The 57671-nt window shown below is 36.2% G+C and carries 46 protein-coding genes, 1 tRNA gene and 1 pseudogene (1 of these 48 running past the window's edge); 30 read left to right on the forward strand and 18 right to left on the reverse strand.

Translation table 11 applies throughout. The features are described 5' to 3' along the window. The 3 genes from DNJ77_RS06245 to DNJ77_RS06255 all read right to left on the reverse strand — a co-directional run. The coding region (locus tag DNJ77_RS06245) for a hypothetical protein (RefSeq protein ID WP_157966619.1) at window positions 1–450 on the reverse strand (450 nt) is incomplete at its 3' end. A gap of 199 nt (window positions 451–649) precedes the next feature. Continuing rightward, window positions 650–724 (reverse strand) — tRNA-Arg (locus DNJ77_RS06250). Between the two features lie 332 nt (window positions 725–1056). After that, the gene (locus DNJ77_RS06255; protein ID WP_116964188.1) at window positions 1057–2715 is read right to left on the reverse strand and encodes a glutamine--tRNA ligase/YqeY domain fusion protein; all 1659 of its coding nucleotides are present in this window, start codon (window positions 2713–2715) and stop codon (window positions 1057–1059) included. Between the two features lie 172 nt (window positions 2716–2887). On the opposite strand from DNJ77_RS06255, the gene pckA reads away from it, so the two are divergent. From pckA to DNJ77_RS06275, 4 genes are all read left to right on the forward strand, one after another. After that, window positions 2888–4507 (forward strand): phosphoenolpyruvate carboxykinase (ATP), encoded by a 1620-nt coding sequence (pckA, locus tag DNJ77_RS06260; protein WP_116964141.1) that lies wholly within the window; start codon window positions 2888–2890, stop codon window positions 4505–4507. Window positions 4508–4674: 167 nt separating this feature from the next. Then, a complete protein-coding gene (locus DNJ77_RS06265; RefSeq protein ID WP_116964142.1) occupies window positions 4675–5874 on the forward strand; it encodes a BaiN/RdsA family NAD(P)/FAD-dependent oxidoreductase in 1200 nt (399 codons plus the stop codon). Window positions 5875–6050: 176 nt separating this feature from the next. Continuing rightward, the gene (locus DNJ77_RS06270) at window positions 6051–7553 is read left to right on the forward strand and encodes an APC family permease (protein WP_116964143.1); all 1503 of its coding nucleotides are present in this window, start codon (window positions 6051–6053) and stop codon (window positions 7551–7553) included. 209 nt (window positions 7554–7762) lie between these two features. Continuing rightward, window positions 7763–8032 carry a hypothetical protein gene (locus DNJ77_RS06275; RefSeq protein ID WP_116964144.1) on the forward strand — a complete coding sequence of 90 codons (270 nt, stop codon included), beginning with the start codon at window positions 7763–7765 and terminating at the stop codon, window positions 8030–8032. Here the strand turns inward: DNJ77_RS06275 and rsfS are convergent. After that, window positions 8029–8373 carry a ribosome silencing factor gene (gene rsfS / locus DNJ77_RS06280; protein WP_116964145.1) on the reverse strand — a complete coding sequence of 115 codons (345 nt, stop codon included), beginning with the start codon at window positions 8371–8373 and terminating at the stop codon, window positions 8029–8031. The two genes, DNJ77_RS06275 and rsfS, sit on opposite strands and share 4 nt — an antisense overlap. Window positions 8374–8588: 215 nt before the next feature. On the opposite strand from rsfS, the gene DNJ77_RS06285 reads away from it, so the two are divergent. From DNJ77_RS06285 to DNJ77_RS06330, 10 genes and pseudogenes are all read left to right on the forward strand, one after another. Further along, a complete protein-coding gene (locus tag DNJ77_RS06285; RefSeq protein ID WP_116964146.1) occupies window positions 8589–10691 on the forward strand; it encodes an ATP-dependent helicase in 2103 nt (700 codons plus the stop codon). 3 nt (window positions 10692–10694) lie between these two features. Further along, window positions 10695–11204, forward strand: a complete 510-nt coding sequence (locus tag DNJ77_RS06290) for a low molecular weight protein-tyrosine-phosphatase (protein WP_116964147.1) — start codon at window positions 10695–10697, stop codon at window positions 11202–11204. Further along, a complete protein-coding gene (gene yihA, locus DNJ77_RS06295; protein ID WP_116964148.1) occupies window positions 11191–11814 on the forward strand; it encodes a ribosome biogenesis GTP-binding protein YihA/YsxC in 624 nt (207 codons plus the stop codon). The genes DNJ77_RS06290 and yihA overlap by 14 nt, the downstream gene beginning before the upstream one ends. Before the next feature lie 7 nt (window positions 11815–11821). Next, on the forward strand, window positions 11822–13345 hold the full coding sequence (locus tag DNJ77_RS06300) for a sugar ABC transporter ATP-binding protein (protein WP_239986763.1): 1524 nt from the start codon (window positions 11822–11824) through the stop codon (window positions 13343–13345). 13 nt (window positions 13346–13358) lie between these two features. Beyond that, complete coding sequence (gene rbsC / locus DNJ77_RS06305; protein WP_116964150.1) at window positions 13359–14306, forward strand: ribose ABC transporter permease; 948 nt, start codon at window positions 13359–13361, stop codon at window positions 14304–14306. Window positions 14307–14329: 23 nt separating this feature from the next. Then, a complete protein-coding gene (gene rbsB / locus DNJ77_RS06310; protein ID WP_239986764.1) occupies window positions 14330–15241 on the forward strand; it encodes a ribose ABC transporter substrate-binding protein RbsB in 912 nt (303 codons plus the stop codon). Window positions 15242–15351: 110 nt separating this feature from the next. Next, window positions 15352–16731: pseudogene (gene eno / locus DNJ77_RS06315) on the forward strand (phosphopyruvate hydratase); the annotation flags it as partial. Between the two features lie 197 nt (window positions 16732–16928). After that, on the forward strand, window positions 16929–17249 hold the full coding sequence (locus DNJ77_RS06320; protein WP_116964151.1) for a septum formation initiator family protein: 321 nt from the start codon (window positions 16929–16931) through the stop codon (window positions 17247–17249). After that, window positions 17246–17938: a 2-C-methyl-D-erythritol 4-phosphate cytidylyltransferase gene (ispD, locus tag DNJ77_RS06325; protein WP_116964152.1), complete on the forward strand. Its 693-nt coding sequence runs from the start codon at window positions 17246–17248 to the stop codon at window positions 17936–17938. The genes DNJ77_RS06320 and ispD overlap by 4 nt, the downstream gene beginning before the upstream one ends. A 67-nt stretch (window positions 17939–18005) precedes the next feature. Further along, window positions 18006–19349: a dihydroorotase gene (locus DNJ77_RS06330; protein ID WP_116964153.1), complete on the forward strand. Its 1344-nt coding sequence runs from the start codon at window positions 18006–18008 to the stop codon at window positions 19347–19349. Between the two features lie 186 nt (window positions 19350–19535). On the opposite strand, the gene DNJ77_RS06335 is transcribed toward DNJ77_RS06330, so the two are convergent. Continuing rightward, window positions 19536–20543, reverse strand: a complete 1008-nt coding sequence (locus DNJ77_RS06335) for an OmpA family protein (RefSeq protein WP_116964154.1) — start codon at window positions 20541–20543, stop codon at window positions 19536–19538. 269 nt (window positions 20544–20812) lie between these two features. On the opposite strand from DNJ77_RS06335, the gene DNJ77_RS06340 reads away from it, so the two are divergent. Next, the gene (locus DNJ77_RS06340) at window positions 20813–22603 is read left to right on the forward strand and encodes an aminopeptidase P family protein (RefSeq protein WP_116964155.1); all 1791 of its coding nucleotides are present in this window, start codon (window positions 20813–20815) and stop codon (window positions 22601–22603) included. Window positions 22604–22616: 13 nt separating this feature from the next. On the opposite strand, the gene DNJ77_RS06345 is transcribed toward DNJ77_RS06340, so the two are convergent. The 6 genes from DNJ77_RS06345 to DNJ77_RS06370 form a co-directional block, all read right to left on the reverse strand. Next, window positions 22617–25730, reverse strand: a complete 3114-nt coding sequence (locus tag DNJ77_RS06345; protein WP_116964156.1) for an efflux RND transporter permease subunit — start codon at window positions 25728–25730, stop codon at window positions 22617–22619. A 12-nt stretch (window positions 25731–25742) separates the two neighbouring features. After that, a complete protein-coding gene (locus tag DNJ77_RS06350; RefSeq protein WP_116964157.1) occupies window positions 25743–26948 on the reverse strand; it encodes an efflux RND transporter periplasmic adaptor subunit in 1206 nt (401 codons plus the stop codon). A gap of 3 nt (window positions 26949–26951) precedes the next feature. Further along, a complete protein-coding gene (locus DNJ77_RS06355) occupies window positions 26952–27473 on the reverse strand; it encodes a disulfide bond formation protein B (protein ID WP_116964158.1) in 522 nt (173 codons plus the stop codon). A 222-nt stretch (window positions 27474–27695) separates the two neighbouring features. Beyond that, window positions 27696–28406 (reverse strand): HvfC family RiPP maturation protein, encoded by a 711-nt coding sequence (locus tag DNJ77_RS06360; protein WP_116964159.1) that lies wholly within the window; start codon window positions 28404–28406, stop codon window positions 27696–27698. Then, window positions 28406–29248, reverse strand: a complete 843-nt coding sequence (locus tag DNJ77_RS06365; RefSeq protein WP_116964160.1) for an HvfB family MNIO-type RiPP peptide maturase — start codon at window positions 29246–29248, stop codon at window positions 28406–28408. Before DNJ77_RS06365 ends, DNJ77_RS06360 begins: the two co-directional genes overlap by 1 nt. A gap of 32 nt (window positions 29249–29280) precedes the next feature. Beyond that, window positions 29281–29577, reverse strand: a complete 297-nt coding sequence (locus tag DNJ77_RS06370; RefSeq protein ID WP_116964161.1) for a hypothetical protein — start codon at window positions 29575–29577, stop codon at window positions 29281–29283. Window positions 29578–29943: 366 nt separating this feature from the next. Between DNJ77_RS06370 and DNJ77_RS06375 the strand changes: the two genes are divergently transcribed. Genes DNJ77_RS06375 through thrC form a run of 3 tightly spaced genes read left to right on the forward strand, consistent with a single transcriptional unit; the run spans window position 29944 to window position 32760 of the window. Next, window positions 29944–30489 carry a GNAT family N-acetyltransferase gene (locus DNJ77_RS06375; protein ID WP_116964162.1) on the forward strand — a complete coding sequence of 182 codons (546 nt, stop codon included), beginning with the start codon at window positions 29944–29946 and terminating at the stop codon, window positions 30487–30489. Then, the gene (locus DNJ77_RS06380; RefSeq protein WP_239986766.1) at window positions 30482–31480 is read left to right on the forward strand and encodes a homoserine kinase; all 999 of its coding nucleotides are present in this window, start codon (window positions 30482–30484) and stop codon (window positions 31478–31480) included. The genes DNJ77_RS06375 and DNJ77_RS06380 overlap by 8 nt, the downstream gene beginning before the upstream one ends. Then, on the forward strand, window positions 31477–32760 hold the full coding sequence (gene thrC / locus DNJ77_RS06385; RefSeq protein WP_116964163.1) for a threonine synthase: 1284 nt from the start codon (window positions 31477–31479) through the stop codon (window positions 32758–32760). The genes DNJ77_RS06380 and thrC overlap by 4 nt, the downstream gene beginning before the upstream one ends. 69 nt (window positions 32761–32829) lie before the next feature. On the opposite strand, the gene ubiD is transcribed toward thrC, so the two are convergent. After that, on the reverse strand, window positions 32830–34302 hold the full coding sequence (gene ubiD / locus DNJ77_RS06390; protein WP_116964164.1) for a 4-hydroxy-3-polyprenylbenzoate decarboxylase: 1473 nt from the start codon (window positions 34300–34302) through the stop codon (window positions 32830–32832). A 199-nt stretch (window positions 34303–34501) separates the two neighbouring features. Here ubiD and fur point away from each other — a divergent pair, with 199 nt between their 5' ends. The 3 genes from fur (at window position 34502) to DNJ77_RS06405 (ending at window position 37094) form a co-directional block, all read left to right on the forward strand. Further along, window positions 34502–34936, forward strand: a complete 435-nt coding sequence (gene fur, locus DNJ77_RS06395) for a ferric iron uptake transcriptional regulator (protein WP_116964165.1) — start codon at window positions 34502–34504, stop codon at window positions 34934–34936. 116 nt (window positions 34937–35052) lie between these two features. Further along, window positions 35053–35346: a VOC family protein gene (locus DNJ77_RS06400; protein WP_116964166.1), complete on the forward strand. Its 294-nt coding sequence runs from the start codon at window positions 35053–35055 to the stop codon at window positions 35344–35346. A 95-nt stretch (window positions 35347–35441) separates the two neighbouring features. After that, window positions 35442–37094 (forward strand): CTP synthase, encoded by a 1653-nt coding sequence (locus DNJ77_RS06405; RefSeq protein ID WP_116964167.1) that lies wholly within the window; start codon window positions 35442–35444, stop codon window positions 37092–37094. A gap of 9 nt (window positions 37095–37103) precedes the next feature. Here the strand turns inward: DNJ77_RS06405 and DNJ77_RS06410 are convergent, their stop codons facing one another. From DNJ77_RS06410 to DNJ77_RS06425, 4 genes are all read right to left on the reverse strand, one after another. Further along, a complete protein-coding gene (locus DNJ77_RS06410) occupies window positions 37104–37394 on the reverse strand; it encodes a YciI family protein (RefSeq protein WP_116964168.1) in 291 nt (96 codons plus the stop codon). Window positions 37395–37640: 246 nt separating this feature from the next. Continuing rightward, on the reverse strand, window positions 37641–41528 hold the full coding sequence (gene purL / locus DNJ77_RS06415; protein WP_116964169.1) for a phosphoribosylformylglycinamidine synthase: 3888 nt from the start codon (window positions 41526–41528) through the stop codon (window positions 37641–37643). A 106-nt stretch (window positions 41529–41634) separates the two neighbouring features. Continuing rightward, window positions 41635–43521, reverse strand: a complete 1887-nt coding sequence (locus tag DNJ77_RS06420) for an ATP-binding cassette domain-containing protein (RefSeq protein ID WP_116964170.1) — start codon at window positions 43519–43521, stop codon at window positions 41635–41637. 10 nt (window positions 43522–43531) lie between these two features. After that, window positions 43532–44122, reverse strand: a complete 591-nt coding sequence (locus DNJ77_RS06425; RefSeq protein ID WP_157966620.1) for a CBS domain-containing protein — start codon at window positions 44120–44122, stop codon at window positions 43532–43534. A 252-nt stretch (window positions 44123–44374) separates the two neighbouring features. Here DNJ77_RS06425 and fumC point away from each other — a divergent pair, with 252 nt between their 5' ends. Next, complete coding sequence (gene fumC / locus DNJ77_RS06430) at window positions 44375–45754, forward strand: class II fumarate hydratase (protein ID WP_116964172.1); 1380 nt, start codon at window positions 44375–44377, stop codon at window positions 45752–45754. 34 nt (window positions 45755–45788) lie between these two features. On the opposite strand, the gene dacB is transcribed toward fumC, so the two are convergent. Then, entirely contained in the window at window positions 45789–47198 is a 1410-nt protein-coding gene (gene dacB / locus DNJ77_RS06435) for a D-alanyl-D-alanine carboxypeptidase/D-alanyl-D-alanine endopeptidase (RefSeq protein ID WP_239986767.1), read from the reverse strand. Window positions 47199–47288: 90 nt separating this feature from the next. Between dacB and folB the strand changes: the two genes are divergently transcribed. From folB to pheT, 8 genes are all read left to right on the forward strand, one after another. Next, on the forward strand, window positions 47289–47651 hold the full coding sequence (gene folB, locus DNJ77_RS06440) for a dihydroneopterin aldolase (RefSeq protein WP_116964173.1): 363 nt from the start codon (window positions 47289–47291) through the stop codon (window positions 47649–47651). Then, the gene (folP, locus tag DNJ77_RS06445; protein WP_116964174.1) at window positions 47639–48937 is read left to right on the forward strand and encodes a dihydropteroate synthase; all 1299 of its coding nucleotides are present in this window, start codon (window positions 47639–47641) and stop codon (window positions 48935–48937) included. The genes folB and folP overlap by 13 nt, the downstream gene beginning before the upstream one ends. Window positions 48938–49039: 102 nt before the next feature. Then, window positions 49040–49969: an ABC transporter ATP-binding protein gene (locus DNJ77_RS06450; RefSeq protein WP_116964192.1), complete on the forward strand. Its 930-nt coding sequence runs from the start codon at window positions 49040–49042 to the stop codon at window positions 49967–49969. 5 nt (window positions 49970–49974) lie between these two features. After that, window positions 49975–50754: an ABC transporter permease gene (locus tag DNJ77_RS06455; RefSeq protein WP_116964175.1), complete on the forward strand. Its 780-nt coding sequence runs from the start codon at window positions 49975–49977 to the stop codon at window positions 50752–50754. A gap of 17 nt (window positions 50755–50771) precedes the next feature. Further along, on the forward strand, window positions 50772–52421 hold the full coding sequence (locus DNJ77_RS06460) for an NAD+ synthase (RefSeq protein WP_116964176.1): 1650 nt from the start codon (window positions 50772–50774) through the stop codon (window positions 52419–52421). Window positions 52422–52763: 342 nt separating this feature from the next. Further along, window positions 52764–54029, forward strand: a complete 1266-nt coding sequence (locus DNJ77_RS06465) for an MFS transporter (RefSeq protein ID WP_116964177.1) — start codon at window positions 52764–52766, stop codon at window positions 54027–54029. A 63-nt stretch (window positions 54030–54092) separates the two neighbouring features. Further along, window positions 54093–55106: a phenylalanine--tRNA ligase subunit alpha gene (pheS, locus tag DNJ77_RS06470; RefSeq protein WP_116964178.1), complete on the forward strand. Its 1014-nt coding sequence runs from the start codon at window positions 54093–54095 to the stop codon at window positions 55104–55106. Between the two features lie 47 nt (window positions 55107–55153). Beyond that, window positions 55154–57535: a phenylalanine--tRNA ligase subunit beta gene (pheT, locus tag DNJ77_RS06475; protein ID WP_116964179.1), complete on the forward strand. Its 2382-nt coding sequence runs from the start codon at window positions 55154–55156 to the stop codon at window positions 57533–57535. 6 nt (window positions 57536–57541) lie between these two features. Here pheT and DNJ77_RS06480 read toward each other — a convergent pair whose 3' ends face one another. Continuing rightward, on the reverse strand, window positions 57542–57671 hold the 3' end of the coding sequence (locus DNJ77_RS06480) for an NADH-quinone oxidoreductase subunit B family protein (protein WP_116964180.1). Its footprint extends 392 nt past the window's final position; only the last 130 of its 522 coding nucleotides appear in the window; its start codon lies off the right edge, out of view; it ends in the stop codon at window positions 57542–57544.

Raw genomic sequence — 57671 nt, forward strand, 5'->3', positions numbered from 1 at the left:
TTCATTGGTTATTTTGTGCAAATAACCGTGTTTATCATATTGATATCTCATCACAGTATCACTGCTGTTGTAAGGCGCTTGAACCGTAGCGGGAATAAAATGCTGATCATTCAGATACGTATAACGCCATTGTCTTGTATTGCTTTTATCAGCAGCGTTTACGGTGCTTATGTTTAACAGTCTGTTGTGATTGTCATACTCAAACGAGGTGACTAAGCCATTGACTTCATTAGTGATCAATTGAGGCAGTTCAGCTTCAGTAAACTGATAGCTGATCTTCAAAGCATCCTCATCAGTGCATTGTTGACTAAAGAAAGGTTTATTAGCACAGGTATTACCACTATCCCCACCAGCATATCCCAATGAGGTCCATAACGTGCAAACTGATAGTAAATAAACTAAATAAAAAAGTGTCGCTTGAAGATACTTTAGAACAACACTTTTAATCATCTAAGGTTTCCTTACATTCACTTTACCTCAAATACAGATGGTATCTTAAAATTCCAGTATCGCTGTAATGCTTTGTTGTAAAGAGTTGTTCGGTTGTGTTTCTCCAATCTCAAAACATAAAGGAACTAAATCTCAATCGATGATAACTTAGTAAACGCTATCATAATTTTCTATTTTTTATGACTTTATTTTGCTTTTATGGTGTCCCGAGCAGGAATCGAACCTGCATTTAGCCCTTAGGAGGGGCTTGTTCTATCCGTTAAACTATCGGAACACGGCGCTAAATAATGCACGAAAATAGATGTTTATTCAAGTTCAGTTTCTGGTACAGAGTCAATTTTTTGTAGCTTGATTAACCGTGACAGACAGGGGTAACTTGTCTTTCAGGTAGGTGATAAGGGCTTTTACCACATTTTCATCTATGGTTTCTACCACCTCACCATTGACATCTATTTTATCAAGAGTGACTAGACGCTCCAGCTCATTGGTGATTTATTTTGTCCAAAAAATCGTAGTTATCGTATTGATCGCTAATCACTATGGACTTAAGGATTATTTTTGGAATCTCAAAATAAACTTGGGTCTGACTATAAGTGTATACATCTGTTATTTTGACCACGTATCTTTTAAGCTAACAATTTGATTAAAGATCAGATGCTGATCGTTATGATCATAACGATCAGCACAGAAGTAACCTAAACGATTAAACTGAAAGCGTGTTTCAGGCGCCACGTCGGATAAGGATTTTTCAAGTTTAGCATTTTTAATGGTATTTAAAGAACTTGGGTTTAGTCCATCTTCTAAGTTATCCAGTCCACCAGGATTTTCACAGTTAAACAAACGATCATATTGTCTTATTTCAGCATTGATACAGTTGTTTGCATCTACCCAATGTACTATGCATTCAGGTTTTTTGCCATCGGTAGGTTTCTGTCCACCTAGCGTTTCAGGAAGATAGTAGCATTTTAGTTTGGTGATGTTTCCTTTATCATCTCTCTCTAGCCCATAACATTCAATAACATAGGCGTTTAATAAACGAGCACGTCCATTTAAGCTGAGTCGTTTATGACCTTTTTCTAAAACATCCATAAAGTCATTTTGTTCAATATAAATTTGATTTGAAATACTGATATCTCTACGTCCAAAATCGGGATTCTGTGGATGATTAGGAACGTTAAGGAGTTCATGATTTAGGTTATCAATTTCAACGAGTAGGGGATACAAAACAACGTTTCGCCTTGGGGTAATTTGATTTAAATCATCTCGAATCACCTCTTCAAAAAGACTAAAATCGGTGAGGGAGTCTTGCTTAGAAATGCCAACAAGTTCAACTAATCTACGAATGGCAGAAGGCGTGACGCCTCTTCTGCGAAGCCCACAAATAGTAGGCATCCTTGGGTCATCCCAACCATGGACAAGCTGATTCTCAACGAGGTATTTAAGTTTTCGTTTACTGGTGATCGTGTAGTTTAGATTTAAGCGTGAAAACTCAATTTGCTGAGGCTTACATGTGAAGCCACATTTTTCAACTATCCAGTCATAAAGTGGGCGATGATCTTGAAATTCAAGTGTGCACAATGAATGAGTGATACTTTCAAGAGCATCTGATGCGGCGTGAGCAAAGTCGTACATTGGGTAAATACACCAAAGCTCTTCAGTATGAGGATGAGTAACTTTTTTGATCCGATAGAGTGTAGGATCGCGCATATTAATATTCCCTGAAGTCATATCTATTTTTGCACGCAAAGTACAGCTGCCTTCATTGAACTCACCATTACGCATTTTTTGAAATTTTTGTAAATTTTCTTCAATAGATCGAGTGCGATAAGGACTGTCTACACCTTTTTCAGTGAGCGTACCTCGATAGCTTTTGACTTCATCAGCACTTAAGTCACAGACATAAGCATCTCCATTTTTAATGAGTTTAAGAGCTAACTCGTAAAGCGTTTCAAAGTAATCAGAGGCATAAAATAACTTGTCGTGCCAATCAAATCCTAGCCATTTTACATCTTCTTGGATGGCATGTACAAATTCAGCTTCTTCGTTAGCAGGGTTAGTGTCATCAAAGCGCAGATGACAAGGTCCGCGCTGATAAGCTTGCGCTAAGCCAAAATTCAAGCAAATGGATTTTGCATGTCCTATATGTAGGTAACCATTAGGCTCAGGTGGAAAACGGGTAACGACTTTACCCTTGTTTTTATTATGTTTAATGTCTTCATCAATAATATTGCGTATAAAGTTAGTCTTATGTGCAATGTCAGCCATAAAGCACTCGCGTTTTGTTTTTAACACCACATTGTAAAGTGCTTTAATAGCGAGCTCAATAGTCACAACGATAAAGGAAATAAAAATTCAATAAAGTTAGCTATATTAGGTTGTTCATACTGCTTAAGCATATTATTATATTTGTGCTAGAACCAATGGAGAATCTACAAACATGTTGCTTGATCAGTTAAAAAAGTATCAAATTAATGAAACTAAAGAAATTTTTTACAATCTTAGTTATCAAGATTTGTATAGACACGAGACATCTAAGACTACTCACGGGTATGAGAAAGGGATAGAAACTTCAACAGGTGCAGTGACTGTTGATACTGGTGAATACACAGGGCGCTCACCAAAAGATAAATTTATTGTTGAGACTCCAGAAGCAAAAGAAAATGTATGGTGGGCAAAAGATGGCTCAGATAATAAACCTTTATCTGCCAAAAGTTGGGAACATTTAAAAACACTTGCAACGAAGCAATTAAATGATAAAAAACTCTATGTAATGGATGGTTTTTGTGGTGCCAATTCAGCGACAAGGCTTGCTGTCCGTTTGGTCACAGAAGTAGCATGGATGGCGCATTTTTTTAAAAATATGTTTATTCGCCCAACAGAAGAAGAGCTTAAAGCGTTTCAGCCAGATTGGACGATTTTGAATGCGTGTAAGACAAAATGTGAAGATTATGAAAAGTGGGGTTTGAATTCTGAAACGTTTGTTGCTTTCAATATTACTGAACGTATGACTTTAATTGGTGGTACATGGTATGGTGGTGAGATCAAAAAAGGTATTTTTTCAATGATGAATTACTTTTTGCCACTCCAGGGGATTGGCTCTTTCCATTGCTCTGCTAATGTTGGTGATAAAGGCGATTCAGCTTTATTCTTTGGTTTATCAGGAACAGGTAAGACAACACTATCAGCAGATCCAAAGCGTAAACTCATAGGTGATGATGAACACGGTTGGGATGACGATGGCATTTTTAACCTTGAGGGTGGTTGTTATGCCAAAACCATTAATCTATCTAAGGAGAATGAGCCTGATATTTATCACGCCATTCGTCGTGATGCGTTGTTGGAAAATGTTGTATTAAATATAGATAAAACAATTGATTTTTCTTCAAGTGTCAAGACAGAAAACACACGTGTATCGTATCCGATTTACCATATCAATAATATTGTTAAACCTGTTTCAAAAGCAAGACATCCAACTAAAATTATTTTCTTAACCTGTGATGCTTATGGTGTGTTACCACCTGTATCTAAGCTTTCAATTGAGCAAGCGATGTACCAGTTTTTATCAGGTTATACAGCAAAAGTAGCGGGAACTGAGCTAGGTGTCAAAGAACCAACAGCAGTTTTCTCATCGTGTTTTGGTCAGCCATTTTTATTGTTGCACCCAACTCGATATGCTGAGATTTTGGGCAAAAAAATGCTCGTGCATGGTGCGAGTGCATACCTTGTAAATACAGGTTGGACTGGTGGTGGTTATGGCAAGGGGCATCGTATTTCAATTAAAGATATGCGTGCAATTATTGATGCTATATTGGATGGATCGATTGATCATGCACCACTAAAAAAAGATGTGGTTTTTGACTTTGAGATTCCACAAGCTTTGCATGATGTTGATAGTAATATTTTAAATCCACGTAACACTTGGAAAGACAAAGAGGCTTACGATGTGCAATATCAGAAGTTAGCGGCGATGTTTGTTAAAAATTTTAAAAAATTCACTAACAATCTACTAGGGAAAAAATATGAGGAATATGGCCCAAAGTGTGACGCCTTGGTTTAGTTGATAAACTTAAGGCTTTAAAATAAAAACATGTTAAATATGAAATTTTCTTTCCTATAGTCATAGCGAACTTAAAAAACTTATTTGATTTTCATATTTTTTCTAACTCATTGTTTTTCTATGATATATTTACCGACCTTATCAAAGATAAGTATTTCTCCTAATTTATGAAAAAAGATGTCTTAGTGATTGGGGCAGGAGCCTCGGGCTTAATGTGTGCAATTGAAGCAGCAAAGCGTGGGCGCAAGGTCATTGTGATTGATCATGCCAATAAGGTTGGTAAAAAAATTTTAATGTCAGGTGGCGGGCGTTGTAATTTCACCAATTACTATGTTGAACCTGCACGTTTTTTATCACAAAATCCGCATTTTTGTAAATCTGCGCTTAATCGCTATACACAGTGGGATTTTGTTGCACTTGTTGACAAGTACCAGTTGCAATATCATGAAAAAACATTGGGGCAGTTATTTTGTAACGGTAAGTCTTCAGAAATTATTGAGATTTTGCTTTCTGAATGTAAAAAATATGCAGTTGAGATAGAGCTCAACACTGAAATAGATGCAATTGAGGAATTAAAATCAAATGAAAAAAAACTTACTGAGCGATTTAAAATCAAAACATCAGCACAAGGGTATATTGTAGAGTCACTTGTTATCGCAACAGGTGGCTTATCAATTCCCACTATGGGGGCAACGGGGTTGGGTTATCAAATCGCTAAAGACTTTGGAATAAGAGTATTACCTACATCAGCTGCTTTAGTACCTTTTGTTTTATCAGAAAAAGATAAAAAACGTTATGCCACACTTTCAGGTATTTCAGTGTTTGTAGAAGTAGAATGTCGTAATCAGTCTTTTCGTGAGAATATACTTTTTACCCATAGGGGTTTAAGTGGTCCTGCGATGTTGCAAATTTCTTCTTTTTGGCAGTTAGGAGACATTTTGCATATTAATCTTGTTCCAGATGCTCCTGAGTTGGCAGCATATCTTGTGCAAGGGCAACATAAAAATGGTTCAATTAAGCTCAAAACTTTATTGGAAGAACTGCTACCTAAGCGTTTACTCAATGTGTTTTTAAATGAAACTATGCTAAACAGTAACATTGCAGAGCTTGCAACAAACAATCTGCTAGAGGTAGCAAATATATTGCAAAACTGGCAAATTAGACCATGTAGTACAGAGGGCTATCGAACAGCAGAAGTCACCAAAGGCGGTGTGCATTGTGATGAGCTATCATCCAAAACTTTTGAGAGTAAAAAAGTTAAAGGGTTGTATTTTATCGGAGAGGTGATAGATGTGACGGGCTGGTTAGGTGGATATAACTTTCAATGGGCATGGGCTTCTGGTTGGGCGGCAGGGCAAATTGTTTGACCTGGTACTTGCTGCAAAAATTATATTAACTGTAAATGTTTGTTTTAATGTTGAATATTGTTATATATTTACAGAAGCTAAAAATAACGTTATATTCTCACGCTGTACGGGATGGCTTAGGCAAAATAACGCTTTAATTTCAACTCAGTTTATGTGAACAAATAAAGGGCAGAACAATGAGTACAGGATATATACCCAAAAAATCGGGCGTTTCACTTGTAAGTGCAACGTTATTAAGTGCAACGTGTATGGTTGGTTCAGGTTGGCTTTTTAGTGCTCAATTAACAGCGAGAATTGCGGGAAATTGGGCATTTGTTGCGTGGATATTAGCGGCTATTTTAGTATTATTTGTTGGACTTTGCTTGTCTAAAGTTGTATCTGTTTATCCTGTAAGAGGGGCAACAACCCGATCAAGTGCATTGTCACACAATGGTATTTTTGGGATGCCGTTTGCCTTTGCAAACTGGTTTGGAGTTATGGTAGTCATTGCAACAGAAGCACAAGCAACGACTCAATATCTATCTGCTGCTATTGGTTCTGAGGTGTTAATGCAAAATCATGCTTTAACGTACGGTGGTAAGTTTCTAGCATTAGGCATTTTATTTTTATATTTAGTTGTGAATTTTTATGGGATTAAGCTTTTAGCACGTGTCAACAATATTATTACGGTGTTTAAAATATTTATACCTCTTTTTGTAATTACAGTATTTTTAATTGCAGGCTTTGATCACACAGGCGCTGTAAACAACTTTGATTTGACGACAAATGGTGATTATGGCTTTAGTAGTGCAGTGGTAGCTATCATTAGTGCTGGCTTAATTTACTCATTCAATGGTTTTCAGATTAGTGTATCCTTTGCAAGTGAAATTAAAAATCCCAAACGTAATGTCCCTTTATCAATTATACTATCGGTATTTATTATTTTAATTGTTTATATGGGCCTGCAATATGCCTTTATGACAGCGGTTCCCCATGATTTATTGGTTAAAAATGGTGGTTGGCAAGGAATGAATTTTTCATCGCCATTATTAAATCTTGCAATGCTATTGGGATTAAATTTCTTAGCGTTGTTGTTGTTAGCAGATAGTGTAGTGAGTCCCTCTGGCACTGGTTACACTTATTTGGGTGCATCATCTCGTATGCTTTATGCAATGTCAGCTGAAGGGCAAATGCCACGTTGGATTGCAAAACTTGATCCGATCTATAATTTCTCCAAGCGGTCAATGATGATTAATTGGATTTTAGCAGCTATTGTGTTGTTTAATGCTGAAAGTTGGGCGGCTTTAATGGTGATTGTAACTGGTTATCACGTTATTGGCTATATGGCAGCACCAATTAGCATGGGTGCTATTGCACCTAAAACGCGTTGGGCAGGTTTGGTGGTGTTTATTCTGTTAGGACTCATTATGCTGACGATTCCAGCGGGTGACTTGTTAATGGTTAATTTGTCATTAACAATATTGTTGGCGATCTATGCTGTTGTGCAACGAAAAGTGGGTGTGCAAAAATTGCTATTATTTATTATTCCGTTTATTGCATACTTATGGCTATTGTATATTGTGCCACATATTTGGTTTGTTGCTATTATTTCAGCTGTTTTCTATATTTTAATCACCACAAAGTCTTACGTTGCTTTATGTAAAGAACATAGTGATGAGACTCGCGTGATTGAAGACTAAGTATAGCATCGTATATACTTGTCAGATTTAAAATTTTGCTATCTAAACTTGAAAAAACCCTATCTAGCTGTCATTCTTTAGATGGTGAATTCAAATGCTTGAGTACGAACTGTTTTGTGATTTTTGTGCTAAAAGTGTGCAAAATTTAAAAATCAGGAAGTTTGTAAAATAGTTTATGATGAAAATCACAAGATAGGAGTCTTGTTATTATGGTTAGCGGAAAATTTTTACTGACATTTGATTGGGTAGTCAACTGTTTGAAATCCTTTAATCAAACCCAGCCAAAAGATAAAAAAATAGCAGAACGATTGCGTTATATCGTTAAGCTTGCAACTGCAAGAGGCTGCAAGTCGAGCGCTCATTTTTTTGAGCGTTTATGTCAGGTGAGTTTGTCGATTACTGAAATTCGTAAATCAACTAAACATTTAGCAAGTTTTGTTTCTCCTGATGAGATGAAAATTTTATTATCGACTGCTTAACTTGCTTTTGATGAGTTGGGTTTAATATCCCATAGTTTCTCAAGTTGATAGAAATTTCTCGTCTCTTCGCGCATAACGTGAACGACAATATCTGCTAAGTCGATTAAAATCCAGTCGCTTTTTGCCTCTCCTTCAACCCCTAGAATCTTAATGTTATGTTTTTTAGCCATCATCTCTAAATGACTGGCTAAAGCTTTAGCATGTGTACCCGAATTAGCTGTACAAACAACAACGTAATTCATCAATTCGGTCAAATGGGTAACGTTCATGACGTTGATGTTTTCTGCTTTAATGTCTTCTAAGGCATTTATAGTTAAATCAAGAATTTTTTTTGCTTCCATTGTTGAAGTGATCGTAAAGTTACTTAAGTTTAAAGCGTAACAGTTTAGTATAAGTTAAAAAGACAAGCAAGTGCTATGTGATTGGTGATATTTTCGTTACAATGCAATCAAAAGAGGAGTTTAGGAGTTGCTTGGCAATATTTAAAACTGTTAATTGCAATTCTGCGTTTAAAGTTTTGTAGTGAATGTTAATAAAAATGCTCAGCAAAAAGTAAATGAAAGGTAAATTGAATTATACAGCTGAACAATGGGAGGTTATTAGACATGACCTTGATAGTCATGCTTTGATTGCAGCTGTGGCAGGTAGTGGTAAAACACAGACGTTAATTGCACGCATTGAGCACCTATTAGAAAATAATGTAAATCCTCATGAGATATTAGTGTTAATGTTTAATAAATCAGCATGCAATGATTTTCAAAAGAGGTTAAGCTTACTTGAGTTTGATATGCGTCAACGAATTGACATTAAAACCTTTCATGCTTTAGGGTATAAAACGATTGGTTTTATGGAGAAAAAAGGCTTGCTTGAACCTGCAACCCTTATCAATGCAGACTACCTATTAGAAAAACTGACAAAAGAGGCTTTACAGAAAACGCACAGATTAATGGCATACAAAGAAGAGATTACAACAGAACTTATTGATACCTTTAGTCAATACGTTGCAATGATTAAATCAAACTTACTATTATCAGATGCGCTTAAACTAATCAATAAGAGTGAGTACAGTAAAGTTGAGGTATTTTTTCAGTTTTATGAACAACTTCGTTATCACTATAAGTGGCGAACATTTGATGACTTACTCTATGAGCCGATGCAAATTTTATACAAAAATAAAGTTTTAGCTGAACGCTTTGGCAATCGTTATCATTATGTGATAGTCGATGAATATCAAGATATTAATGAAGTGCAGCAATATTTGTTAAAGCTTGTTGCTGCAAATGCTAAATCGGTAATGGTAATGGGAGATGTAGATCAAACTATTTATGAATGGCGTGGCTCAAAACCATATTATATGTCAAAAGGTTTTGCTTTGGATTTTCAGCCACTTAAACGTTATAGTTTATCACAGACTTTTCGCTATGGGCATTTGTTGTCAATGATGGCAAATCAAGTGATTCAATATAACGATGTGCGTTCACAAAAAATATGCTTTTCAGCACTAACTGCGCAAAAGAAAACGGACGTCAATATTATCAGTAAAAAGCAGTTAACATCTGTGATTGAAGCGGTTCAACAGGATTTAGATAATCAGCTATATTTGTTGCAAGATGTCGTTGTTTTAGTGAGGAAATATAGCTCGTCTATATTATTTGAGTTAGCCTGTTTGCAAGTAGGTATGACTTATCAAATCTTAGGTGGAAAAAGTGTATTTAAACTGTCAATAACCGAGACAATTTTAGGATATTTACAACTCACAGAACAAGCAAAGTACTTATTGATTCTAGATAAAGCCACGTGCCAAAATATAATATGTACAATGTTAAGCTATCCAAGTTTGTATTTAACAGCAAATCAATTACATAGTCTAGCAGCACTGCTTTGTGAGCAGCCAACTAAACCTGAAGAAGTATTTTCAGCATTTAATAAAATGTATACTTTGCCTTTTTATCAACAAAAACACATTGAAGAAAGAATGTTTGTATGGCGCACAATGTTAAATTGGCGTCCAACGGATAAAGCAAAGACAGTTATCAATGGATTATATACACTTTTAGATCTTAAAAGTTTCTTGACCAAAAAAACTACAGTTAATCCGGTATATATGGATAGTGATGTGGCAGATGCTTGGTTGAGTTTTGCATCGGATGATCAAAAGACTCTTGCACAATTTATACAACAGCTTTTAAACTTGAAAGAAAAGTCGTTAAAAGACTCAAATAGCAATAGTGGATTAGTGATTTCATCTATCCATAAGGCAAAGGGTTTACAATGGCAGCATGTAATATTGTGCGATATGACAGAACAAAGCTTCTTTGGTAACGTCAGTGAACAACCAACTCAAGAGGAAATTGAGAGAGAACGTAGACTTTTCTATGTCGCAATTACACGTGCAATTAGCAAGCTTAGCATTATTGCTGGAACCGACATTGCAAAACTTAATCAATGGTTCAATACAGGTGGTGTGCGACATCCTTGTGACTTAAGAAAAACAAACTCGGTACGCTTTTTATATGAAAGTCAATTGCTTACGTGTGAAAAAGCGTTACATACACTCACAGAAAATCACAATAATGCTGTGAACATTAAGCCAAAATATAATAAACTAATCGCAACTTATTTACAGAGGCTTCAATCAAAGGCCAGTTTAATTGAGTAAAAAATGATCAAAACAGTTAGCATTTTGTTCGTGTGTATGGGCAATATCTGCCGCTCACCCACGGCACATGGCATATTTAGACAATTAGTGCAAGCAGAAAATTTAGAAGCCTATTTTGAAATAGAATCTGCGGGAACACATTCAGATATTTGGCATAAAGGGAGTGTTTCTGATCCTAGAAGCGTTGCAACAGCGTTAAAATATGATTGTGATATCTCGGATTTACGTTCAAGACAACTTGTTGCTTGTGACTTTGATTATTATGATTATATTGTTGCGATGGATGAGCAAAATGTTATGGATATGGCAGTTATTGCTAAAAAAACACATGACATGGGAAAGGTTACAAAATTATTGGACTATGCCCCACATTTAAATCTTAAAGATGTACCTGATCCTTATTATCATCACGGATTTGATCAAGTGTATTTGATGATTGATACCGCGTGTAGAAAACTTTTATCACATCTAAAAACCAATTTACAAATAGATAAAAATAATGAATTATCGTAATGTAAAGTATTTGATGGGTGCTTCTCTTGTTAGTCAATTACCTCATGATTATGGAATTGAAGTTGCCTTTGCTGGACGCTCAAATGCCGGCAAATCAAGTGCTTTAAATACTTTGACAGAGCACAATAAACTCGCGCGCGTGAGTAAAACGCCAGGGCGCACACAATTGATTAATCTTTTTAGTCTAGACGAGCACAGAAGACTTGTGGATTTGCCTGGTTATGGTTATGCCAAAGTATCAGAGAAAACTAAGGCAAATTGGCAAAAAACGCTAGAGCAATATTTAACTATGCGTCAATGTTTAAAAGGTATTGTGCTACTTGTTGATGCGCGTCACCCAATTAAAAACTTTGATTGTATGATGGTGGAATCAGCAGTAGTGTATCAGCTAAATTTACATATTCTACTAACTAAAGTAGATAAACTTAAAAACAGTGAAAAAGCCAAAGCTGAACGCTTATTGGGTGACTACTTAAAACAAGTCAAAGCAGGTGAAAACATAAGCTTTCAACTCTTTTCTGCGCATACGGGAACAGGATTAGAGAAGCTAAAGCAAAAGCTTGATTTATGGTATGGTTTACCCTTTGTTGATATGTCATCTGTTGAGTAGTTTTAAAATGGAGAAAATGGTGAGAAATGACGCTCAAAACACCAGAGAATATGTACTCAAGCTTGAAGATATTCATAAAAATTTTCCAGGAACAAAGGCATTAGATGGCGCAAGCTTAAACGTTTATAAAGGCAAAGTCATGGGGCTTTTAGGTGAAAATGGCGCAGGTAAATCAACCTTGATGAAGGTATTAAATGGTATTTACCAAAAAGATAAAGGTGTAATTTACTTTGAAGGACAAGTAGTAAAGTTCAATCACATTCGTCAAGCACAAAAAGCAGGTATTGCTATGGTCCATCAAGAGCCACACATCTTGCCAGATTTAACGATTGCAGAGAATGTATTACTTGGACAGGAGTTAATGCAACATCGTTTTAAAATCAATTGGAAAGCAATGTATAAAAAAGTGGATGATTTGTTGCAATCACTACATATGAAACAAAAGGCCAAATCTCTGGCGCAAGGTGTAAGTATAGGTGACCAAAAATTGCTAGAAATTGCCAAAGCATTATCTATCGATGCAAAAGTCATTATCATGGATGAGCCAACCGATGCTTTAACAGAAAAAGAAGTTTTGCGATTGTTTGAAATCATTCGTAAGTTATGCTTTCAAGGTAAAAGTATTATTTATATTTCGCACCGAATGGAAGAGATTTTTGATATATGTGATGACATTACTATTATGCGTGATGGTCAATCTATTATCGAAAGCCCAATAAGTATACTCAATTACGAACAAATCATCGAAAAAATGGTTGGACGTAAATTAGAGCAAATTACATATAAAGGGCAAAGCATCTTAAAAAGTAAGCAAAAGGTTTTTTGTGCTCAAAATATTAGTAATAATCAAATTAAGCCTATAAGCTTTGAGATTTATCAGGGTGAAGTGTTAGGATTTTATGGTCTTATTGGTGCAGGTAGAACACAATTGGCACGCAGTATTTATGGTTGCTATCCGATTGTTGAAGGTGAGCTTATATTAGAAGGCAAATTGATTAAGGTCAAAAGTCCTTATGAAGCGATCGTGCATGGGATTATCTATATTTCAGAAGATAGAAAAATAGATGGACTTATTATTGGTGCTAGTGTACGCGAAAACATGTCTCTATCAACTTTAAAGTCCTTAAGTAATCGATTTGGACATATTGATTGCAAAAAAGAAAAGGAAGAAGTGAATCGGTATATCGAGAAGTTTAAAATTAAAACCTCTAGCCAAACGCAACTTGTGCAAAATTTAAGTGGAGGAAATCAGCAGAAGATCTCAATTGCAAAAGGCTTAATGTGTCATCCAAAACTTCTCATCTTAGATGAACCTACGCGCGGCATTGATGTTGCAGCAAAACGTGAGATCTACCGTTTAATACATGAATTTAAACAACGTGGTTTGGCAATTTTACTGATATCATCCGAGATGCCAGAGGTAATTGGATTAAGTGATCGTTTAATGGTAATGAGTGATAGGCAAATCAAGGGTGAGCTTGAGTTAGGTGCCATTACACAGGAAGCAATTATGAAACTGGCGCTTGGCTAATAAAGAGAGGACTATGGGAAAAATCAAATATAAATTTTTAAGTAAGCAATTTCTTATCGAATATAAGGCAGCAATTGTCCTTATTATAATGGTTATTGTTATGTCGTGTTTAAACGAGTATTTTTTAACGTGGAGCAATATTTTAGTAGTTTTACAGCAAACTTCAGTCAATGCGATTATTGCAGTTGGTATGACATTTGTAATTTTAACCAAAGGCATTGATTTATCTGTAGGTTCAGTTTTAGCATTGTGTGGTATGATTTGTGCTTTTTTATTATATTGGGAATGTCCTTTATATATTGTTATACCCTTAACAATACTAGTTGGTATTGTTTTAGGAGCTATTAGTGGCATAATTGTAACCAAAGGTGTAGTACAACCTTTTATTGCAACGTTAATTACAATGACACTTTTTCGTGGTTTAACAATGGTGTTTAGCAATGGTTACCCTGTTGCAACGAGCTCAGATGCCTTTGCCGTTATTGGAACATGGCGCCTGTTTGGAGTTCCTGTGTCAGTTTATATAACAGCTATGATTTTTGGGTCAGCTTTTTATATTTTAAAGTACACGCGTTTTGGTCGTTATGTTTATGCTACAGGCGGTAATGAAGAAGCTGCTAAATTAGCAGGTATTCGCATAAATAACATTAAACTTGCAGTGTATGTCATTTCAGGTGCATTAGCTGCAGTGGCCGCGATGGTTATCACTTCGCGCTTATCTTCGGCGCAACCGACAGCAGGAACAGGTTATGAGCTTGATGCTATTGCTGCCGTTGTTTTAGGTGGAACAAGCTTGTTTGGTGGTAAAGGTAAAATCATAGGCACTTTGATGGGTGCGCTTATTATTGGGCTGTTGAGTAATGCTCTTAATTTAATGGATGTTTCATCATATTATCAAATGATTGTGAAAGCATTCGTTATTTTAATTGCAGTATTATTTGATTTTAAAGTAAAAAACTAACCAACCTTATGGAGAGAAGTCGTATGAAAAATAAAATCATGAAGTATGTCAGTTTAATCATAGGTATTTTTTCGATTTTAATATTAGCAGGTTGTGGAAACTCAAATGACAATAGCAAAACCATTGGTTTGGTTGTTTCTACGCTAGATAACCCATTTTTTGTCAGTATGAAAAGTGGTGCAGAGGAAACAGCAAAAGCAGAGGGTTATAAGGTTATTGTTCTTGATTCACGCAATGATCCATCTAAAGAATTATCGAACGTACAAGATCTTGTTACACGTAATATTAAAGTTATTATTATCAATCCAACTGACTCACAGGCGGTTTCTAATGCGGTGAAATATGCCAATCAACACAACGTTGAAGTGATTACTTTAGATCGAACTGCTGTTCAAGGGAAAGTATTATCTCACGTTGAATCGAATAATGTTGTAGGTGGAAAAATGGCTGCTCAATATATGATTGAGCGCTTAAATGATAGTGGTAAAATCATAGAACTTGAGGGGATTCCTGGTACATCTGCTGCAAAAGAGCGAGGTAAAGGTTTCGAAGATGAAATTGCCAACTCAGGCATCACGATTGTTGCTAAACAACCTGCAAACTTTGATCGTACCCAAGGTTTAAACGTAACCCAAAATCTATTGCAGGCCAATCCTGATATTAATGGTATTTTTGCACAAAATGATGAAATGGCATTAGGTGCAATACGTGCTGTAGAAGAAGCTGGTAAAAAGCGTATTATAATTATAGGCTTTGATGGTACCAAAGAAGCTATCAATGCAGTAAAAGCTGGGAAAATGACAGCTAGTATTGCTCAGCAGCCTTATTTAATGGGAGAGCTAGGGGTTGAGGCAGCAATTAAATTCTTAGTTGGTCAAAAGGTTAATCCACATATTGTTGTGCCATTAAGATTGGTAACACAATCTAATGCTTAATTGAAAAAGTAAACTCAATTTCTTTATGGATATTGGTTAATCCACTGGGCATTTAAGGTAAATGTTGGTATGCTTATGCCAAATTTTTATTAAGACAAAAAGGTAAAATAATGAATGCAAGAATTACTAATATTGTAGCAAGACAAATTTTAGATTCTCGTGGCAATCCAACTATTGAAGCAGATGTAATTTTAGAGTCAGGCGCTTTTGGACGTGCGGCAGTACCTTCTGGTGCTTCGACAGGAACAAGAGAGGCGCTTGAATTAAGGGATGGTAATAAGTCGATTTATTTTGGCAAAAGTGTGTTAAATGCGATTAAAAATATAAATATAACGATTAAAAAAGCACTCATCGGTTTAGATGCGTTAGATCAGCGTTTAATTGATCAAACGATGATTGATTTAGATGGTACTGAAAACAAAGAAAAATTAGGTGCTAATGCGATTTTGGCTGTTTCTTTAGCATGTGCTAGAGCTGCTGCTTCACACCTTAGAAAGCCATTTTATCGCTATTTGATGAACTCTAAAGAGTATATTATGCCAGTACCGATGATGAACGTTATCAATGGTGGTGAGCATGCTGACAATAATATTGATATGCAAGAATTTATGATTATGCCAGTTGGTTTTGATAAGTTTTCAGATGCGCTTCGCTGTGGTTCGGAAATTTTCCATACTCTGAAGAAGGTGCTTGTTAAAGCAGGTTTTAGCGTTGTTGGAGTTGGTGATGAAGGAGGTTATGCGCCAAACCTTCCGTCAAATGAAATGGCAATTGAGATGATTTTAAAAGCCATTGAACAAGCAGGTTATAAAGCAGGTGAAGAAGTCTATATTGCTCTTGATTTGGCTAGTAGTGAGTTTTACAAAGATGGTAAGTATGTATTGGCTTCTGAAAATAAATCATTGACTTCAGCTGAACTTGTTGATTACTTAGAAGATTGGGTAAATCGTTACCCAATTATTTCTATTGAAGATGCGATGGCTGAAAATGATTGGCAAGGCTGGAAACTTTTGACTGAACGTTTAGGTAAAAAAGTGCAATTGGTTGGGGATGATTTATTTGTAACCAATAGTAAAATTTTGCAACAAGGTATTGATAAGAGTATTGCTAATTCAATTTTAGTGAAACTTAACCAAATTGGTACCTTAAGTGAAACCTTTGAGGCAATGGCAATGGCAGCTGATGCCGGCTATACTTCTGTAGTTTCACATCGTTCAGGTGAGACTTCCGATACCACTATTGCTGATTTAGCAGTTGCAACGGGTGCAGGACAAATTAAAACAGGTTCTTTGTGTCGTTCTGATCGTGTGTCAAAATATAATCAATTACTGCGCATTGAAGAAGACTTGGGTCAGAATGCAATTTATCCAGGTATTAAGGCTTTTAACTTCAATGAGGACTTAAATGATGAAGCAGGTGTGCAAGTTGAGCAGGAAGCTAACGTTGTATCAAAAGAAAATACAGAAGAAACGAAAGTGCATGTTAACGAAACGATTGTAATTGTTGAAGATGAAAAGCACCATACAACTGAAATAAAAGAACAGATTAAAACTTTTGTAGTAAAGGAAAAAACTTTAGAAAAAGGGCAAAAACAGGACCAACAAGCAAAGCTTCAAATTGATCAGGCTGAACAAATTGCAAAGCAAGGACAGCTTGCAACCAACGAAGAAGAAAAACCTAAAGTAGAATGATTACACGCTATACCTTTTTTATTGCGGTTTTAGTTACGGGGATTGGAGCATTACAATATGATTTTTGGTGGAGCCAAACAGGATTTTTTGCAACACAAAAGCTTAATCAGGAAGTGAATATCAAGCAAATGGAAAACAATAAACTTCAGGCACGCAATAATCAATTGTATGCGGAGATTCTGTCACTGCGTCACAATGATTTTATTTTAGAAGGTATGGCACGCCAAAACTTAGGTTTTATTAAAGATGGTGAAATGTTCTATCAAATCTTCCAACCTCAAGAGAAAGTCATATCCTTGCAGGAAGATAAGAAGTGAAAAGAATTGTGGTTATTCCTGCAAGTGGCATAGGTTCAAGGATGCAGCAAGACATTCCTAAGCAATATATTAAGCTAGATAATGGTTTGACGATTCTAGACACAACAATTTCATGCTTATTGAGTGAGTCTTTTTTTGATTTAATTGTAGTAGCGCTTAATTCAAAAGATCGCCATTGGAAGTATTCAATTCATACTACTAATGCACACATTAAAATTTGTGCAGGAGGGGCAGAAAGAAGAGATAGCGTGCGCAATGCACTGATGGCATTAAAAAATATTGCTAAAGATGACGATTGGATTTTTGTACACGATGCCGTGCGCCCTTGTGTTCGTCTAGATGATATACGGCGTTTATATGCTTCCGTTATGGTAGAAAATGCTATTGGTGGCGTTTTGGCATTAAAGGCGTCTGATACAGTTAAATGCGTTGATAAGCAACAAAATATTATTAAAACAACAGATCGAAATTATATTTATCTTGCACAAACGCCTCAAGTTTTTAAATATAGAACTTTGTTAATGGGATATTATTTTTGTTTGCATAATGACATATTAGTGACTGACGATTCATCTGTAGTTGAAGCATTGGATCACCAACCAATTGTGATAGAGGGAGATAAACGTAATATCAAAATTACAACGCCAGATGATTTAGTGCTAGCAAATTATTTTTTGTCAACGCTATGAGACATACTTCTCATATTTTTGAAATTCGCTACAATGAGTTTACCTATTGCAAAGGATAAGCTTAACCATGCCAAATTACCTTATCAAAAATCCAACAATTGTTAATGAAGGAAAAATATTTGTTGCAGATGTCTTAATTGAAGATGGGCGTATTACACAAATTAAAGTTGGTATAGAATCACATCAAAATGTTAAAATTATTGATGCTGAAGGTTTATATTTATTACCTGGTATGATAGATGATCAGGTGCATTTTCGCGAACCAGGCTTAACCTATAAAGCAGATATTGAAAGCGAATCAAAAGCAGCAGTTGCGGGTGGTATTACTTCATACATGGAAATGCCAAATTGTAAGCCTGCGACCGTGAATATTGAACGTTTGCAAGCAAAGAAAGATCTAGCCAGTTTAAAATCACATGCTAATTTTGCATTTTACCTTGGGGCAACGAATGATAATATTGATGAGCTTAAACGCTTAAAGACGGATGATGCTTGTGGTGTTAAAATTTTCATGGGCGCATCAACAGGTAACATGTTAGTTGATAATATTAAAATCTTAGAAGGCTTTTTTGCAAATTCACCAATCTTAATTGCAACGCATTGTGAAGACACACCAATTATTACGACTAACGAAGAAAAATATAAAGCTCAATACGGTGAGAATATCCCATTTAATTTACATGCAGAAATTAGAAGTCGTGAAGCATGTATCAAATCGTCCAAACTTGCAGTAGAGTTGGCCAAAAAATTTAACACTAAGCTTAACGTTTTACATATTACAACTAAAGAAGAGCTTCAATTATTTGCAGATAATAAAACTAAGGATTTAGTCAATAAACGTATCACCGCTGAGGTTTGTGCTCACCATTTGTTTTTTTCACGCAAAGACTATGATATGAGAAAAGGCTTGATCAAATGTAATCCTGCAATCAAAGAAGAAGCAGATCGTTTGGCATTATTACAAGCTGTAAATGATAATACGTTAGATGTCATTGCCACTGATCATGCTCCACATACATGGGCAGAAAAACATCAAAGTTATTTTCAAGTACCTTCAGGTTTACCACTTGTCCAACATGCTTTATTATCTCTTTTGGAGCACTATCACCATGGTATTTTTAGACTTGAAAAAATTGTCCAAAAAATATCCCACGCACCAGCAATTATCTACCAAGTAAAAGATCGAGGTTTTATTCGTGAAGGTTATTGGGCAGATTTGGTGTTAGTTGATTTAAATACACAAAACAAAATTACGGATACAACAGCTAAATCAAAATGTGGTTGGTCTCCGTTTAGTGGTTTAACGTTTTCATCAGCAATCGATAAAACCTTTGTTAATGGCATATTGAAGTATGAACATGGTAAGGTTATAGCAGATAATTTGGCTATGCCTTTGAGTTTTAACAATTAAGAATATTTCAAGGTAGTTTAATGGTGTTAATTGACGATGATATAAGTGGTGGCTTGATCCAATATGGGAGGCTTGTATACCATTTTCTATTAAAATAGACGTTTGTAACACCACCAATAGAAAGTTTTGCAACTAGAAATGCCCACATAAGCGGGCATTTCTAGTTATTGTATCTATTTTAAAGTATTATTGTGCTTTTAGTGGCACAGGAATGCTTGCCTCAACACGTTGGTTGATAGATTGATTTGCTTTAGTTGTATTTGGTACCAATGGGTGTGTGTATCCATAACCAATCACTTCAATGTTACTTGCGTCGACACCTTTAGAAATCATGTAAGTTTTAACTGCTTGAGCACGATTAACAGAAAGTTGTTGGTTATATTGTGCATAGGCCTGTCCAGTCTTACCTTGCGATGCAAAGCCTTTTAATACAACTTTATTAATATTATATTCTTTCATAAAATTAATTAAGTTATTAATTGCTGCTTTTGCTTTTGCATCTAACGTATAATTGCTATAAGCGAATTTCGCATCTAAATGCATTGTAACTTTGTCGCCATCAACAGTATAGCAACCAATTGATTCACGCGTCATTTCAGAAGTGTTTGCTTGACACTCCATTACATTTTTAGGTAAAGCATAGGTTGCATGATATTCATTTTCGCGTGCTTGTTGTTCAGTTGACATTGGACCTACTGCTGCATAAGCGCTTGAATTACTTGCACCACCAAAATACAAACCAATACCAACAGTAACCATGCTACCATTTGGTGTTTTAGAACCAAATGATTGTAAGTAGCGGTAATCCGCCGATACAAACGCATTAGGCGCGAAGTCATATTTAACACCAGCACCTACATCCAAACCAAATGAATTCGTTGTAAAATTCATATAACCGCCACCTAATGCTACATAAGGAGTTAAGTTTGTGCTATTGGTAAGGTTCCAAATGCCTTCAGCAAGAACTGTTTTTTGATTATTGCCCATATAGCTTAGAGTCGTTTGTGCAGCTAGGTTTTTATTGAAGCCATAACCAACCGTACCAACTACCGCAGGACCAGTATTAGAATGGCTGTTGTTAAAATAACCACCCAAACCAAATTGTCCATATAATTGCTTGCTATGATCATTAGCTGCAAATGCACCTGAGCATAATCCAGCTGCTAGCAAACTTACAATGATTTTTTTCTTCATGTTTTCTCCTTTTTTTAAGTTATCATTATTTAATCTAAATTAAATTTAAACTAGGTACTCTCTGTATCATCTTACGAAAGTCATAAGATGGGATCTATGCTTAACTACATTCAATTTAAACTCATGCCAGTATAATTAACTTTTTAGCGAAGGTGGAGAGGGGTTAGCGCTTTTTTTCATAAAAATGCTGGAAATCTTATTGTTTCTGCGATTTATCTACGTTTAAATGGGGTTATTTTGTTTCTCACCCAATTAGTAAGGAAAGCCATATGCCATCCATTATCACTAAAATAAATGATGTACGCACACTCATGCAACAAAAACACTATGATTATTACTTTGTGTCATCAACAGATGCGCATAACAATGAATACTTACCTACAAATTGGCAACGCCGGATGTGGATAAGTGGTTTTGATGGCAGTGCTGGAGAAGCATTAATTGGTATGAATGACGCTTATTTATGGACAGATGGTCGCTATTTTCTACAAGCCGAAGCTCAGCTTGATCCTAGTATTTTTAAATTACAAAAACAACAAGGATTAAGTTTAGAGTTTGAAGTGTGGTTAAGTGAGCATGCTAAAGGAAAAACACTGGCTGTTGATCCTACAACCGTTTCTATTAAACGCGGACAAGCTTTGGATAAAATCATGCATGAAATTGGTGGTAAATGCATTTTTGATACTAATAATATAGTTGACATCGTACGCAAGGAACTAAACGACATGCCACAACCACCATCTAGTCAAGCATTCTTACATCCAGAACAATTTAGTGGTAAAGCAACAAAAACAAAATTAGATGAAGTTAGAGACAAAATGGCTAAGCAAGGCGTTGCCTTTGTTGTTATTAGTATGTTAGATGAAATTGCATGGCTGTTGAATATTCGTGGCAACGATATTGCCTTTAATCCTTTAATTATTAGTTATGTCATTATTGGTCAAGATATGTGCTCATTTTTTGTTGATCAAACGAAACTAAGTACTGAGATCAAAAACAACCTTACCGAACAGGGCGTTACAATCATAGACTACAATTGCTTTTATTCGCAACTGAGTGATTATGAAGGCCGTATTTGGTTAGATCCTAATAGCGCAAACTATTCAATACTACAACACTTAAATAAAAATTGTGAGCCTTATTTTGTCCAATCCTCAATAAGTTTGCTCAAGGCATGCAAAAATATTGTCGAAATCGATGGTGCTAAATATGCCCATAAAAAAGATGCAATCGCCGTTATTTCATTTATTTACTGGCTTGAAAATAATTGGCAAAATGGTGTTGATGAACTTTCAGCACAAGATAAGTTACTAGCATTTCGCCAACAACAAGCCAACTTCAAAGGAGCAAGTTTTGACACCATAAGTGGTTTTGCCAGCAATGGTGCTATTATTCACTATCGCTCAAGTAAAAAAACCACCAAGGTTATTAATGAATCAAGTCTCTATTTACTTGATTCAGGTGGTCAATACCTAGAAGGGACAACCGATATTACGCGTGTGTTTCACCTAGGTACACCAAAGTTTGAACACAAACACTATTATACACTTGTGCTAAAAGGGCACCTTGCTATTCAAAATGCACACTTTCCAAAAGGTACGAAAGGTGAGCAGTTAGATACAATTGCGCGTTTACCACTTTGGCAAGAACAATTAAATTATGGGCATGGGACAGGTCATGGAGTAGGGAGCTTTTTATGTGTCCATGAAGGGCCTCAACGTATTTCACCTGTTAATACTAATCAAGTACTTGAAATTGGTATGATTATAAGTAATGAACCAGGTGTATACTTTCCTGGTCAGTTTGGTATTCGAATTGAAAACCTTTGTTTTGTCAAAAAAATGCGTAAACAAGCACATCATGAATTTGGTGAGTTTTATTGTTTTGAAGATTTAACTTTAGTGCCCTATGCACGCAATTTAATTGATATACAATTACTTTCCAATGAGGAAATCAAACAAATCAATAGCTATCATCTACGCATTGAAAAGGAACTAATGCCGATGATCAGTGATGAAAACTTAAAAATTTGGCTTAAAGCACAAACTAAAGCTTTATAAGCTATTAAAAAGATTATTCTAAAGGATGACTCTTATTGATTTGAGCAATGATTTTTTCTTCCTCTTTCCAGCGAGCGATAAGCGCACGACGATCTTTAGCAAGGTAGCTATACACAACAGGTACAACGAATAACGTAAACATGGTACCAATTGTCATACCTGAGGCAATCACAATACCGATAGATTGTCGGCTAACGGCACCAGCACCAGTTGCAATAACAAGCGGAACGACACCAACAACCATTGCAGCAGTGGTCATCAAAATGGGGCGTAAACGAAGTGCAGCTGATTTTAAAATAGCTTCAACTTTATTGTAACCTTCTTCTTGTAATTTATTGGCAAATTCCACAAGTAGAATGCCATGTTTACTAATAAGTCCAATGAGTGTAATTAGACCGACTTGGGTGTATATATTAATTGAAGCATAGCCTAAATTAAAGATCTGACCTAAATATAACGGAATAAGGGCGCCACAGATTGACATTGGTACGCTAATGAGAATAATGAAAGGGTCTCTAAAGCTTTCAAACTGTGCAGCAAGCATTAAGAAGATAACGATTAATGCAAATAGGAAAGCAATCGCCATTTGGTTCGTATTTCCCAGATATTGCCTAACAGAACCTGCATAGTCATGAGTATAACCTTGTGGTAATTCATTTTTTGCTAGGTTTTGCATATATTCAATTGCTTGCCCTTGACTAATACCGGGTGTAGTAACTGCATTAATTGTTGCAGAGTTTAACTGTTGAAAACGATTTAAGCTGAGTGGCATACTTTGAGTTTCAAAGGTGACAATAGATGACAGTGGGATTAACTTACCACTTGCTGTGGCAATACGGATTTGCCCGAGTTGTTCTTTTGTGAGTTTCATGTCATTTGCAAGTTCTGGAATGACTTGATAACTATAGCCAAGCATACTGAAGTAGTTAACATAGCCACCAGAATAAGCATAACCTAATGCCTGGGCAATTTTCTGCATGCTAATGCCAAGGGAGGCGGCTTTTTCTCGATCAATGTTGATGACCATTTGCGGATTATCAAATTGAAGGTCGCTTTGAGCAAAAACAAATAAGCCACTTGTCATCATTTTCTTTATGATATTATTCGCAATATCATAAATACTAGGGTAGCTATTAATAGATTGAATGACAAACTGCATAGGTGGTCCAAAAGAAACTCCAGGTAAAGATGGCATTTCAAATGTATAAATTTGCGAGCCAGCGACATTATTGGTAAGGTTTTGTAAAATTGATTTAAGCTCCATTTGTGTTTCTTTGCGCTCATTCCAAGGTTTAAGTACGACGCCACCAAAACTACTATTGCTTTGTGGGTAGCCATTAACGACAAAGGTTGATTGTACACCCGTTAGGCTTTGCATATCTTTATAAAGTGCAGGTGAAAATGTATCTAAATAATGAATGTTAGCAGGTGAGGGAGCAGTACCTTGAATACCAATAAAGGCTTGATCTTCTGTAGGTGCAAGCTCAGATTTTGTGCCTGAAAATAAGAAGTAACAGCTAATAACCACAACGGCACCAAATAAGATAATAACGATACGCACACTCATCACCGTACGTAAAGCCTTTTCATAAGCATTTTTAAGTTTCTCAAAAGTGGAATCAATGAATTTAACTGTTTTTGTTTCGGTGATTGATTTTGACAATACTTTTGAACAAAGCATAGGTGAAAAGGTGTAAGCAACGATTCCTGAGATCACTACAGCACCTGCAAGTGAATAAGCAAATTCAGTAAATAATATACCCGTTAAGCCGCCCATCATCCCGATTGGTAAATATACAGCAACGAGTGTTAAAGTCATCAAAATAACCGGATTAGCGATTTCTCTGGCTCCTTGAATTGCGGCTTCAAAAGGAGTTGCACCTTCTTCAATATGACGATAAATGTTCTCAAGTACTACAATTGCGTCATCGACTACAAGACCAATTGCAAGTACCATTGATAGTAGTGTTAAAAGATTAATAGAAAAGCCCATTAAGAACATAAAGAGAAATGCGCCAATCATTGATAGCGGAATTGCAGCAACAGGGATAATTACTGAGCGAATGGAGCCAATAAATAGAAATAACACAATCGTCACAATAACAATTGCTTCAATAAGGGTTTTAACAACGTCATGAATGGATGCTTTAATATAGGTTGTATTATCATAAACGATATTCATGTTAAGACCAGCTGGTAAGCTTGTCTCAATTGTTGATAAGTTTTTCATGATATTATCGACAACTGTTAATACGTTAGCATCTGATGCAGTCACAACGCCTGCAAAGACCCCGTATTTGCCATTGAAGCTAACATTGGAGGTATAAGTTTGTGCGCCAAGCTCTACATTTGCAACGTTACCTATACGTACCAAATTACCATTTTCGTTTTTGACAACGAGTTGCTCGTATGCTTGGGCTGAATCTAAGTTAGTCGTTGGATTAAGTGTGAAATTAAAGTAAGGTCCTTTAATTTGCCCGCCTGCAGCGATTAAGCTATTGACCTGCAAAGCATTAGCAATATCATCAGGTGTCACATTAAAACGTGCCATATTGTCATAGTTTAACCAAATGCGCATCGCATAGTTTTTCTCGCCCCAGATAATCACATTTGAAATGCCACCTAACGACTGTAATTTAGGTGTAAGTTGATTTTTTATATAAGCAGTAATTTCTTGTTCATTTAAGGCATTACTGGTAAAGCTTAAAATAAGGGAAGGAAAAGAGTTCCCAGATTGCATTTCAATAGAGGGTGATTGCGCGCCTTGTGGCATTTGGTTTTGTACTGCATTAACTTTTTGTACGACCTGACTTAAGACGTTGTTTGGATCAGACCCAAGTTTAACATTAATCGTAAGGGTGCTTAAGCCCAACGTGCTTGTTGAAGTCATATAATCAATGCCATCAGCACTTCCAACTGACTGTTCAAGTGGAGTGGTAATAAAGCCTTGGATAATGGAAGGGTTAGCTCCAGGATAAGCAGTTGTTACAATAATAGTCGCATTGTTCATGTAGGGGTATTGGCGAACTTGTAAAGTCAATGCTGTACCAATACCTGCAGCTAAAATGAGTAAGCTTATGACCGTAGATAGAACAGGCCGCTTTATAAAAATATCAATAAAATGCATATGCCTTTTTTCCTATGGATTGTTTTTAAAGTTATAGTCATTGTTGATGATGGCACTGCTACCGTTTTGTAATTTATTTTGACCAGAAGTTGCAACAATTTCATTTGCTTTTATGCCTTCTACAATAACTTCATTATTATTAGTCATAGTTGTTTTTACCGGAATTTGTTTGGCAGTGTATTGCTGTTTACCTGTTGAAATAATTTGAGCTTGACCGTCTTTAAATGCACTATATTCAGCTATAACAGGCTTACCATCTTTGTAATCAGATACAAGTACAAATACAGTTTCACCATAAAGGGCGTAGCTTACCGCGTTACGTGGAATGATAATAGTGTTATCAATTGGAGGCAAAATAACGCTAACGTCTAAGAACATACCAGGGTAAATCAAATATTGTTGATCTTTATTATCATAGGTGGCTTGGACATTGATTGCGCGATTATCACTAGTAATTTCTGAGTTAAGCGCTGTAATTTTTGCTTTAAATACTTTCCTTGGATAGGTATCGCTACTAAATTCGATTTCACCATCGACGTGTAAGTTGCTTAAGTAATTTTGAGTAACGGTAAAGTTAATGTAGATAGGTGAAATTTCGGTGAGTGTTGCAGCATTATTACCAGCACTGAAATATTGACCAAGACTGATTTGACGAAGACCAATTTTACCATCAAATGGGGCTTTAACAATGTGATAACCAATATTAGCTTGAATGGAGGCAACGTTTGCAAGATTTGCTTCATATTTTGCTTTAGACTCATCTGCTGTTTGTTGTGAAATAGCTTGTTGTTTAACAAGATCCAGGTCGCGCTCATAAGTAATTCTAGCAAGTTCCAGATCAGCTTGAGCTTGTTTTAATTGTGCTTGTAATTGTTGTGTATCCAACGTGAAAAGTACTTGTCCTTTTTTGACCATTTGTCCTGCTTCAAACGAAATAGAGGAAACTAAGCCTGAAGCTTGTGCAGTAACGTTAACATTTTGGATAGCTACGGCTTCGCCTATGGTTTTAACCGTTGGATACCAAGTTTGTGCTTTTGCTTGAGTGGCGGTCACTTCAGGTGGTTGCATTTTCCAAGTTGCCATTGCAGCTGCTTTTTTGCCGTTGACAAAGGCTGCAAAACCAAATATACCACCAAATACTACAACGAGTATGGCAATAACGATAATAAAAGCCGTAATGAACTTCTTTTTTGAAGCCTGTTGAACATGCTCAACCATGATTTATCCTTTTTTAGTGTTTTTAAGATGATGTGTAGAGTTATAAAACAAAAATTGCCAAAAATGTAGCGCAGAAAATATGATAAAGATCATAAAGCTATACGCTGCCATGCTTAAACCAAATAGTTGCCAGTCAATTTGCGAGCAATCTGGTCCACTGGTAAATAAAGCTTTTACAAAGTTCAAAAGCGGTAGGTTTTGGAATAAGCTATCAACACCGGCTTCACAGCTTCCAATATATTTGCTAGGATGCCATTGCATCCAAACTTGTTTAAGGGCAATAAGTGCACCAAGTAGCGAAATAATTCCAATTATAAAACTATAAATACGCACACCAGTGGTTTGTGGTCGATGCAGTAGTGCAATCAATGAAACAACGGTGAGCAGCAAAATTGCAAATTGTTGTAGTAAACACATTGGACAGGGTTTTAAGCCTGTGAATTCAAAGTATATAATGCCAAAGATGACTAATAAGCCTGTCATAAAGCTTTTAAAATAAAAATGGGGACTTCTAAATCCGTGCATGACGCTTCCTTAGTTTGCCATTGCTTTGTAAAAAAAGCGTAATTATAGACAAAAAAGTCATGAAGTCATTAGCTAAGCTAGTAGGATGTAAATAAGAATGAATGTAAAAAGTACCCTGTTGCGTCATTTCTAGCTTTACCTTAATATAAACGTAGAACGGTCGTTCATTCTAATGAGTGTTTGCAGAAAAATAAATAAAATCATTTTCTTCCTTATCGATTGTTATAAATGCGTTAAAATATTTTTGCGTAAAAAAGACTCGCATAATGCACGACCTGCTATGACAAAATCATCATTAAACGTAAGTAATAAGTTATCCGCAGTAATTTTAAGTGCGGTATCAATATTAAATCCAGACTCAAAAACCTCAACTAGGCGAGCACTTAGTAAATTTACTTCCATAAAACAAACTTTAAAATCATAATTACGGTAAACAATTAAAAATGTAGGGTTTAGAGGTGGATTAAGTGGTAAATAATTTCTGCATATTTGATGGACAGGGAATTGGTAAATTAAAACACGAGTACTAGTGTTACGAATAAGTGTATCTTTATTATCAATAATTTCTTTAGGTTGGTAATCGGGTGAAATTTCGACCTCAAGTTCAATCCACTCATAGTGCATAAGTTCGACTAGAAATGGAAAACTGAGTTTAGGTAGTCCATTTAGGTAGTCAACAAATTGTTTAGGGATATGGTAAAAATAAGGGCTCGTTGCACTGTGGTCTTTAATGAAACCTTTAACTAATTTATGCCATTGAGAAGAAGTTAAAATAGAAAAACTAACAGGAAAGGCGCGCTTAAGTATACTATTGATATTGTTGTATATAAGTTCTTGATAAATTTGCATACGATTATCATGAACATTGACAATTGATTTTAAGGTGGATTGATTACGGATATTATGAGCAAAGTCAGACATCGTATCAAACATTATTCAAATACCTTTGATTCACATCTGTTATGAATAGACTTAATCGTACTAAGTTCTTGTTGCAACGATAATAAGTTTGGAATATTAAAATCACGCTCAAGAAGTGTTGGGAAAAAGCCATGTGTTTGATAAGTGTACTGTAGTAGCTGCCACACAGAGCTATTTACATCTTCACCATGCGTATCGATAATTAAACTGTCTGTTTTTTGACAGTGACCAGCAATATGAATATAACAAATTTTATTGGTTGGTAGTTGGTCAATAAACGTATAAGGGTTATAGCCATGATTAATGCTATTGACATAAACATTGTTGACGTCTAAGAGTAGCTGACATCCAGATTCTTGAATAACGATATTTAAGAAATCAATTTCTTTAATGACTTGAATAGGAGCAGCATAATATGAGATATTCTCTAATACAAGAGGTTGTTCGATTATATCTTGGACTTGTTTAATTTTCATAACAACGTGTTTGATTGTCTTGTCATGAAAAGGCAAAGGTAATAAGTCATATAGATAGCCTTGTGCATCGCTACAGAAGCTTAGATGCTCACTATATATCAAAATATTATATTCACGCATAAAGGCTTTAATTGACTTAATAAATTTGATATTAAGTGGTGCAATACTACCAATAGAAAGATTAAGCCCATGCAATACAATAGGAAGCTTTTGCAGGTATTGGTTAAGTAAATGTTTACGCTTACCACCCATTCCAAGCCAGTTTTCAGGCGCAATTTCAATAAAATCAACAATATCGGTTTGTGCTAAAAGTGTGTTAAAAAACTCTTGCCTTAGTCCCAAGCCAATTGCTTTATGATGGATAGTAAGATTAGTCATTGTGTATATTTGTTCAACTCAGGTATGCGTTATTACATAGTTGAATCACTGTCACATGAGCCACTTTCACAATTTGCATCAGAGGTGTTATCAGATGAGTACATGCCACTACATTGACCTTCACCACACTTACCTGCCCCGCATTTTGCATCTTCAAGTTTAATATTATCGGCATTAGGGTTTTGATCGGCTTGCATACTGTTAGTTTGGGCATTGGCATAACCTGAATTCATGTCATTACTTTGGAAATTGGTATTGTTTGCAAAAGTGCTACTAGACATACCAAAAGCTAAAGCGGCTGTGATAAGGGCAGATTTTTTGGTGTTCATTTATTTATCTCCTTGTTTGGGTTGTTAGAAAATTCCTTTCCTTAACTACTTTGTGCAGTCATAATCTAAATTCTTGATGGGGGAGACCCCTGCAAATTACTGAATTATCGCACAAAATATTAAGATTTAACTGACAAAATCATAACTGAAAAACAAAAAAATGCACTATTTATATTACAGAATTTTATGATAAGTCAAAAACTAACAGAGATGTGGGCATATGATATAATCCCAACAGCGAAATGGATTGCCGTTAACGTCGATAGGTATACTATTTCAGATGAGACTGTATATTGCTTGAATCAAGTAAAGGTTGAGCAGATTGCGAGAGATTTATGAAAAAATTTAGCAAAGAAGAACGTTAAAATGATGAGACTAAAATTTGAGAAAGTAAATAGCGCTTATAAAGCTATGATTCTTAGTTGGCTTAGTGAAAAACACGTTCAAGAATTTTATTATGGAGATGGGCTTAAAAATACGCTAAACAACCTTGAGCTTTATTGTCAGGGGGTTAATGATAATGGGAGTTATACTTTCAACCAGTGGGTGGCATTTTGTAATGATAAACCGTTTGGTTTTTTAATTACCACTTTCATCAATGGACCATATGATCCAAACCATAATTATGATAAGTGGTATGTAGAAGGTAAAAAAATGTTGACGTTAGATCTTCTTATTGGTGCAAAAGAATTTCTTGACCAAGGGTTAAGTTATAAAATGATCAAGGCGTTTATATTAGATCAGTTTTCAGAGGTTGATTATTTCATTATTAACCCAGAAAAAGCAAATACAAAAGCAATTTATGTTTATGAAAAACCCGGGTTTAAGAGCCTTGAGGAGTTTCTCCCCACTAACAACCCTAAGCCACATTTAATGATGCGCTTAGCAGTAAAGGATTTAAAAAATGGATAGACCGTTGCAACAAGAAGAAATGAAAATATCGGTGAATGACAATATAAAAAAAGGTTCTGCCTTTGCACCTGCAACAAGTGCTAACTTTGCTGTAGGTTTTGATTTAATGGGTTTTGCTATTTCAGGTGTGGGTGATATTGTGCATTTAACACGTAGAGATGATGATCAGCTTGTCATTAAAGATATTAAAGGTGTGCTTACGAAGAACGATCTAAGTTTAAATATAGATAAAAACGTCTGTGGCGCAGTAATTAAGAAATTTATAAACGACCATCATTTAAAAATAGGATTGGATATCACGATTGAAAAAGGCATTCCCATTGGATCAGGTATCGGCGGGTCTGCGGCCTCATCTGTAGCGGCAATCCTAGCGGTGAATGAATTTTTACAAGCGCCATTACCAAAGGAGCGTTTGATTGATTATGCTATTTATGGTGAGAGTTTAACCTCAGGGGGCGCTTATCATGGTGATAATGCCGTACCTGCAATGTTTGGAGGTTTAGTTTTACTACAAAACTCACAGCCATGCAAGTTTATTCAACTGCCAACGCTTGAGCTTTATGCCGCTGTTGTGGTGCCAAAGCTTCAAATAGAAACAAAAGAAGCACGTAAACTCATTGATGTGCCTTTTAATATAAAAGATTTTGTTGCCCAAAGTGCAAAAACAGCAGCTGTTATTAGTGCGCTTTATGAGAAAAATATAAAAAGGTTGACAGAAAATTTTATTGATATTTTAGTAGAGCCAAAGCGTAAACTCCTAATTAGAGGCTATGATCAGGCTAAGGATAAAGCTTTAGCGCTAGGTGCTTTAGGATTTGGGATTTCTGGCTCGGGACCTGCTGTATTTGCTTTGGCTTGTGAGCGACAAACATCTACATACATTGCATCGGAATTACAACAAATTTTTCAAAAAGAGGGCTTGGATAGTCAAGCTTATGTAAATCCACTTAACGTAGAGGGTGCAAGAATAATAACGCGAGAGGAAAGATGAATTTTATTAGTACACGAAATAAAAACACCTTTGTCACTTTATCTGAAGCATTACAAAATGGTTTAGCATGTGATGGTGGTTTGTATGTGCCAGAGGCTTTTCCAACTTTTGATTGGCAATCTTTAACAACAGATCTTCCTTATGCTAAATTTGCAGTTAAATTACTCGAACCTTTTTTTGCAGATGATCCGTTAAAGGATAAACTTGATCAAATCTGTAAAGAGAGTTTTAACTTTGATTTACCCTGTCTAAGACTAGATCAATATAATGCAATGTTAGAGTTGTTTCACGGACCAACACTTTCATTTAAAGATTTTGGTGCGCGATTTTTGTCAAATTGTTTAATACATATTGAAACAGACAAAAGCTTTACCATTATGGTTGCAACTTCAGGCGACACAGGATCAGCTGTTGCTTCGGCATTTTATCAAAAACCAAAGATAAAAGTGATAGTACTTTTTCCAAAAGGTAAAATATCGCTTCGTCAACAACAACAGATTACTTGTTGGCAGGATAATGTGTGTGCAGTTTCAGTAAAAGGTACATTTGATGATTGCCAGACTTTGGTTAAAGCCGCTTTTGCAGATAGTTGGTGGCAACAAAATACCTACTTAAATACCTCAAATAGTATTAATATCGGTAGGCTTTTACCTCAAACAACATATTATGCTTATGTTGCTTGGCAGTACTATTTAGAGTATGGCAAAAAAGCAAATTTTATTGTGCCATCCGGTAATATCGGTAATGTTTGTGCATGTTTTTGGGCAAAAAAAATGGGGTTACCTATTAATGAAATTATTATAAGTCAAAATGAAAACAATGTAATTGGGCAATTTTTGGCTCATGGAATACTACCTAATAAACATAGCATTCAAACATTTGCTAATGCGATGGACGTTGGTAAGCCAAGTAATTTTGAACGTTTGTATGCGTTATATAATAGCGTCGAGGATTTCCGGAAAAACGTTAAAGCATTTAAGGCAACTGATCAGGATATTGTTAATATGATTAAAGCAATTGAATCAAAATACCATATGTTGATTTGTCCACATACAGCAACTGCATTTTTTGCACGCGCATATTTACCAAAAAATCAGGATTTTATCATGGTGGCAACTGCACATCCTGCTAAGTTTGAGCAAGTTTTAGAGCCAATTATTAACAAGGAAGTTCCAGCTCCGAAAGCTTTACAAGAGCTGTTAAACCGCAAACCTCACAACGAGGAAATTATGCCTAAACTTGAAGATTTAACTCATTTATATCAAATGTACTTTAAGTAGATTTAAACCTCTTAATTCCTGTACACTGTTGAATATTTCCAGCGATTATTGGCTATTAAGGTGTAGAGTTTAAATTTCTAATTCAGGCCACAACATATCTACTTTATCGATAATATCTTGACGCATGGTGATAACTTCTCCCCATTCACGGGTTGTTTCGCCAGGTAATTTATTGGTTGCATCTAACCCCATTTTAGAACCTAAGCTTGATACTGGCGAGGCAAAATCTAAGTAGTCGATTGGTGTGTTATCAATAAGTGTTGTGTCTCGAATCGGATCCATACGAGTCGTAATCGCCCAGATAACGTCTTGCCAAGAGCGTATATTAATATCTTCATCGACAACAATAACAAATTTGGTATACATGAACTGACGTAAGAATGACCATACTCCCATTATTATACGTTTGGCGTGTCCTGGATACTGCTTTTTAATACTTACTACTGCCAAGCGATAAGAGCAACCTTCTGGTGGTAGATAGAAGTCGACAATTTCAGGAAACTGTTTTTGGATAATAGGGACAAATATTTCATTAAAAGCAACACCTAAAACGGCAGGCTCATCCGGTGGGCGACCAGTATAGGTACTATGATAAATCGGATTTTTGCGATGCGTTATTTTTTCAACTGTAAAAACAGGAAAGGTTTCAACTTCATTATAATAGCCTGTGTGATCACCATATGGACCTTCTTTTGCAGTTTCATTTGGATAGATATAACCTTCCAAAATAATTTCAGCATAGGCTGGTATCATGATGTCATCACCGTGTAGTAAAGATGGTGTGAGCTCTGTTTTACTACCGCGCAAAAGACCTGCAAAGGCATATTCAGAAAGTGTATCAGGAACTGGAGTTACAGCAGCTAAAGTTGTAGCAGGATCTGCGCCTAATGCAACACAAACGGGGAAAGGTTGATCAGGATAAGTTTTACACCATGCTTGATAATCAAGTGCACCACCTCGATGATGAAGCCAACGCATGATAAGTTTATTTTTACCAATCACTTGTTGGCGATAGATACCTAAGTTTAAACGCTCTTTCCTTATACTATTAGTAATAGTAAGTCCCCAAGTAATAAGTGGTGCAGCATCTTTTGGCCAACAGGTTTGAATTGGCATTTGATAAAAATTAATATTATCTTGCTCAATAATTACTTCACGGCAAGGTCCATTTTTTATGACTTTAGGTGACATCTTTAATACCTGCTTGAGAATTGGCATTTTTTCCCAAGCGTCTTTTAATCCTTTAGGTGGTTCTGGTTCCTTAAGATAGGCTAAAAGCTTACCAATTTCACGTAATTTGTTGACATCGTCTGTACCAAGAGCAAGGGCAATACGCTTTTCTGTGCCAAATAAATTTGTCAATACAGGCATGTCATAACCTTTTGGATTTTCAAATAAGAGTGCGGGACCTTTTTGGCGTAAGACGCGGGAAGAAATTTCAGTCATTTCAAGGAATGGTGAGACTTCTTTGTAAATACGTTTGAGTTCATTGCGCTCTTCAAGATAATCTAAAAAATTTCGTAAGTCTTTGTAATGAAGCATGTTAAGCCTAAAGATATATCTATAAAGGCGTATAGTAGCGGCTTTGAATGTAAAATCAAGGGTAAGCAATAAGAGGGAATAAAAATTTGCAATTAGTGTAGATAACATAAAAATTCATCGGTAATTATGTACAATGACTTCATTTATCAAAGTGATGTGGTTAGAATACCCCAATTTATAGCTTAATATCGTTAAGTTTATGTCATTAGGAAAAGAAGATCTTAAACAAGCAGGATTAAAGATAACGCAACAAAGGCTGAAAATATTAAGAATTTTTGAAAGTTCACAGCAGCGCCATTTATCAGCTGATGATGTGTATAAAATTCTACAACAGAACAGTGAAGACGTTGGTATTGCTACTGTCTATCGTGTATTGGCTCAGTTTGAGTCAGCAGGAATTTTGCAACGCCTTAACCTTGGTCGTGAACAAGCGGTTTACGAGCTAGAATCAGATGATCATCACGATCATATGATTTGCGTGAAATGTCATAAAGTAGAAGAGTTTATTGATTATGTCATTGAATCAAGACAAAATAAAGCAGTCGAAGAGCTAGGTGGTAGGCTTATTGAGCATAGTTCAGTGCTTTATATTGAATGTAAAGATTGTATAGCAGCAGATCAATCAAAAAAGTAATAAAAAACTCATTAATGAAGTATATTTACCTAATTCAAATCATTTGCGGCTTTTATGCTAAAAGAATTGTGATGGGTTACACTTAAGCATGGTAACAGAACATACAGGGCAGAGCTATGAACAAGATAGATCATGTGGCAATCGTGGTGGAAGATTTGGATACAACGGTTCAGTGGTATTTGGCACATTTTAAGGCAAAACTTATTTATCAAGACAAGACGTGGGCAATGCTTGAGTTTGCAAATATTAAGCTTGCTTTCGTGATATCCAATGAGCATCCAGCACATATTGCCTTTATTTCTAAGGATGCTAAACGATATGGAAAATTAAAACGTCATCGTGATGATACTTACTCATGTTATATAAAAGATCCCTCTGGTAATGTTGTTGAGATTGTAAAATCAGAATAACTTTATAGTGAGATAAAACAAAATTTGCTAGCACAAGAAGATGCTTTTTGTTATGCTTTGCCAACATTAACAATGTTTAATGTCGTAGCTTTTTTATGTCTATCCATATTGAAAATAATCATACCAAATTTGTATTTGTAACAGGTGGCGTTGTTTCCTCTTTAGGAAAGGGAATTACTGCTGCTTCTTTAGCTACTTTACTGGAGTGTAGGGGTTTACACGTCACTTTAATGAAACTTGATCCATATATAAACATTGATCCTGGTACCATGAGTCCGTTACAGCATGGTGAGGTATTTGTTACCGAAGATGGTGCTGAGACTGATTTAGATTTAGGACACTATGAGCGCTTTATTCGCACAAAAATGACTAAGCGCAATAATTTTACGACTGGACGTGTTTACCAAGATGTGATTAAAAAAGAGCGTCGTGGTGATTATCTTGGTGGTACGATTCAAGTGATTCCTCATATTACGGATGAGATTAAGCTTAAAGTGCTACAGGCAGTTGATGATAAAACAGACGTTGCGATTGTTGAGATTGGAGGTACTGTTGGTGATATCGAATCTTTGCCATTCTTAGAAGCAATTCGTCAGCTTGCACAACAATTAGGTAAAGCACGAAGCCTATTTTTACATTTAACGCTCTTGCCTTATATTAAAGCGGCAGGTGAGCTTAAAACAAAACCGACCCAGCATTCGGTTAAAGAGCTAAGAAGCATTGGTATTCAACCTGATATTTTAGTCTGTCGTTGTGAAAAAAGTTTTGATGTTGATGAACGGCGCAAAATTGCTTTGTTTACTAATGTGTCAGAATCTGCTGTATTTAGTGCAGAAGATGTGTCGAGTATTTATGAGATTCCACGTCGCTATCATGACCAAGGTTTAGACATTTGCGTGGTGAGTCAACTTGGATTACATGTACGTTCAGCTGATTTATCTGAATGGGATAAAGTAGTATACGAAATCAAAAACCCAAAATATGAAGTAACGATTGCAATAGTTGGTAAGTATGTAAGTCTAACTGAAGCCTATAAATCTTTAAATGAAGCGTTATTCCATGCTGGTATTCACAATCATGCTAAGGTAGATATTAAATTCATTGATGCAGAAGAGATTGACAACTCAAATGTCAAAGAAACTATTGGCGATGTTGATGGTATTTTGGTGCCAGGTGGTTTTGGTGCGCGAGGTATAGAAGGAAAAATTAAAGCGGTTCAATATGCAAGAGAAAACAATATTCCATTTTTGGGGATTTGCCTAGGGATGCAAGTTGCTGTTATTGAGTTTGCACGCAATATGCTTGGGCTAAAAGATGCCAATAGTACTGAGTTTAAACCAGAGACCACTGATATTTTGATTGGTCTTATTACCGAATGGGAAAACGCACAAGGTGCAAAAGAAAAGCGTAGCCAAAATTCTGACTTGGGGGGCACAATGCGTTTAGGTGCACAACTTAGCCATTTAAAAGAAGGGACTCTTGTACGTAAGATTTATAACAAAGAAAGTATACTAGAGCGTCATCGCCATCGTTACGAAGTTAATAACCACTATGTTGGAGCTTTAGAACAAGCGGGGTTAGTGGTAAGTGGTAAGTCACAGGACCATAAGCTTGTTGAGGTAATTGAAATTCCATCACATCAGTGGTTTATTGCTTGCCAGTTTCATCCTGAATTTACATCAACGCCACGTGATGGTCATCCTTTATTTGAAGGCTTTGTTAAAGCATGTTTAAAAAATAAAATATAAGGTAACAGGTTAAATAAAAACCTGATAAGCTGTAGCATACTTAATTGGATCAAAGCTGTGATAGCTATAGCTAGCAACGTTTTCGATTACAAATGGATCTTGTTTTATGAGTTGTTTAATTTCATTTAAGTCCCCACTTGCTAAAATAACCCCTCCATTTTTGTCACTGTTTGGACCAGATGCGATAAATAGACCTGCCTCATAACCTCGATCCAGAAATTTACGATGTTTTGGACGTATTTCATCAATAATATGGGTAGGTTGAGTGTAAGTAATTATAATAATATGAGTTTGTTTCATTTTGCTTGTGGGTTTATCGTCAAGGTTATATATTGTTGAGAATATACCTTAAGAAGCTGAAAAACCATGGATTTTCTCAGAATTCAATCATGCGAAAATGAATGGATTTTATGGTAGTGTTTTTCAATAGATAGCATTACAGCGTTATCCGGTTTCTCAAGCCTATTTGTCCCTTGAGTTACCATATCGTTTAAATTGCATACATTTCTAGTTGCTAATGACTGTTAGGAATACGCTTCTAGTTTTTTAATTAACCCACTTGCGTGCATTCATAAACAAGCGCATCCATGGGGAGTATTCAAGGTCTTTATTGCGCCAATCAGCAGGATACCATGACATTTGGACGAGCCTAAATGCACGTTCAGGATGTGGCATCATAATCGTGACACGCCCATCTTGTGAGGTAAAACCTGTAAAACCACCTGCAGAACCATTGGGATTTAATGGATAATATTCAGTGGGATTGCTGTGGCTATCAATAAAACGTAAGGTTGTTTGTTTATTGACTATCAACGAATTTAAATCATTTTGATGTTGATATTGAGTCCGTCCTTCTCCATGTGAGATGACGATTGGCATTTTTAAGCCTTGCATTTCTTGAAATATAATAGAAGGTGTTTCCAATACTTCAACCATCGAAAGCCGTGCTTCAAACTGCTCAGATAGGTTTCTAACAAACCTTGGCCAATGCTCGGCACCAGGGATAATATCTTTTAACTGCGATAGCATTTGACAGCCATTACACATCCCAACTGTGAATGTGTCGCTTCGATTAAAGAAATGTACAAACTGATCGTAGAGTTTATTATCAAATAGAATTGACTTTGCCCAACCACCACCAGCGCCTAATACATCTCCATAAGAAAAACCACCACAAGTAGCTAAGCCTTTGAATTTATTAAGGTCAAGTCGATTGTACTGTAAATCACTCATATGGACATCAATTGCATCAAAACCACTCAAAGTGAAAGCAGCAGCCATTTCATTGTGGCTGTTTATGCCTTGTTCGCGCAAAATCGCAATTTTAGGTTTGATATTTAAATTTAAATAAGGTGCAGCAATATTTTCTTTATGGCTAAAAGGTACTTGGGCAAATAGTCCATGATCGGTTAGACCCTTAATGAGTGTGTGTTCTTGATCGGCACATTGAGCATTGTCACGCATACGCTGAATTTGGTATGAAGTTTGTGACCACAGTGCTTGTAGTTCTGCTCTTGTAGCGCAGAAAATTTCGTCAATATCGTTGTAGATAATAAATTTCGCATCCTCAACTGAAGCATTTGGTTTACCAATTCGATGTGCTTTTAATTGGAAGCTTGTTAAAAGCTGCATAACGATATCGTGATCAATGTTGCGCGTTTGAATAACTGCACCAAGTTCTTCATTGAATAAAGCCGCATGTACATCCTCGCCCAAAGCTTCAATATCAATATCAAGTCCACACTTAGCAGCAAACATCATTTCGCAGAGGGTCACAAATAACCCACCATCAGAACGATCGTGATAAGCAAGAATTTTATCGTCTTTAACAAGCTTATGAATAGCAGCAAAGAAGTTTTGCAAGTGTTTAGGTTCAATGTCAGGTGTTTGTTGTCCAAGTTCGTTGTAAACTTGTGCAAATGCGGAGCCACCTAAGCGATTTTTACCAATACCTAAGTCGATAAAAATTAAATCAGATTCAAAGGCTAAGCGCAATTGTGGTGTTAATGTGCGGCGAATATCTTGTACGGGCGCAAAGGCTGTTGCAATTAATGATACAGGAGAGACCACTATTTTATCACCCTCTTCATCCTGCCACTTGGTTTGCATCGAAAGTGAATCTTTACCAACAGGAATAGTTAAGTCTAGCTGTGGACAAAATTCCATGCCGATGGTTTTAACCATCTCATATAACCTAGCATCTTCACCTTTATGTCCACATGCTGCCATCCAATTTGCAGAAAGCTTAACGTCAGAGAGATGATAGATGTATGCTGCTGCAATGTTTGTAATTGCTTCACCAATTGTCATTCTGGCAGCGGCAGCTGGGTTCATCATCGCAAGTATGGGGCGCTCTCCCATTGCCATAGCCTCACCGTGATAATCAGTAAAACTGGCAGCTGTAACAGCAACGTCAGCAACAGGTACCTGCCAAGGTCCCACCATTTGATCGCGCTGAGTCATGCCACCAACAGTTCTATCGCCTATAGTGATTAAGAATTTCTTACTACCAACAGCAGGTAGGCGTAAAATGCGTTTAACTGCTTCATGCAAATTAATGCTAGAATAATCCCAGTTTGTTTTGTAATTTGGAGTTGAGCACACATTTTTAAGAGTTTTAGGTGGTTTACCTAATAAAACAGACAGTGGCATATGGATGGGGTCAACAGCAGAAGCGCTGTCTTTTAAAATTAAGATTTGTTCTTCTATTGCTTCACCAACGATGGTATAAGGACAGCGTTCACGTTTAGCAATTTTGTCAAATAAGCTTAAATCTTTCCTTTCAATGGATAATACATATCGCTCTTGTGATTCATTGCACCATATTTCAAGTGGAGATAAGCCCTTTTCAGCAACAGTAATTTTATCTAACTCAAACACTGCACCTCGTGCGCAATCTGCAACCAACTCAGGTAAAGCATTAGAAAGTCCACCAGCACCAACATCATGAATACTGATAATAGGATTATCTATACCCATTGACCAGCAGCTATCAATAACTTCTTGCACGCGACGTTCCATCTCAGCATTATCACGCTGCACAGAAGCAAAGTCTAATGCCTCATTCGAATGACCTGCATTAACAGAGGAGGCAGCTCCTCCCCCTAAACCAATCAGCATTCCAGGTCCTCCTAAGACAATGATTTTAGCACCAACTGGAATTTTGCGTTTTTCGATATGTTCCTCTTTGATGTTACCATAGCCGCCTGCGATCATGATTGGCTTGTGATAACCCCACACATCTCCATTAAAGGATTGCTCAAAGGTGCGAAAATAACCACATAGATTAGGGCGCCCAAATTCGTTATTAAATGCAGCTCCACCTAATGGTGCTTCTATCATAATATCTAATGCTGAAGAAATATGTTTAGGTTTGCCGTAAGATTTTTCCCACGGTTGAATATCGTTTGGTAACAGAAGATTGGACACGGTGTAACCGGTTAAACCAGCTTTGGGTTTAGCACCACGACCTGTTGCACCTTCGTCACGTATTTCACCTCCTGCACCTGTTGCTGCTCCTGGATAAGGTGCAATTGCCGTTGGGTGATTGTGAGTTTCAACTTTTATCTGAATATGGATAGGCTCTCGCTTAAAGTGATATAAACCATTTTGATCTTTTTGCAGACGTTCAGCTGCGTACCCGGCAATTACTGCGGCATTATCATGATAAGCGGATAAAATATTTTCTTTGTGGTGATCATAAGTATTTTTTATCATCGAAAATAAACCATTTGGTTTTGCTTGACCATCGATGATCCAATCTGCTTTAAAGATCTTATGTCGACAATGCTCAGAGTTAGCTTGAGCAAACATCATAAGCTCAACATCGGTTGGATTACGACCCAAATTTTCAAAGGCATGAGCTAAATAATTTATCTCGTCTTCCGAGAGTGCTAAACCAAGTCTATTATTAGTGTCATTTAATGCATTTTTACCGTGTTCTAGAAGAGGGATGATTTTGAGTATCCCTTGACCATGTGTGTTAGCAAATGGATTAATAGTATTGATGTCAAAACTAAAACTTTGCGTCATCCGATCATGTAATACAGAAGCCATTTTGTTTAAGTTTTCTTTACTTAATATAACATTGGTTTGAAGGTAATATACAGTTCCACGTTCGACTCGTTTAAGATCAGTAAAGCCACAGTTATGGAGTATATCTGTTGCTTTGGATGACCAGGGGGAAATTGTTCCTATGCGTGGAAGGACGATCAATGAAGTCCCAGATTTATCGTTAAGCTTACCTTTATCACCATAGTCTAAAAGTGCTTCAAGTTTCTTTTGCTGTGTATCACTTAAAGTATTGGCATAATCAATAAAATGAAGATATTCAGCTTGAATATTGGTGATATTAGGTTCAATCGATTGTAATTTCTTAAGCAGTTTTTGTTGGTCAAAAGAGGATAAGGCATCGTTACCAAACATTTGTAACATCTTTGTACTCGTGGATGAAAGCTTAGCATGTCCTTATTTTGATAGATTTACCCCCAATTATAAAGTGCTAAATGCGATTATTTTTTCTTGTGATTAGAAGCTTTTGTTATTGTCCTTCAAACTCAGAAAGCATTTCCCAGAGCTGGTATTTTTCATTTAGCAAGGTTGTTTTTTCTTCTAGTATCTGCTGGGTTTGTTGAATGTTGACTTTATCTTGTTGGTAAAATTGGGGTTCAGACATTTGTTGTTGCAAAGATTGAATTTCAGACTCAAGTTTTTCAATTTCATCAGGTAAGGCAGCAAGTTGTTTTGTTTGTGCATAAGAGAGCTTTTTTGGGGGATTCGCTTTATCTTTTATTGGCTGGACTGACTTTGGTTTTGATTTTTCAAGAACTTCAGATGCAAATTGTTTTTGACGCAGCCAGTCGTCATAACCACCGATGTATTCTTCCAACTTTCCATTGCCTTGAAACACGATTGTGCTAGTAGCTATATTGTTAATAAAGCTTCGATCATGGCTAACGATAAGCACAGTACCGGTATAGTCAAGAATCAAACTTTCTAATACTTCTAAAGTTTCAACGTCTAGGTCATTAGTTGGTTCATCAAGTACCAAAATATTACTGGGTTTGGCAAAGAGTTTAGCAAGTAATAGGCGGTTACGTTCTCCTCCTGAAAGTGAGGAAGCGGGGCTTTGCATGCGTTTTGGGTCAAATAAAAAGTTTTGAAGATAGCCTATAACGTGTACTTTTTGATTATTGATATCAAGATAATCACTACCTTCCGTTACATTATCAACTAACGATAAGTTGGGATTAATTTGATTTCGAAGCTGGTCAAAATAAGCAATTTGTAGGTTTTCACCGTGAATAATATTGCCAAAAGAGGGAGGGCGCTTTTTAAGCAAAACCTGTAGCAATGTACTTTTACCACAACCATTCGCACCAAGGATTGCAATTTTATCTCCACGTTGTATTTCACATGAGAAATGATTAAAGATTGAGTTGTTTTGATAACTAAAACCAAGGTTTTCAGCTCGAATAACAACTTTGCTGGATTTACTACCTTGGGATGCACTTAATGATACATTACCTTGTTGTTCTCGCCTTGCACTTCTTTGTTCACGCATGATTTTAAGCGCACGAACGCGCCCTTCGTTACGTGTGCGCCTGGCTTTAATGCCTTGACGAATCCAAGCTTCTTCTTGCTTAAGTTTTTTATCAAAATTGGTATTTTGCACATCTTCAGCGTGTAAATATGCTTCTTTTTGTTCTAAGAAGCGTTCATAATTTCCTGGAAAACTAAGAACTTTACCTCGATCAAGTTCCATAATATCAGTGGCAATATTTTGTAAAAAACTACGATCGTGAGTAATAAATAAAATACTACCTTTAAATTGCAATAAAAAACGTTCAAGGAACTCTATCGATTCGATATCAAGATGGTTAGTTGGCTCATCTAATAGTAATAAGTCAGGTGATTTTACAAGCGCCTTAGCTAGTAAAACTCGACGCTTAAGACCTCCAGATAAATCATCAAACGGAGCTTCTTTATCTAGTGATAACTTAGAGAGCACTTTTTCCACTTCAGTTTGAGCTTCCCAACCATGTGCATCGTCAATTTGTTTTTGTAAGTCGCTTAGTTTAGATAGGTTATCAGGCAAGCTTAAATCAGTTTGCAGTTGATGTTGATAACTTGTTAATATTTGACCAAGTTCCCCGAAACCCGCTAAAACAACGTCAAAGACCGTGCCTTTAGTATTTTCTGGTACCTCTTGTTCAAGCCATGCAATTTTGGTGTTATTATGAACAATTCGTTCACCACTATCAGGTAAAATTTGACCTTGTAATACTTTAAAAAGGGAGGATTTTCCTGTGCCATTTCGTCCAATTAAACAAATACGTTTATTGGACTCGATGTCTAAAGAAATATTATCAAGGAGTTTATGGTGACCAAAGGCAAGGTCGGCATTGCGTAAAGAGATAATAGCCATAATGATAAGGTTAGATGATTTTATTTAATTCGGCTAAACTGCGTGAACCGAAGTCATGACCAATGCTGGCCCCTAAGCGTTTAGCAATAAAGCTGGCTGAAATGATTCCACGAATAACAGCGTTACCATGTTTATCATATTCTTGAATAAGCAAATGATCAATTTGCTGATCGTGCATTAAACGTGCAAGATGTCCAACACGTGCATCTTTTAATACATCGTATTCTAGAACAGGTAGCGCATTGATTTTGGTCATAAGCATTCCACTCGTCATTTCTTTAAAGTGAACACCTTCTCGCTGTGCAACTTGTGTTCTATATACACCATGCAAGCGTTTTGCATTGATAAGACCAATGATTTGGTCATCATTATTAACAACTAGTAAAGAATGTACTTCAACTTTTTGCATCTTTTGTAAGGCATCGTCAATTAAAGCTTTTACATGGATAGTGTATGGCTTTACGATATGAAAATCAGAAAATACGTCTAAAGCTCGTGTTTCAAGCGATATCACATCCATGCTTTCAGGGTGATAATAAGGAATACTTTTTTGTACTGTGTGAGTAATAGTTTCCAGTAGTTTATAATCTTTAAATGGCATAAATACTCGTCCTTTAATCTTTAGTGATAAGTCGCACATAAGTCTAATCAGGATTGCGCTACATTGCAAACCTTGTGAGATGTAAAGTTAACATATGTCTATCAGCTTGCTTGTAAAAACTTTGTAGCGTCAACCAAAATAATAGCCAATTGCCGGCAACAGTATTTTAGTCTGTTTATTATCTGAGTTTTCTTATGCTTGAAAATATGCTTAAATCAAGCAGCTGTTTGATTATAAATGGAGTTAAATAACATGGGAATACGTATAGAAACTGATAGTATAGGTGAGATTGAGGTCAATAGTAACAAGTATTGGGGTGCGCAAACAGAGCGCTCATTGATACATTTTTCAATTGGGAACGATTTAATTCCACAGGAAGTCATCAAGGCGATGGCAATATTGAAAAAAGCATCTGCTTTAGCAAATTTTGAGTTAGGGCTTTTAAAAAAAAAATACAAGGATTTAATTGCTCAAGCAGCTGATGAAGTTATAGATGGCAAGCATGATGATCAATTCCCCTTACATGTGTGGATGACTGGCAGTGGCACACAATCAAATATGAATGTTAATGAAGTAATTTCAAATCGTGCTATTGAATTAGCAGGTGGGATATTAGGTAGTAAAGATCCTATTCACCCTAACGATCATGTCAACATGTCTCAATCATCAAACGATACTTTCCCAACAGCTATGTATATTGCAACAGCAATCAGCGTAAAAAAGAAACTTGTTCCCGCTTTGCAAACGATATATACGGAAATGAATAGTAAAGTTAAAGAATGGGAAAAAATTGTAAAGATTGGGCGCACTCATATGCAAGATGCAGTGCCTTTAACGTTAGGGCAAGAGTTTTCAGGATATGCTGAGTTATTAAAGCAAGATATTAGCCGTTTAGAAGCAGCATTAACAGATGTTTATCAACTTGCAATTGGAGGGACAGCAGTTGGGACGGGATTAAATGCACCAAAAGAATTTGCACAAAAAGCATGTAAGCATATTGCGAAAATTACGGGATTGCCTTTTATTTCTGCTGAAAATAAGTTCGCAGTACAAGGCTCACACGATGCTTTAGTAGCAATGATGGCACAAATTAAAGTGTTAGCAAATTCATTATTTAAAATAGCCAATGATATCCGACTGTTAAGCTGTGGACCTCGCGCTGGTTTCCATGAACTTTTGTTGCCTGAAAATGAACCTGGTTCTTCTATTATGCCTGGCAAAGTTAACCCTACTCAATGTGAAGCGATGACGATGGCATGTGTGCAGGTTTTTGGTTATGATCTGGCAGTAACCATTGCAGGCAGTGCGGGTTACTTGGAAATGAACGTTTATAAGCCGCTCATTATCTATAATATTTTGCAATCTATAAATATGTTATCGGATAGCTGCATTAATTTTACACGTTTTACGTTAGCGGGCACAAAACCTAATAAAAAGAAAATTGAAGAGTATTTACATAATTCGTTGATGCTTGTGACAGCATTAAGTCCCGTGATTGGGTATGATAAAGCATCAAAAATAGCGCATTATGCCGATAAACATAACCTATCCTTAAGTGAAGCAAATAAGGCTTTAGGTTTTTTGCCTGAAGATGAGTTTAATCAGGTGGTCGATCCTTATAAAATGGTTTAACAATGGATGGTTCTAAGAGTTTGTCGCACAACCCTTAGAAGTTATCATAAAAGATTTTAATCACTTCGTTTTGGAAAATACGTGATTTCACACGTTGACTTTGGGTTAGGTTGTTAAGCATGATTGAAAAGCTAACCAGGTGATTTTTTTTGGTTAACAGATAACCTGATAGAGTAGACACCCCCGCAAGCGTACCAGTTTTAGCATGGACCTTGCCTTGGAGTTTCCCCACCATTCGATAAGCAAGTGAACCATCTTCACCTGAGCTAGGCAGTGCATTAAAAAACCGTTTACCAATTATGCTATTGTAAACTTTCGTGAGTAACTCCACCATAAAAATAGGGGTGACAATATCTAAGTGAGAAAGCCCTGAACCATCTTCCATGTGTAGCTCACCTATATTAACGCCATAGCTTTTTTGAATGATGGATTTGATTGCTTTGGTTGCACCTTCTGTTGTGCCACTGCCTAACAAGGTGTAACCAACTGTGCGTGCAAAGCTCTCAGCATATAGATTATCGGATTTTAGTAGCATGTGACTAATCATATCATCGATTGATGCGGAGGTTAGTTTAACAAGCATGGTGAGTGGAGTTTTTATTGGTAGATTACCAAAGGTCACATTTCCTGAATAATGGATGCCAACTTCACGCAAAAAATCTTTAATGGTGTGTTGCGTTTTAAGTGCTGGATTTGCAACTGCAAGGTTCAAATAAAACTCGGCTTTTTGTGGTAGACACCCAGATAGGTTAAGCACATTATGATTGGTCATTTGGATATCAAAGGTACAGTTTTTACGCTCACTTGGTGGAGCAAGTCTTGTTGTATTATTGATTGTAATATTACGGGTATTGGAAACCTCTTTAACAGTTGTTTTGTTGCCAGTTGTATTAATAAGCTTGATCACAAAGCAGTTTTTATTCACATTTAGACTTGAAGCAGGTGCTGCAAAACAGTAAGGAGTATCGCTTTTTGACCAGCCATTTGGAACGTAATCACCTGAGAAGTGATTGGCGATAATAACTGCATCGCCATTTATTTTTTGTATCCCACGTTGTTTGATCTGTGAGATAAGGTTGTAAAGTTCTGAACCTGTTAAGCTTGGATCACCTGTAAACTCAAGGTAAAGATTGCCATTTAAGGTACCATTGCTAAATTGTGACTTGTCATATAAGACCGAAGTTGTAAATTGGAAGTTTTTTGGCAAGGCTGTTAATGCAGCAATGACCGTGAAGATTTTATTGTTACTTGCCGGAATAAACGGGAGATTTTCAGCGTATTTATAAAGCACTTGTCCAGAGCTCACACGTTGAGCAGCAATACCTATAGAGGCGTCGGATAAATGATATGTTTTAACCAAAGATTGAATTTCACTTTGTACAGAGCCCATCGTTAGCGTAACGTTGCCAATAGTAAAAAATAAAAATAATGTTAATTTTTTCACAATTATGGATCAGTTTAGACTATCGAATTTGCAGAATGTTGTTGATAATAGCAAGATTTTAAAAACCTTGTCACGTGTGATCTAGCGATTATGTATAAACTTAAATTAAATGGTATAGCTTTAAATACTTATCTTGGTGTTTATGATTTTGAACAACAACAGATGCAAACCGTTCTAGTTGATGTAATTGTAGAGTTTAAAAATATTCCCAAAGCCTGCATAAGTGACGCACTTGAAGATACTTTTTGTTACGCGCAAATAAACGAAGTGTTAATGAGAACGGCCGCATCAAAACGTTATCAACTTATTGAGCATTTAGCGCAGTCTTTGCTAGATGCTTTGGTTTTACACCTTAATCATCCATTAAACGTCTATCTTGAGTTACATAAAACCCCACCTCTAGAGAATGTAGTAAATGCAAGTTTTTGTGTGGAGTATATATGCCAAAAGTAGTGTTAGGATTAGGGAGTAATTTAGGTGCTAAGCTTGATTACTTACGCAAAGCAGTTGATCTTATTGATAAACGTATAGCTAAAATCATTGCTACTTCAAAGATTTATCAAACATCAGCATTGTTGCCACAAAGTGCACCAGTAAGTTGGAATATAGATTACTATAATATGGCGCTTCTTATTGAAACAACGCTTGAACCACAAGCTCTTTTATTAGGGATTAAGGCAATTGAAACAGAAATGGGGCGTGATGCACTACATGCGTTTTGGTCACCTAGAGAAATTGATATTGATATTCTGTGTTATGGAGATGTAACTTTAAGTAGTGATGCTCTTAATATTCCCCATAAGGCATTATTGGAGCGTAATTTTGCGTTAAAACCTTTGTTAGAGGTTTACCCTAATTGGCGTTATCCAAATAAAGACATAGATTTATATGAATACTTAAAAAAAATGGAAAAATTGAAGCTTGCCCCTTTTACTTTATCAGCAACTCAAATCATGGCAATTGTAAACTTATCAATAGATTCATTTTCAGCGGAAGAAGCTCAGCCACCAACTGTCGATGAATTTGCAGGTTATGTTATGAGATTGATTGAAGAAGGAGCGGAAGTCATTGATTTAGGTACAGAGAGTACTAAACCACAGGTAAAAGCAAAAACTGCTGAGAAAAATTGGCTCATGCTTCAGCCTTATTTAATTGTCTTAGATGAGTTGATAAAATATACTGGCTTATCAGTTACACCTAAAGTGAGCATTGATACCTACCATGCGCAAGTTGTTGAAAATGCCTTGCACTATTCATGTGTGAATATGATTAACGACGTTTATGGTATAGAAGCCCAAGCTATTGCAAATCTTATTAAAGGCGCTGATATTAAATATGTCTTTATGCACCAATTAGGCAAAGCGGCGACAAACTACCTTGACATTAATCGCGATCCTGTTTTAGAAGTTATTGAGTATGCGCAACAAAGAATCGCGGATCTTATGTCGTGGGGGATGAAAAAAGAGCAATTAATATTTGATATAGGAATTGGTTTTGGTAAGCACGATTATCAAGCACGTGCCTTACTTAAGCATGTAGATAAAATTAAATCAGCGTTAGGCGTGGAAATACTGATTGGTCATTCGCGTAAGTCATCAGTTATGCGAGTGGTTGAAGGCAAAAGCAATTTATACAAAGATATTGCAACGGCAATGATTGCTCATGAGCTTATCCAAAAAAATGTGGATTATCTTCGTGTCCATAACGTTGATTTAACGAATATGGCAAGGCAGATATAAGGCAGTCTAGATTGGTTAAACTAGCATGTTGTTATAGCTTCAAGTTTATAATTTGCTACAATGTGTTCATTAGTCTTCAATGAACACTGGATTTTTGTTCTTATGAGCTTTGAAAAAGCATTGTCGTTGGTCAATGTCAACAAAATTTATAAAGGTGGATTGCACGCGGTTAAAGATATTAGTTTTGATGTTTATCCAGGTGATTTTTTTGCACTTTTGGGTCCAAATGGTGCTGGTAAATCAACCACCTTAGGCATGATTTCATCTTTGGTTAACAAAACAAGTGGCAGCATAGAAGTGTGTGGTTTTGATACGGTAAAAGATGCGTATATGGCGCGTAAACATTTGGGTGTAATGCCGCAAGAAGTTAATGTAAATGTCTTTGAAACACCTTTACAGATCCTTTTAACCCAATCAGGTTTCTTTGGTATTTCACGTAATGAAACTGTTCCTTATGCAGAAAAGCTATTAAAAGACATGGCATTATGGGATAAAAAAGACACACAAGTCCGATTTTTATCAGGCGGAATGAAGCGCAGACTTATGGTTGCTCGTGCATTAGTTCATAAACCAAAGGTATTGATTTTAGATGAACCGACAGCAGGTGTAGATGTTGAGTTAAGGCAAATATTGTGGCAGCAGATAAAAGCTTTAAATGACAGGGGTTTAACCATTATTCTCACTACACATTATTTAGAAGAAGCAGAAAGCATGTGTAATCGTATTGCACTTATTCATAATGGTAAGCTTCATATCAGTTCAGACATGAAAACTTTTTTGCGTTCGGTTGAAAAAGAAACTTATGTTTTTGATTTAAAGCAACCCATAAGCATGAATAAATTTAGTTGTGAATATGGTCAATTTACAGTTGTTGACCAGATGACTTTAGAAATTGAAGTAGGTAAAGATGTATCCTTGAATCAATTATTTGCAGGGTTATCCGAGCAAAATATAGAAGTGATAAGTGTTAAAAGCAAAACGAATAAATTAGAAAAATTATTTATTGATGTTGCTAGAGAAAAAGTGTGGTAGAGGACATGACAATTAAAGAATATTGGACGATTTATTATACGCTTCTTAGAAAAGAAGTTGTGCGCATATTTAGAATATGGCCACAAACGATTTTACCATCTGCCATTACGATGAGTTTATATTTTTTAATATTTGGCAAAGTCGTTGGTGCACGTGTTGGAATGATGGATGGCTTTGATTATATGCAGTTTATTACTCCAGGACTTGTTATTATGGCGGTGATTAACAACGCCTATGCAAATGTAGTTGGATCTTTTTATGGTGCGCGTTTTAGTCATTCAATCGAAGAATTACTTGTTTCTCCTGCTAATAACCATCTGATTATTTTGGGATATATTTCGGGTGGGATTGTGCGTGGTGTAATTGTTGGTGTATTGGTAAGTATTGTTGCGGCACTCTTTGGTGGAATATCATTACATTTTCATAATCTATTATTGATTATGCTTGCCTTTTTATTGTGTGGGGCGTTATTTTCATTGGGCGGGTTGCTCAATGGGATATTTTCCCAGAGCTTTGATGATACAACCATTTTCCCAACTTTTGTATTAACACCACTGATTTACTTAGGGGGTGTATTTTATGGTCTAAGCGTATTGCCGCCATTTTGGCAGCATATTGTTCAATATAATCCATTGTTTTATATTGTTGATTTTGTGCGTTTTGCTTTTATTGGATATTCTTCAATGAACCCCACAATTGCTTTTGTTGCAATTATTATCTTTATCGTTGTTTTATATAGTCTTGCATGGTATTTATTATCGCGTGGTATTCGTCTGAAGTCTTAAATTGAGTATTTTAATAAATGAAAATTTCCATAGTTCAATTAAATTACGTTATTGCTGATTTTGACTATAACTTTGAAAAAATAAGTAAAGCAATATATACACATAAAGATTCAGATTTGATCGTTTTTTCTGAACTGTGTATTACAGGTTACTATCCATATGATTTGTTAACTTATCCTGAAATTATTGATAGGCAAAATGAAGTAATTCAAAGAATTAAAGATTTAACAAAAAAATTACAGGTTGCTGTTATAATAGGTGCAGCTACAACAGTTTCAGCGCTTAAAAAGTTTCATAATAGTGCACTTGTAATTGATAAAGGTGAACTTGTATTTAGTTATCATAAGCAATTAATTCCAAGTTATGGTGTATTTGATGAAGCACGGCATTTTATTCCAGCTAAAAATAACCCCGTATTTTCATTTAAAGGTCAAAGCATAGCACTTTTGGTATGTGAAGATATTTGGTATGACAATCATCAAGGCTATGATTATAATCCTATCGACGCTTTATCGTCGATAGGATTAGACGTCACTATTGTATTAAATGCCTCACCATCGATGTTAGGCAAATTTCGACAACGCCAACGCATTGTGTCTAATATTGCCAATAAACTAAAGTCACCTATTATTTATAGCTCACAAGTTGGTGGTTATGATGAGCTTGTCTATGATGGCGCAAGTTTTATTTGTAATAAAAAGGGCGAGCTTATCGCTCTAGCAAAGCATTTTGAAGAGGATGTAATTAGTGTTGACTTGGCAAATTTACCTTCTACGATATTGCCTTATCCTTATCAGAATCAGCCATATGCTTTAGTTTTAAAGCAGCTTACCTGTGGGCTTTATGATTATGTGCATAAATGTGGTTTTAAGGGTGTGGTTGTGGGCTCATCTGGTGGCATTGATAGTGCTTTGACACTTGCTATTGCAACTTTAGCATTAGGTAAAGAAAATGTAAAAGCCATTACGATGCCATCAGCTTATTCTTCAGCAGGCAGCGTTGATGACTCTGTTAAGCTATGCCACAATCTTGAAATTGAGTTATTTATCCGTGAGATCAAAGAAGAATTCTTATTAACTTGTCAGAATTTTGAAAAGGCATTTGGGCATCTACCTAAAAAACTCACCCAAGAGAATATGCAAGCACGCATTCGTGGACGCATTGTGATGGAATATTCTAATGACAGCGGATTTTTGATGCTTACAACAGGTAACAAAAGCGAGTTGGCGGTAGGTTATGCAACCCTCTATGGAGATATGTGTGGTGCGTTGAATTGCATAGGTGATTTGTATAAACACGACGTTTATGCGTTAGCTGAATATATCAATCAATGTTATGGTGAGCTTATCCCCAAAGCGATCATTGATAAAGCCCCATCTGCGGAACTTTCAGAAGGTCAGAAAGATTCGGATAGTTTACCGGATTACTACTATTTAGATGCTATGCTTAAACTCTATTTAGAACGTGATTTATTGCAAGAAACAGAAATTAAGCATCTACAAAAAATCGTTGATAAAGTGGATATAAAAGAGCAAAAACGCATTTATAAAATGGTGGAATTTGCTGAATTTAAACGTAAGCAAGCACCACAAATTCTGTTTATTCAACGTCGACCTTTTGGAATAGGGCGCAGAATGCCAGTAACAGCAAAATTTCAAAAGCAATAGGAGTTTTAAATGAAAAAGGTAGCTGCGTTTGTATTATCATAAAATATGTTGATCTGTTAGATGAAATTGACAAGACCCAATCACTTAAATATTTGAAAAAAGGTTAAATGATAAAGAATACTATAAAATATCAAAATACGATGGATTGGTAAGACAAAATTATATTACTTTATTTGCGAATATCAGCATTCTTTAAATAAACTTGATAACCTTTTTACTAAAGGTTTAGAAATAACTCACAAAGATAGAAATAAAAAAGGCATCAAAATTTTATTGTGACTGTGCTTTATCTCATTTAAGCTTGGAAGCTAAATGATATAAAGATGAAAGTTAGAAACCACTATGTCAGTTGACAAACCAAAATATGCCATGTTATTTACTCCAATTTTAAGCATGTGTATTTTAACTATTGGTAATACTTTTTATACAACTTATACCACGCTTGAATTAGAGCGTATGGGGCAGAGTAATTTTATTGTGGGTTTGATCTCTGCTGCTTATTTTACTGGAATGGTGCTAGGTTCTTATTTTAGTCAAAAGCTTATTTTGCGAATAGGTTATATTCGAGCATATGTCCTATTTGCAACTTTGATGGGGTTAGGCGCTATCTCACAGGGTATATTCTATGACGTACCCATTTGGGGAATATCACGTTTTATTTGTGGTTATGCACTTGCTGGGCTTTTTATCGTTGTTGAAGCATGGTGCTTAGAGGGAGCAGGTAAGAGTCACAAAGGACTTGTATTGTCGATTTATTTGTTTATTTATTATTTTGTCCAAGCAAGCGGACAATTTTTATTAAATATTCCATTTAACAGCGTGTTGATGACCTTTTGTGTGATTTCCATTTTGGCATCGATATCGATTATCCCAGTGTGTTTGACACGTTTTGAAATGCCAAAACAGGAGCATCCTAATCTGCTTTCACCTGTTATCCTTTATAAAAAAGCACCACTTGGTATGTGGACAGCGCTTGTTGCCGGGATGATATTAGGGAGTATTTATACGATTTATCCATTATTTCTAAAACAAGCAAAGATTCCCATTGAAAGCATTTCGTATCTGATGTTTGCCATTATTCTTGGTGGTATGTTGCTTCAATTACCAATTGGTAAAATATCTGATTTAGTTGATCGCAGGATTGTGCTTGTATCAATGTTGATAGGCTCGGTGTTTATTTCCATTTTGATTTGTATCTTTCATAATAATTTTTGGCAACTTGCGATTTTTTCATTTATCCTAGGTGGACTTACTTTTACTTTTTACCCTTTGTCTATTAGCTATTCTAGCGATTATTTAAGTGCCGATCAGTTGATAGGTATCGTTGGGATTTTAGCACTTTCTTATGGGATGGGATCAATGATAGGACCGCTTGGTGTGACTTGGCTTATGTCCTTGTTTGGACCGTTTGGATTTTTTATTTATGTTGGTTTTGTTTGTTTATTGCTTATGACTTACACTTTATGGCGTATACGTGTGCGTCAAGCACCCAATAATAATGAGAAGGTTGCATTTCAAAGCATGGCTGCTGAAACTTCTGTGGCGATAGAAGTCGTTTATGAACAGCAGTTAATGGAAGAAAAAGAAGCCCCTGCTCATAAGCAATAAACTCTGCAAAATGATTTTTGAGTGGTATATAATAGCCACCATTATTTTACAAAGGTAACATACATGCAAATCGTAGATGATATATGCTCTAGAGCCCTATTTGCTATAGAGAATACTAAAAATAAGCAAGAGTTAGATCAAATTCGAGTTCACTACTTGGGGAAAAAGGGTGAACTTACTGAAATTATGAAACAATTAGCAAACTTACCAGATGAGGAAAAACCTAAACTTGGTCAAGCGGTGAATGTTGCAAAGAATAAGTTGCAGCTTGCAATTAATGCACGTTTAGATGTGTTAAATACCATTGAGCTTGCACAGAAGCTGGCTATGGAAAGAATTGATGTTACCTTATCAGGGGTAGGACAAGTGCCAGGCAGTTTGCATCCTATAACAACCAGTATGTACAGAATTGAAAGTTTTTTTAGTAAAATGGGCTTTGTTACGGAGTATGGTCCTGAAGTAGAAGACGATTACCATAATTTTGAAGCGTTGAACATTCCGGATCATCACCCAGCGCGTGCCATGCACGATACGTTTTATTTTAATCCGATTACAGTTTTACGGACTCATACATCAGGTGTGCAAATCAGAACAATGGAAAAACAAGAGCCACCCATTCGCATGATTGCACCAGGGCGTGTATATCGTTGTGACTCAGATATGACACATACACCAATGTTTCACCAAGTCGAAGGTTTATGGATTGATGAGAAAGTATCTTTTACTGATTTAAAAGGTCTCTTAAATGCCTTTTTAAATGCGTTTTTTGAGAAAAATTTGAAAATGCGCTTTCGTCCTTCTTATTTCCCATTTACTGAACCTTCTGCAGAGGCGGATATGGAATGTGTTATGTGTGAAGGAGAGGGCTGTCGGGTATGTAAGCAATCGGGCTGGTTAGAGGTTTTAGGCTGTGGTATGGTCCATCCAAATGTATTAAAAGCAGGTGGTATTGATTCGGAAAAATACCGTGGTTTTGCTTTTGGTATGGGTGTTGAGCGACTAACAATGCTGCGCTATGGTATTCATGATTTGCGTTTGTTTTTCGAAAATGATTTAAGGTTCTTAAAGCAGTTCTAATAGATAAAAAGATCAAAGAAAATATAAAAAAATAAAAAGGTTTAAAAATGAAATTCAGTCATCAATGGTTGAGCAATTATTTGGATGAAAGCCCCACAGTGAGTGTGCTTAAGGAAAAACTCACCACAGCAGGATTAGAAGTCGATTCAATTGAGGCGGTCGCACCACCTTTTAGTGGTGTTGTTGTAGCAGAAATTAAAAGTATTGAAAAACATCGAGCTGCCGATAAGTTAAATATTTGCCAAGTAGATATTGGTGAAGATGAGCTATTGACTATCGTTTGTGGAGCAGGAAATGTTTACGCCGGAATGAAAGCACCACTGGCAAAAATTGGAGCACGGTTGCCTGGTGATTTTAAAATCAAAAAAAGTGAGCTTAGAGGGCAAGAGTCTTTTGGTATGTTGTGCTCGGAAAAAGAGCTAGGCATAAGTGAAGAAAGTGAAGGTTTAATGGACTTACCTATTGACGCCCCTATTGGTATAGATATACGCCAGTATTTACAGTTGGACGATGATGTTATAGAAGTCGACTTAACGCCAAATCGCGCCGATTGTTTAAGTGTTTATGGTATTGCTAGAGAAGTGTCAGCCTTAACAAGTTCAAAATTAATAAAATTACCAGTAGTTGAATTACAAGCAACACAAAAAGCATCTAAAACCATAATAAGCCAAGCAAGCACACTTTGTCCGCGCTATTTTGGACGAATGATTAAAAGCGTTAATACTAAAGCTACAACACCTTTGTGGATGAAAGAGCGGTTACGTCGTTCAGGTTTGCGTTCAATTTCAGTTATTGTAGATATTACCAATTACGTTCTACTTGAACTTGGTCAGCCGATGCACGCATTTGATGCTGATAAACTAACAGGTAGTGTTTATACACGTATGGCAAAAGAGGGTGAGAAGATTATTTTGCTAGATGAGACTGAGGTGACTTTAAAAAGCAATACGCTTGTTATTGCTGATGATAACAAAGTGTTGGCAATTGCAGGTGTGATGGGTGGGCTTTATTCTTCGGTGACGGAAAACAGCAAGACTATATTCTTAGAAAGTGCTTATTTTACACCAGAGGCAATCGCAGGAAAAGCGCGTCAATATGGACTTCACACCGATTCATCTCATCGATTTGAACGTGGTGTAGATCCTAATCTTTGTGCATATGCAATTGATTATGCAACTTATCTTATTCTTGATATTGCTGGTGGAGAAATAGAAGATCTAGCAGTTGCAGATCACTATGTTGATGAAAACAAAATAATAACTTTGCGTTTGAGCAAGATTAATTCTATTTTAGGGATGAATTTTGAGACAAGTTATGTTGAGCAAATACTTCAATCATTGAATATCTCTATCAATAAATTATCACAAGATGCAAATGAAACACTTTGGCAGGTAATCCCGCCAAGCTATCGTTTTGATATAGCAATTGAAGAAGACTTGATTGAAGAGGTTGGTCGTATTTATGGCTATCAAAACTTACCGATGAGTTTACCAGAAGTATCTTTGATACAACAGCAGGTATCTGAACAGGTAGTGGCGCTTAATCGTTTAAAAATAGTTTTGGTTGATCGTGGTTATCATGAGGTAGTGAATTACAGTTTTATCGACCCTAAACTAGATGCTTTATTTTTTAACCAGGCGGGACTTACATTACAAAACCCAATTTCACAAGATATGTCAGTGATGCGCCAAGGTCTGATTCCTGGGTTAGTCAGTACTTTTAAGTTCAACTTAAACCGTCAACAGTCACGCATACGCATTTTTGAAGAAGGAGTGTGCTTTCAACCAGCTGAGCAGCTGGCACATGAATATTTGCATTTTGCAGGTCTTGCTTATGGCAATATCAATCCACTGAATTGGCAAGAAACAACTTTAGCAGACTTCTATTCTGTTAAAGCCGATGTGGAGGCGTTACTACAACTTAATAAAAAGTCGATTAATTATGTTACATGTGAAGATATCGATTGGTTGCACCCAGGTCAGTCTGCTTATATTTACCAAAACGGCGAGCAAGTTGGTGTGATTGGTATTTTGCATCCAAATATTATGAAAGTCATGCAGATTAAGGGGAAATCACCTGTCGTATTTGAGCTGCAAACTAGCAAAATTTCAAATCGAGATATTGCTAAGTTCATGGCAATTTCAAAATATCCAGCGGTTTCACGTGACATTGCGGTGATTGTTGATCGAAATACAACAGCTCAAAGGTTAATCGATGCAGTGAATAAAGCAAATGTATCACATTTGAATCAAGTGGATTTATTTGACATCTATCAAGGCGAAAGCTTGCCTGAAGATAAGAAGAGTGTTGCTTTAAATTTAATATTTCAAGACAATACGCAAACGCTGACTGATGAAATGATGAATGAAGCAATTACTAAAATTCTTACCTCTTTAAAAACCCATGTGGATGCGAGTTTGCGTGAATAGGGTTAGTTAATAACAGTACTCAATTGCTTTGAAAATTCCCTGTATGATTTGAACAGGTGAAGGAGGGCACCCTTTGACAACTACATCCACTGGAATAATCCCTTGAATTCCTCCTTCAACCGCATAACTGTCTTTA

It is taken from the genome of Fastidiosibacter lacustris (assembly GCF_003428155.1).
GTDB lineage: Bacteria > Pseudomonadota > Gammaproteobacteria > Francisellales > Francisellaceae > Caedibacter > Caedibacter lacustris.

What these genes read in the sequence shown, in the direction of transcription:
- DNJ77_RS06255 (WP_116964188.1), bottom strand. Translation starts at nt 2,715, where the DNA reads ATGGCTGACATTGCACATAAGACTAACTTTATACGCAATATTATTGAT.
- pckA (WP_116964141.1), top strand. Translation starts at nt 2,888, where the DNA reads ATGTTGCTTGATCAGTTAAAAAAGTATCAAATTAATGAAACTAAAGAA.
- DNJ77_RS06265 (WP_116964142.1), top strand. Translation starts at nt 4,675, where the DNA reads ATGAAAAAAGATGTCTTAGTGATTGGGGCAGGAGCCTCGGGCTTAATG.
- DNJ77_RS06270 (WP_116964143.1), top strand. Translation starts at nt 6,051, where the DNA reads ATGAGTACAGGATATATACCCAAAAAATCGGGCGTTTCACTTGTAAGT.
- DNJ77_RS06275 (WP_116964144.1), top strand. Translation starts at nt 7,763, where the DNA reads ATGGTTAGCGGAAAATTTTTACTGACATTTGATTGGGTAGTCAACTGT.
- rsfS (WP_116964145.1), bottom strand. Translation starts at nt 8,373, where the DNA reads ATGGAAGCAAAAAAAATTCTTGATTTAACTATAAATGCCTTAGAAGAC.
- DNJ77_RS06285 (WP_116964146.1), top strand. Translation starts at nt 8,589, where the DNA reads ATGAAAGGTAAATTGAATTATACAGCTGAACAATGGGAGGTTATTAGA.
- DNJ77_RS06290 (WP_116964147.1), top strand. Translation starts at nt 10,695, where the DNA reads ATGATCAAAACAGTTAGCATTTTGTTCGTGTGTATGGGCAATATCTGC.
- yihA (WP_116964148.1), top strand. Translation starts at nt 11,191, where the DNA reads ATGAATTATCGTAATGTAAAGTATTTGATGGGTGCTTCTCTTGTTAGT.
- DNJ77_RS06300 (WP_239986763.1), top strand. Translation starts at nt 11,822, where the DNA reads ATGGAGAAAATGGTGAGAAATGACGCTCAAAACACCAGAGAATATGTA.
- rbsC (WP_116964150.1), top strand. Translation starts at nt 13,359, where the DNA reads ATGGGAAAAATCAAATATAAATTTTTAAGTAAGCAATTTCTTATCGAA.
- rbsB (WP_239986764.1), top strand. Translation starts at nt 14,330, where the DNA reads ATGAAAAATAAAATCATGAAGTATGTCAGTTTAATCATAGGTATTTTT.
- DNJ77_RS06320 (WP_116964151.1), top strand. Translation starts at nt 16,929, where the DNA reads ATGATTACACGCTATACCTTTTTTATTGCGGTTTTAGTTACGGGGATT.
- DNJ77_RS06330 (WP_116964153.1), top strand. Translation starts at nt 18,006, where the DNA reads ATGCCAAATTACCTTATCAAAAATCCAACAATTGTTAATGAAGGAAAA.
- DNJ77_RS06335 (WP_116964154.1), bottom strand. Translation starts at nt 20,543, where the DNA reads ATGAAGAAAAAAATCATTGTAAGTTTGCTAGCAGCTGGATTATGCTCA.
- DNJ77_RS06340 (WP_116964155.1), top strand. Translation starts at nt 20,813, where the DNA reads ATGCCATCCATTATCACTAAAATAAATGATGTACGCACACTCATGCAA.
- DNJ77_RS06345 (WP_116964156.1), bottom strand. Translation starts at nt 25,730, where the DNA reads ATGCATTTTATTGATATTTTTATAAAGCGGCCTGTTCTATCTACGGTC.
- DNJ77_RS06350 (WP_116964157.1), bottom strand. Translation starts at nt 26,948, where the DNA reads ATGGTTGAGCATGTTCAACAGGCTTCAAAAAAGAAGTTCATTACGGCT.
- DNJ77_RS06355 (WP_116964158.1), bottom strand. Translation starts at nt 27,473, where the DNA reads ATGCACGGATTTAGAAGTCCCCATTTTTATTTTAAAAGCTTTATGACA.
- DNJ77_RS06360 (WP_116964159.1), bottom strand. Translation starts at nt 28,406, where the DNA reads ATGTTTGATACGATGTCTGACTTTGCTCATAATATCCGTAATCAATCC.
- DNJ77_RS06365 (WP_116964160.1), bottom strand. Translation starts at nt 29,248, where the DNA reads ATGACTAATCTTACTATCCATCATAAAGCAATTGGCTTGGGACTAAGG.
- DNJ77_RS06370 (WP_116964161.1), bottom strand. Translation starts at nt 29,577, where the DNA reads ATGAACACCAAAAAATCTGCCCTTATCACAGCCGCTTTAGCTTTTGGT.
- DNJ77_RS06375 (WP_116964162.1), top strand. Translation starts at nt 29,944, where the DNA reads ATGATGAGACTAAAATTTGAGAAAGTAAATAGCGCTTATAAAGCTATG.
- DNJ77_RS06380 (WP_239986766.1), top strand. Translation starts at nt 30,482, where the DNA reads ATGGATAGACCGTTGCAACAAGAAGAAATGAAAATATCGGTGAATGAC.
- thrC (WP_116964163.1), top strand. Translation starts at nt 31,477, where the DNA reads ATGAATTTTATTAGTACACGAAATAAAAACACCTTTGTCACTTTATCT.
- ubiD (WP_116964164.1), bottom strand. Translation starts at nt 34,302, where the DNA reads ATGCTTCATTACAAAGACTTACGAAATTTTTTAGATTATCTTGAAGAG.
- fur (WP_116964165.1), top strand. Translation starts at nt 34,502, where the DNA reads ATGTCATTAGGAAAAGAAGATCTTAAACAAGCAGGATTAAAGATAACG.
- DNJ77_RS06400 (WP_116964166.1), top strand. Translation starts at nt 35,053, where the DNA reads ATGAACAAGATAGATCATGTGGCAATCGTGGTGGAAGATTTGGATACA.
- DNJ77_RS06405 (WP_116964167.1), top strand. Translation starts at nt 35,442, where the DNA reads ATGTCTATCCATATTGAAAATAATCATACCAAATTTGTATTTGTAACA.
- DNJ77_RS06410 (WP_116964168.1), bottom strand. Translation starts at nt 37,394, where the DNA reads ATGAAACAAACTCATATTATTATAATTACTTACACTCAACCTACCCAT.
- purL (WP_116964169.1), bottom strand. Translation starts at nt 41,528, where the DNA reads ATGTTACAAATGTTTGGTAACGATGCCTTATCCTCTTTTGACCAACAA.
- DNJ77_RS06420 (WP_116964170.1), bottom strand. Translation starts at nt 43,521, where the DNA reads ATGGCTATTATCTCTTTACGCAATGCCGACCTTGCCTTTGGTCACCAT.
- DNJ77_RS06425 (WP_157966620.1), bottom strand. Translation starts at nt 44,122, where the DNA reads ATGCCATTTAAAGATTATAAACTACTGGAAACTATTACTCACACAGTA.
- fumC (WP_116964172.1), top strand. Translation starts at nt 44,375, where the DNA reads ATGGGAATACGTATAGAAACTGATAGTATAGGTGAGATTGAGGTCAAT.
- folB (WP_116964173.1), top strand. Translation starts at nt 47,289, where the DNA reads ATGTATAAACTTAAATTAAATGGTATAGCTTTAAATACTTATCTTGGT.
- folP (WP_116964174.1), top strand. Translation starts at nt 47,639, where the DNA reads ATGCCAAAAGTAGTGTTAGGATTAGGGAGTAATTTAGGTGCTAAGCTT.
- DNJ77_RS06450 (WP_116964192.1), top strand. Translation starts at nt 49,040, where the DNA reads ATGAGCTTTGAAAAAGCATTGTCGTTGGTCAATGTCAACAAAATTTAT.
- DNJ77_RS06455 (WP_116964175.1), top strand. Translation starts at nt 49,975, where the DNA reads ATGACAATTAAAGAATATTGGACGATTTATTATACGCTTCTTAGAAAA.
- DNJ77_RS06460 (WP_116964176.1), top strand. Translation starts at nt 50,772, where the DNA reads ATGAAAATTTCCATAGTTCAATTAAATTACGTTATTGCTGATTTTGAC.
- DNJ77_RS06465 (WP_116964177.1), top strand. Translation starts at nt 52,764, where the DNA reads ATGTCAGTTGACAAACCAAAATATGCCATGTTATTTACTCCAATTTTA.
- pheS (WP_116964178.1), top strand. Translation starts at nt 54,093, where the DNA reads ATGCAAATCGTAGATGATATATGCTCTAGAGCCCTATTTGCTATAGAG.
- pheT (WP_116964179.1), top strand. Translation starts at nt 55,154, where the DNA reads ATGAAATTCAGTCATCAATGGTTGAGCAATTATTTGGATGAAAGCCCC.